Here is a 57671-nt window from a genome sequence, read left to right on the forward strand (position 1 = left end):
CTCTTTCAGACCGATCAGTGGATCGACCTTACCTTTGATTGCAGCCTCTGTCAGGACTTTTGTTGTCTCCTGGAAGGATGCTGCTGACAGGAAGGAGTTTGTAGCAAGGGATGCCTTGGTAATACCAAGCATAACCTGTTTGCCCTCTGCCGGCTGTTTGCCCTCTGCCTCAAGTTTCTCGTTAACTTCCTCAACATCAAGGACATCAACAAGTGTTCCTGGCAGGAACTCTGTATCTCCGTTATCCTCGATACGGATCTTCTTCAGCATCTGATGAACGATAACCTCGATATGCTTATCGTTGATCTCAACACCCTGCAGACGATATACACGCTGAACCTCGCGGATCATGTAATCCTGAACTGCACGAACACCCTTAATTCTCAGGATATCATGCGGATTTACACTACCTTCTGTCAGCTCATCGCCGGCCTCAAGAACCTGTCCGTCAAGGACTTTGATACGGGAACCGTATGGGATCAGGTAAGTCTTGGAATCACCTGTCTCCGGATCATTTACGATGATCTCACGTTTCTTCTTAGTGTCGTTGATTGTGGCAACACCTGGGATCTCTGTGATGATCGCAAGGCCCTTCGGCTTTCTTGCCTCAAAAAGCTCCTCGACACGAGGAAGACCCTGTGTGATATCTCCACCGGCAACACCACCGGTATGGAACGTACGCATGGTCAGCTGTGTACCTGGCTCACCGATAGACTGTGCTGCGATGATACCAACGGACTCACCAACCTGTACCGGCTCACCGGTAGCCATATTCGCACCATAACATTTCGCGCAGACACCAACCTTGCACTTACAGGAAAGGATGGTACGGATCTTCAGTCTGTCGATCGGTCCGCCTGTCACGTTGCTTACGCCCTCTTTCATGATACGGGCTGCACGCTTCGGTGTGATCATGTGGTTTGCTTTAACAAGGATTTCTCCGTCTTTATTCTTAACTGTCTCACAGGAGAAACGTCCTGTGATACGCTCCTGAAGGCTCTCGATCTCTTCTTTTCCGTCCATGAATCCACGAACTTCCATACCGGAGATCTCTGCTCTGTTCTCACAGCAGTCTGCCTCACGAACAATCAGATCCTGGGATACGTCAACAAGTCGTCTTGTCAGGTATCCGGAATCGGCTGTACGAAGAGCGGTATCGGAAAGACCTTTACGTGCTCCATGAGCGGACATGAAGTACTCCAGTACGTCAAGACCTTCACGGAAGTTTGACTTGATCGGGAGCTCGATTGTATGACCGGTTGTATCAGCCATCAGTCCTCGCATTCCGGCAAGCTGTTTGATCTGCTTATCGGAACCACGGGCTCCGGAGTCAGCCATCATGAAGATGTTGTTGTACTTATCAAGACCGGTAAGAAGTGCTTTTGTAAGCTCATCATCCGTCTTCTTCCAGGTATCAACAACCTCTTTGTAACGCTCTTCCTCTGTGATAAGACCACGTTTGTAGTTCTTTGTAATACGGTCAACAGTATCCTGAGCCTGCTTGATCATCTCCGGCTTCTGCGGCGGCACGGTCATATCGGAAATAGATACGGTCATGGCTGCACGTGTGGAGTATTTGTAACCCATAGCCTTAACGGAGTCAAGTACCTCAGCTGTTCTTGTTGCACCGTGAGTATTGATAACTTTTTCAAGGATCTGCTTCAGCTGTTTCTTACCTACAAGGAAGTCAACCTCAAGAAGCAGTTCGTTTCCAGGTACGCTTCTGTCTACAAATCCAAGGTCCTGTGGAAGGATCTCGTTGAACAGGAAACGTCCAAGTGTGGAATGAACATTGCCGCTTAACACAGTGCCATCCGGCATTGTCTTATGGCAACGTACAATGATCTTGGTCTGAAGTGTGATGACTTTGTTCTCGTATGCAAGAATTGCCTCGTTGACACTCTTGAAGAACTTGCCCTCACCCTTGTTTCCAGGTCTCTCCTGAGTCAGGTAGTAGATACCAAGGACCATATCCTGTGAAGGAACGGCTACAGGACCACCATCTGACGGTTTCAGAAGGTTGTTCGGTGATAACAGAAGGAAACGGCACTCTGCCTGTGCTTCCTGAGAAAGCGGAAGATGTACGGCCATCTGGTCACCATCGAAGTCAGCGTTGAACGCGGTACAAACAAGTGGATGAAGCTTGATTGCCTTACCTTCTACAAGGATCGGCTCGAACGCCTGGATACCCAGACGATGCAGTGTAGGTGCACGGTTCAGCATAACCGGATGCTCCTTAATGACGTCCTCGAGGACATCCCATACTGCTGGCTCAAGTTTCTCTACCATTTTCTTGGCATTTTTGATGTTGTGGGAAGTTCCGTTGGCAACAAGCTCTTTCATAACGAAAGGTTTGAACAGCTCGATAGCCATCTCTTTCGGAAGACCACACTGATAGATCTTCAGCTCCGGTCCTACGACGATTACAGAACGTCCGGAATAGTCAACTCGTTTACCAAGAAGGTTCTGACGGAAACGTCCGGATTTACCTTTCAGCATATCGGAAAGGGATTTCAGAGCTCTGTTTCCAGGGCCTGTTACAGGACGTCCACGGCGTCCGTTATCGATCAGGGCATCTACAGCCTCCTGCAGCATACGCTTCTCGTTGCGGACAATGATATCCGGAGCACCAAGCTCCAGAAGTCTTTTCAGACGGTTGTTTCTGTTGATGATTCTTCTGTAAAGATCATTCAGGTCAGATGTTGCAAAACGTCCTCCGTCCAGCTGTACCATAGGACGAAGATCTGGCGGGATAACCGGGATAACGGTCATGATCATCCACTCAGGACGGTTGCCGGACTCACGGAAGGACTCCACAACCTCAAGACGTTTGATGATTCTTGCACGTTTCTGGCCTGTTGCATCCTGAAGCTCTGCTTTCAGCTCTACAGAATCTTTCTCAAGATCGATCGCTTTCAGAAGCTCCATGATGGACTCGGCACCCATACCTACACGGAATCCCTCTCCATAAGACTCACGTGCTTCCTGGTACTCACGCTCGGTGAGTACCTGTTTGTACATAAGTCCGGAATCAGCAGGATCCAGAACGATATAGTTTGCAAAGTAAAGCACTTTCTCCAGTGTTCTCGGAGAAATGTCAAGGATCAGACCCATACGGGACGGAATTCCTTTGAAGTACCAGATATGAGACACCGGAGCTGCAAGCTCGATGTGTCCCATACGCTCTCTACGAACGGCAGATTTGGTTACTTCAACACCACATCTGTCGCAGACAACGCCTTTATAGCGAATTTTTTTGTACTTTCCACAGTGGCACTCCCAGTCCTTGCTCGGTCCAAAAATTCTTTCGCAGAAAAGACCGTCCTTTTCAGGTTTCAAGGTTCTGTAGTTGATTGTTTCAGGTTTTAAAACCTCACCGTGTGACCACTCTCTGATCTTCTCAGGGGACGCCAGTCCAATCTTGATGGCATCGAAAGTCATTGGCTGATATGTTTCATTGGCGTTCGTTGTTTCTGCCATGTATTCTTTCCCCTTTCTTATTCCTCATCATCAAAGGACTCTTCAAACTCGATCATGTCCTCGTCTTCTTCAATGTCTTCATCTTCTTCTACATTGACAAGTTCTTCTCCGCTGAACTCCTGCTTGGTATAGCCGTGTTTACCGAAGGACTCCTCATCTCTGCGTCCTCTGGAATCTCCCTCGATGACGTGACGAAGATCAGTATCTCCGTAATCAGAAGTCTCCATGATGTGAACTTCCTCTCCGTCCTCGCTGAGTACACGTACATCCAGACCAAGAGACTGAAGCTCTTTAAGAAGTACCTTAAAGGACTCAGGAATACCTGGCTCAGGAATGTTATCACCTTTGATGATTGCTTCATAGGTCTTAACACGTCCGATCACATCATCAGACTTCACTGTCAGGATCTCCTGCAGTGTGTAGGAAGCACCATATGCCTCCAGTGCCCAAACCTCCATCTCTCCGAAACGCTGTCCACCGAACTGAGCTTTACCACCCAGAGGCTGCTGTGTTACCAGGGAGTATGGACCTGTGGAACGTGCATGGATCTTATCATCTACCAGATGATGCAGTTTCAGGTAGTGCATGTGACCGATGGTTACAGGGCTGTCGAAGTACTCTCCTGTACGTCCGTCACGAAGTCTTACCTTACCATCTCTGGAAATAGGAACGCCCTTCCAGAGTGCTCTGTGAGCTTTGTTCTCATCAAGGTACTGCATAACATCCGGTGCAAGGATATCTTTATATTTCTCACGGAATTCCTCAAAGTCTTCCGTATTAACGTAATCGTTGGCAAGCTCCAGAGTATCCTGGATATCAACCTCGTTGGCGCCATCGAATACTGGTGTTGCAATGTTGAAGCCAAGTGCTTTGGCAGCAAGGCTTAAGTGGATCTCCAGGACCTGTCCGATGTTCATTCGGGAAGGTACACCCAGAGGGTTCAGCACGATATCGAGCGGACGTCCGTTCGGAAGGAATGGCATATCCTCAACTGGAAGTACACGGGAAACGACACCCTTGTTACCATGACGACCAGCCATCTTATCACCAACGGAGATCTTTCTCTTCTGTGCAATATAAATACGTACTGCCTGATTTACTCCAGGGCTCAGCTCGTCGCCGTTCTCTCTTGTAAATACCTTGGCATCTACGATAATACCATACTCACCGTGCGGTACTTTAAGGGAAGTATCACGTACCTCTCTTGCCTTCTCACCGAAGATGGCACGAAGGAGACGCTCCTCAGCAGTAAGCTCTGTCTCTCCCTTAGGAGTAACCTTACCAACAAGGATATCACCGGCACGTACCTCAGCACCGATACGGATGATACCACGCTCATCCAGATCTTTCAGAGCATCATCGCCGACACCCGGAACATCACGTGTGATCTCTTCCGGTCCCAGCTTGGTATCACGGGATTCTGCCTCATATTCCTCGATATGGACAGATGTATAAACATCATTCTGTACCAGTCTCTCGCTAAGCAGAACGGCATCCTCGTAGTTATAACCTTCCCAGGTCATAAATCCGATCAGCGGGTTCTTACCAAGTGCAAGCTCACCATTAGATGTGGATGGGCCATCTGCGATAACCTGTCCTGCCTCAACATGCTCACCCTGGAACACGATCGGTCTCTGGTTGTAGCAGTTACTCTGGTTGCTTCGCATGAATTTGGTCAGATGGTAATCATCTTTTGTTCCGTCATCATTCTTGATGGTGATATCTGTAGATGTGGAACGAAGTACAGTACCTGCTTTTTTCGCAACAACACATACACCGGAGTCAACGGCTGTCTTGGTCTCCATACCTGTACCAACAACCGGAGCCTCTGTTGTAAGAAGCGGAACGGCCTGACGCTGCATGTTGGATCCCATCAGCGCACGGTTCGCATCATCGTTCTGCAGGAACGGAATCAGGGCTGTAGCAACGGAGAATACCATTCGCGGAGATACGTCCATGTAATCAAACATGTGCTGCTCGTACTCCTGAGTCTCCTCACGGTAACGACCGGAGACATTCTTATGAAGGAAGTGTCCCTCTTCGTCCAGAGGCTCATTCGCCTGTGCTACATGGTAATTATCTTCCTCATCCGCTGTCATGTATACAACCTCATCGGTTACACGCGGGTTGGAAGGATCTGTTTTGTCGATCTTTCTGTACGGAGCCTCTACGAAACCGTACTGATTGATTCTTGCATAAGATGCAAGGGAGTTGATAAGACCGATGTTCGGTCCCTCAGGAGTCTCGATCGGGCACATTCTTCCGTAATGGGAATAATGTACGTCTCGAACCTCGAATCCGGCTCTGTCTCGTGACAGACCACCAGGTCCCAGTGCGGAAAGTCTTCTCTTATGAGTCAGCTCTCCAAGCGGGTTATTCTGATCCATGAACTGTGACAGCTGGGAAGATCCGAAGAACTCTTTCACTGCTGCAGTTACCGGTTTGATATTGATCAGGGACTGCGGAGAAATGCTCTCTGCATCCTGTGTTGTCATTCTCTCACGTACCACACGCTCAAGTCTGGAAAGACCGATGCGGTACTGGTTCTGAAGCAGCTCACCGACAGCACGGATACGACGGTTGCCCAGGTGGTCGATATCATCATCGTTTCCAAGGCCATACTCCAGATGCATATTGTAGTTGATGGACGCAAGGATATCTTCCTTGGTGATGTGCTTCGGAATCAGGTCGTGGATATCACGTTTGATTGCCTCACATCTGTCCTCAAATGTGTCATTTTCTTCCAGAATTTTTTCGAGTACCGGGTAGTATACTAACTCTGTAACACCCAGGGACTTCGGATCCTCAAGCTCCGGAAGATAATGACGGATATCAACCATAAGGCTGGAAAGAACTTTGATCTCTCTCTCCTCACCCTGAATCCATACATACGGAACTGCGGAATTCTGAAGAGTATCAGCAAGCTCTCTTGTAACAAGAGTCTCAGCCTCTGCAAGAATCTCACCTGTTGTTGTGTCTACAACATCCTGAGAAAGCTTGTGGCCTACGATACGCTTGTTGAAATGAAGTTTCTTATTAAATTTGTAACGTCCAACTTTGGCAAGGTCATATCTTCTCGGATCGAAGAACATTGCCATGATCAGGCTCTCTGCGCTCTCTACTGCAAGCGGCTCGCCCGGACGGATTTTCTTATACAACTCAAGGAGACCTTCCTGGTAGTTTGTGGAGGTATCCTTTGTAAAGCTGGCAAGGATCTTCGGCTCTTCACCAAACAGATCAATGATCTCAGCATTGGTTCCAATGCCCAGTGCACGGATCAGAACAGTAATCGGAACCTTTCTTGTTCTGTCTACACGTACATAAAATACATCATTTGAATCTGTCTCGTACTCCAGCCATGCACCTCTGTTCGGAATTACGGTACTGGAAAACAGTCTCTTACCAAGTTTATCATGAGCGATTGCGTAGTAGATTCCAGGGGAACGTACTAACTGGCTGACAATAACACGCTCAGCACCATTAATAACAAAGGTACCTGTTGCAGTCATCAGCGGTAAATCTCCCATGAAAATCTCGTGTTCGTTGATCTCTTCTGTTTCCTTATTGATCAGCCTTACTCGAACCTTCAAAGGTGCGGCATAAGTCACGTCACGTTCTTTACACTGCTCGATGGAATATTTTGCATCTTTTTCATCATATGTGAAATCGATGAATTCCAGACTGAGCTTTCCGCCGTAATCTGCGATCGGAGAAATATCATCGAATACTTCTTTTAAACCTTCGTCAAGAAACCACTGGTAGGAATCTTTCTGAACTTCGATCAGGTTTGGCATTTCCAGGACTTCTTTTTGTCTCTGGTAGCTCATACGCATGCTTTTTCCAGTTTTTACAGAACGAATTCTGTTTTTTTCCATTGACGTTTCACCCCTGTTTTTTTATTATTTATTACAACATGATCCCGCCTGACCTTTAGGCAGGCATATCTAGCCATAATATAGCATCCTCCACTTTAACATAAGAAAAAAAGCGTGTCAAGCACTTTTTTCGAATTTTTTTACATTTTTTCAAAAAAAGCTTCTGTTCCTTTTATACATACGATGTATGGAACAGAAGCTCTTATTTATTTCACAGTATAATTCACAGTTACTGTGTTTGCATATTTATCTTTTGATACAATTTTCAGCACAGTATTCTTTTTCTGCTTTTTTATTTTTACTGTAAACTGTTTCTTCTTATTTACAGCTGTATAGCCCAGACGTATGCTTTTTCCGGATCGCTGTGCATAAACAATAACATTCCGGCCGCCTGCCGCACTTCCTGTTACGGATGTGCTCTGTGCTGTGATTTTTTTGCAGGAAGGACGGTCAATATTTGTCCAGCCTTTACAGCCCTTCATATATACTGCCTGCGTTTTTCCGTTTCCGCTGAAAGCATTGGACTTCATGGCCGATATCACAGAACCATATCCGTAAATACCATTTCCTTTATTTTTTGCAACCGTATTTCCGGAAACTTCTGTTGCTTTTGATTTCCACAGCAGAATTCCGCTCTTTCCGTTGGAAACAAGGCGGTTACTTTTTACACGGATGCCACCTTGTGCATATTCAATTTTGACACCATGTTCTTTATTTGAAGAACAGGAATTATTAAGAACACTGATATTTTTTCCGGATTTCACACGAATTCCGGAGCCAGTCGTGGATTTTGATGTGTTTTTTTCTGCTGTGGAGGTTGCATTTACAGACTGCAGATAAATTCCATCTCCTCCCGGTGATGCAACCGTATTTCCGCTTATCAGATTTTTCTGTTTTGATCCTGCCGCATAGGAAGAATCTTTCATATAAATTCCTGTATTTGCAGTTCCGGAAACCTGATTCCTTTTGATAATGCTTCCTCTGGAATCTTCCGCATAAATACCAAGATTGGAATATGCGGAAGTTTTTTTCATTTTTACCTGATTATCCATCACGGTATCCGTATCTGCAAGAGTAATACTGATACCGTTTCCATATCCGGAAATCTGATTATCTTTTACAGTTACTCCCTTTACCGGATATATTCCTTCCGGAATCACTTCTCCTGAATTCTTCATATTATAGCCTATAACTTTAACGCCACTGCAGATCCACGCAATGCCTCCGATGCTGGAAGTCTTTGCAAGGCTGACATAGTTTCCTGCTACCCGGATATTTCTGTTCTTCTTCGCATCCGGTTCTCCACTGTATCCCTGTGTCAAATGTGTATTTTTCTTATTCACAGCTGAGACTTCCACCCCAAGCCCTACATTTACCATGGTATTGTTTTCTGCTGTGGAATCTTCATAATTCAGAAATTCTATGCATCGTTTTTTTACATTATGGAAGGTGTTGTTGGTAACGGTAATCCGTTTATATGTTTTTCCTGCCATCATGCTATGGGTTCCCACCCCTGCAAAAACGTCCTCAAACACATTTCCATCAATAACAAAATCCTCGCAGGTGCTTCCATCGTATGGCATATACTGTGGAAAAACATTATCTTCATCTGTACAACAGTCAATCTGAATGCATTCCTGTCCGCCTTTTACATAATTCTTATAATACCCGTGAAATGTACATCCGGTAATCTTGGCATTTTTTACTCCGCCGAACTCCAGAAAATGAGATTTCAGATTATTCAGGAATGTTGCGTTTTTGATGGTGACATTGGTGGCATGTCCGATACAGAATCCCACAAATCCACCTGGTTCATCTTTTTCTGCCACGCACTGATAATTAAAATCCCAGGTTCCACCATCAATGATAACATTTCGGTAGCCTTCATATTCCCCTTCTGATTCTTTTGTATTTCCAAGTCGAAGAATCAGATGTTTGGTCGGTGATGTTTTTGTAATTGTTGCGCCTTTTGCATACAGGTACATATTGCTGTACATACACAGTGTTCCTGTGAGTTTATAATTTCCCGGTGGAATTATAATTTTACAGGGAGTTTCGTCTGACACCTGTTCTTTCAGCTGCAGAAACAAGGTATTTAACGGAGCCGTGATATCCTGTCCGTCTTCAATTTCCAGTGTCACTGTCTGATAAGTTCCAAGTTCCCCTTCGGAGGCACTTCCATCTGAGAATCTGTCCGCTTCCTCAGAAGTAAATGTTTCCTCCTCTGCATTATCCGAAAGTTCACCTGTGGTGTTCTCCCCTTCTGTTACATTTTCTGCCCCATCTTCCAGCTGAATTTCATCCTGGGTATCCTCCATGGCGTTCTGCTCCGGAACCAGTTCTGTACCTTCATCATTCTCAGACAGTGTACCGGTGCCTTCCTCTTCTGTCTCCAGAGATTCCTCTTCTGTTTCCGGTTTGTCACCATCCGTCGGAGCATCGGAAATTTCCTCTGTATTTCCATCAGGATTTCCGTCAGAAAAATCATCCGGCAATGCCGCGTCTGCTGTTTTAGCATTTTCTGGTTCCTGTGTTTCTTCTGTCCAGGAAGCCGCAGACGCCGGAACCACTTTTCCGTCCTCATCCAACACCAACGGATCCGGTTCCTCTGCCGGCATATTTTCCTCTTCCTCAAGTTCTTCCTGTTTTTCCATTGCAATTTCCTGTGCTCGAATTGCGTCCAGCGGTTCTTCTGACACATTTTTTCCGGAAACCGCCTCTTGTGCTGCTGCCGGAACCGGAACCGCTGTTATACTCAGAATTCCTGCCAGAAAACAGGCAGCAATTTTTCTGTTCATATTTCTCCTCCTTGCATTCCTTCTTATTTTATTATCACCTCTTTAACCGTAAAAAGCAAGGTATATCACAGATTCTCCACCTGGAATGTCATCTGACTTTGGCGCAAAAAAAAGCTGCCGTGCCGCCGGTAAACCGGCAGACACAACAGCCTTTAAAACTTCTGATCTGATTGGATTATTTAAGTGTAACCTTAGCTCCCTCAGCCTCAAGTTTAGTTTTGATGTCCTCAGCCTCAGCTTTGGAAGCGCCCTCTTTAACAACCTTCGGAGCACCATCAACGATAGCTTTAGCCTCTTTAAGTCCAAGACCTGTAACCTCACGAACAACTTTGATAACTTTAACTTTGTTAGCGCCAACCTCTGTAAGCTCTACGTCAAACTCATCTTTCTCCTCAGCTGCCTCGCCTGCTGCACCTGCTGCTGCTACAACAACACCTGCTGCTGCGGAAACGCCGAACTCTTCCTCACAAGCTTTTACAAGGTCATTTAACTCTAATACAGATAATTCTTTGATTGCTGCAATAAATTCTTCTGTTGTTAATTTTGCCATTTTAATTTCCCTCCATTTAAAAATTTTAATTAAATATCATGCGGTCTGTTATGCCGCCAATTGCACGTTGCTGTAATTACTCAGCAGCTGCTGCGTCAGCTCCGCCATTCTGCTCTGCGATCTGATTAAGCACACGAGCGAAGTTGGTGATCGGAGACTGGATGCTTCCAAGCAGTTTTCCAAGAAGTTCCTCTCTTGAAGGAATTGTGGACAGTGCCTGAATTCCGGCCTGATCATTGTAGTTACCCTCAACTACACCTGCGATCAGCTCCAATGCCGGGAACTGTTTTGCATATTTAGCAAGGATTCTTGCCGGAGCAGTTGCGTCTGTCTCGGAGATAGCGATCGCATTTGTGCCATGTAAATGCTCACTGAGGCTCTCAAATGCTGTACCCTCGAATGCACGACGCATCATGGTATTTTTGTATACCTTGTACTGAACACCAGCTTCTCTTAACTCTTTACGAAGAATTGTATCCTGCTCAACTGTAAGACCGCTGTAGTTTACAAGTACAACAGACTGTGCGTCTTTAATGCTGTTAGAGATCTCTTCTACGATTGGTTGTTTCAGTTCTACTTTTGCCATGAAATGGTACACCTCCTTATAGATTTTGTATACCGCCGTCGCAATAAGTCAATCCGTTAAAAAAAAGACCTTACTGCTTCGCAATAAGGCCTTGTGTAATCTTAACTCAGAATACTTGGACCTCGGTAGGCGTTTTGATCCTTATGCCTTACGGCACCTACTGTCTTCGGCAGCGTTCTTAGGTACAATACCATAACAGTGCCGGGTGTGTCAAGTATTTTTTAGAGTTTTTTGAACTTTTTATTTAGTACCGAAAATTCTGTCTCCTGCATCGCCAAGTCCCGGACAGATGTATGCGTTCTCGTTGAGCTCTCTGTCAAGGGAACCACAGTAGATCTGTACATCCGGATGTGCCTCGTGGAGACGTTTCAGTCCTTCCGGAGCTGCGATGATGCACATGAACTTGATATTTTTTCCGCCCTGTTTCTTAACGAAATCAATGGCAGCCTCACCGGAACCACCAGTTGCAAGCATCGGGTCTACAATGACTGCGATACGCTCATCAATGGACTCCGGAAGTTTGCAGTAATACTCGTGTGGCTCATGGGTTACCGGATCACGATAAAGTCCTACATGTCCGACTTTCGCGGATGGTACCAGTGTCAGGATACTGTTTACCATTCCAAGGCCTGCACGGAGAACCGGAATGATTGCCAGCTTCTTACCTGCGATCATCGGTGTTTTGCATGTCTCGATAGGTGTCTCAACTTCTACTTCTTCTGTAGGAAGATCACGAAGTGCCTCGTATCCCATCAGGATTCCGATCTCCTCTACCAGCTTACGGAACTCATTTGTTCCTGTGTTTTTGTCACGGAGCATTGAAATTTTGTGTTTGATCAGCGGGTGATCCATGATATAAACGTTTTCCATTTTTTCCATTGTGATTTCCTCTCTTTATCTGTGTTTTGTAACGCATTTATCTTGCTACATTATAATATATAAGCTGCTTTTCCAAAAGGGGGAAAAACTATTTCCCCTGTTTTTTCAGGACTTCATCAACGGCATATGCCACACCGAACTCGTTATTGGTCTTTGTGATATATTTTGCCGCGTTTTTAATCTCCGGAACCGCATTTCCCATTGCAACAGTAGCGCCAAAATCCATGGAGATCATGGAATAATCGTTGAGGCTGTCACCAAGAACCATCACCTCCTCCATGGTGTATCCCAGAGATTCAATGTATTCTTTCAGAACCGGGCCTTTCTGCGCCTCCACTGCTGTAATTTCCTGGTTATATATAAAGGAAGAAGCTACTGCGATGGCCGGATTTTCCCTCAGCTCATCGCTGAGTTTTTCAAGCTGATCCACATCTTCCGCAAATATAAATATCTTATACACCGGCGCGCCGCTGCTTTCCAGAGAACGGATATCGGAAATTCCTTTCGTGTTTCCGGCGATCCTGCGGTACTGCGGGGACTTTCTTACCATTTCCTCGCTGGTATTTCTGTCCATGCTGAAAAGGCGGATCTGCTGGATGATTCCGTCTTCAATTTCTTTTTTTGTTCCAATACGGTAATCATAACGGTCTGTAAAAAATGCCACAGATACCGGATATTTTTTTGCCGTATTATAAACTTCCTCACACAAATCTATGGAGATCGGTGTGCTCTTTACAACCTCCTGCTGCGGATTGCGGACTTCCGCGCCGCTGCTTACCACATAATCGCAGGTCAGCTCTGTTCCCTTCAGTTCCTCCATGGCACCAGGAAAATTCCGGCCGGTGGCAACCATAAAACGGATTCCCGCATCGCAGGCACGCTTTACTGCTGCAAGCGTTTCCGGTGCGATCCTGTGGTCATCCCCAAGAAGTGTGCCATCCATATCACTGGCAATTACTTTTATCATGAAAAAATCTCCTTTTTATCTGCAAAAATTCTGGTCGGTTATTTGGGTCCTTATCGAATATGTTCTTTTTTCGGAGAAATTATATCTTATATTATTGTAAAATACAATGATTTTTGCGGTTGGCGTAAGCCTTTCTGGTTTTTGGAATGCGTGGTATAATAAAGCATCTATACTACCACTTATTCAGGAGAAATATTATGTCAACTATATGTTTTTATTCCAAAAAGCACCGATTTCAACGGCGTTTCTTCTATTTAATATTATGCACAGTCCTCGTCTGTCCCCTGCTCCTTCTCACAGGCTGCCAGAATGCCGCTGGCACCAATACTGACACCGGGAAGGAGCCTATCAGCATCAGCAGTATTAAATTAAATACAGCTGTACAGATTACCATTTACGATTCCCAGGATAAATCCCTCCTGGATGACTGCCTGGCACTGTGTGATAAATATGAGTTGATCTTCAGCCGGACTGATGAGGAGAGTGAACTTTATAAATTAAATCACCGAATATCGGATCCGGCTGTATCAAATCAAACCACTGAAACTCAGCCCACTCCCTATCAGGTCAATAACACCACCAACACCTGGCACATATCCGAAGATCTTGCGGCATTATTATCTGAAGGCCTTTCTATCACCAGGGAATCCAACGGCGCTTTTGACATTGCCATTGCCCCTTTGACCTCTCTCTGGGATTTCACGGCAGAAGATCCAAAAGTGCCGGATGATGCAGATATCCAAAATGCCCTTCCGCTGTGCAGCTCCGACGGCGTCACCATTAACGGTCAGGATATCATCCTTCCCTCTGATGACATTCAGTTCGATGTAGGCGCCATTGCCAAGGGTTATATCGCAGACCGCCTGAAAGATTTTCTGGTAAAAAAAGGCGTAAACAGCGCCATCATCAACCTTGGCGGCAACGTCCTCTGCATCGGCTCAAAGCCTGACGGCACGCCTTTCAAAGTAGGCATCCAGAAGCCCTTTGCAGACCGCAACGAAACCGAAGCCATTATGGATATCACCGGAAAATCCGTTGTGTCTTCCGGGATTTACGAACGATGCTTTAAACAGGACGGAAAATTATACCATCACATCCTGAACCCCAAAACCGGCTATCCCTATGACAATGGACTGATCTCTGTGACGATCATCTCCGACCAGTCTGTAGATGGAGACGCTTTAAGCACCACCTGTTTCGCCCTTGGCCTGGATGAGGGGCTGAAATTTGCGGAGAAAAAAGGCGTGCAGGCTGTTTTTATCACAGAAGATTATGAACTGCATTATACGGATGGATTTCAGGATGAGATAAAGGTCACGGATGTGGAATCGTGAAACTCGGTCAATGCTTTTCCATGACAAAAAACAGCTGTGCTAAATATAACTGAGCTCCACATACGCATGATTTCTGCTATGCGGTTTCAATTATATTCAGCTACAGCTGTTTTATTTTTCAATACAATGATTACAGTAATATTTAATTGTTGATCATATCCGGCCAGGAAAGGATCTCTGCGGAAATCTTCTCCTCATAATCTCCATCAATATCCTCACTTCTTCCAGCCGCATAAATATTGGTCTCAGCGCCCCAGCCATTGTCCTCGTATTCCCATACATGGAACTTCAGTCCACGGAACATGAAATCCAGGCTTCCGCAGCCGTCCTCCTCTGTGTATTCGAATTTGATATTTTTCTTATTCAGGGCATCCTGTACTTTCTCTAACCGCATGATCCACGATCCTTTCCGGAAAAATCCTCCGCGTATTTTCTGGCGGATATGCTGATCCGCCCGTCTGTGTTTCAGTATACCACGAAGTTTTTTCCCCCACAAGCATCGGCTTTTCTCTCATGCTGACTGAATGTTTGCCCGGTTACTGTTCACTCCTCGCCCGGCAACACACTTTACGATATACAGAACTTATGCTATCTGTTGAACTCATACTTCCGCAATTCGCAGTTCTTTATTCCAAATGATGCAAATTCCTCATTTGTCATATCACGGAAATAAGATTCAATGGCTCTGGAGATTCCGTTGTGAGCTACCAGGAGATAGGTTTTTCCACTGGGGTCGTTCTTTATGTCATCGAGAAGATTGTAGATCCTCTGGCAAAGCTGGAGCATGGATTCGCCGCCTTCATATCTGCAGACAAAATTCTCTTTATCTTTGCGGAAGACATCACCGTTTCTTGGTGTGGATTCATATTTTCCAAAGTTCTGTTCCTTGAGCCTTGGCTCCATTCTTGCGGGAATGCCGGTCATCTGGGAAATGTGTTTCGCGGTGTCTGCCGCGCGCATCAGTGGAGAATACAGGATCTCATCGATTCCCAGGTCTTCCTGTGCGATCTTGCTGCCAAGGTCAATGGCCTGCTGATGGCCCAAATCTGTCAGCGCAATGTCTGTGGCTCCGCAGATCTTGTTCTCTACATTCCAGATGGTCTGTCCGTGTCTTGTAAAATAGAAATATCGATTGCTCATAATAATCCTTCCCTGCTCTGATCCTGAAAATTACATCTATACCGTTTTTCTATGCTTCGTTAAAGCGCAACGGTTCACCGCTTTATTCTGTCACAGTATTCTTTTAATGATACCACACTTTTTATGCAAAATGCAAGTTCTTTTCATTGTGCAAAATCCCGAAATATGATAAAATTAGCTTCGTGACTTTAGCGTATTACTTGAAAGAAACTCAGCGACAGTTATGGGAGGAGTGAATCGGTGAGCCCTGCTGCCATGAGGCAATTTTTCTGCCGGAGAATACCGGTATGTCAGACTTCCTTAAACTTACCGACTGCAAAGCGATACATATTTATATGAGGTGAATTATGAAAGAGAGAGAGAAACTGGGATCCCGTCTAGGATTCATTCTGATTTCCGCAGGCTGCGCCATCGGAATCGGAAATGTCTGGAAGTTCCCTTACATGGCCGGACAGGGCGGCGGCGGTGCATTCGTACTGTTTTACCTGATATTCCTGGCTATTCTTGGACTTCCTGTTATGACTATGGAGTTTTCGGTTGGACGTGCCAGCCAGAAAAGCCCTGTCAAAGCTTACTACGCTCTGGAGAAACCGGGCCAGAAATGGCACATCCACGGATATATCACTCTGATCGGATGCTATCTTCTGATGATGTTCTACACAACTGTTACCGGCTGGATGCTGAATTATTTTTATATGACAGCTACCGGTAAATTCCAGGGACTTGATTCTGACGGTGTTGCCGGACAGTTTACAGACATGCTTGGCAAACCTGTAACTATGGGATTCTGGATGATCGTTGTTGTTATCGCAGGTGTTTTTGTCTGCTCCCGCGGTCTTCAGAATGGCCTTGAGAAAGTTACCAAGATCATGATGATCTCCCTTCTGGTGATCATGGTTGTCCTGGCCATCAACAGCTTTACCATGGACGGTGCAAAAGAGGGTCTGAAATTCTACCTGATCCCGGATTTTGCACGTATGAAAGAGATCGGTATCATTTCCACTATCACCGGCGCTATGAACCAGGCATTCTTTACACTTAGCCTTGGTATCGGTGCTATGGCAATCTTTGGAAGTTACATTGGAAAAGATCACGCACTCCTTGGAGAATCCGTAAACATTGCAATCCTGGATACATTTGTTGCGATCACATCCGGACTTATTATTTTCCCGGCATGTTTCACATTCAATGTTGACCAGACTTCCGGACCGAGCTTGATCTTTATTACACTGCCAAATATTTTCAACCACATTCCGCTTGGAAGGCTCTGGGGAAGCCTGTTCTTCATCTTTATGTCATTTGCGGCATTCTCCACCATCCTGGCTGTATTTGAAAATATTATTTCCTGTGGTATGGAGCTTACCGGCTGGAGCCGAAAAAAATCCAGTCTTATAAATGCCATTGCCATCATCCTTCTTTCCCTGCCATGCGTTCTCGGTTACAACGTATGGAGCTGGAGCGGATTCGAGGTATTCGGCGGTGCAGTTCTCGACTTCGAGGATTTCCTGGTAAGTAACCTTCTGCTTCCACTTGGTTCTCTTGTGTATCTGCTTTTCTGCGTTTCCAAACGTGGATGGGGCTGGAAAAACTTTACAGAAGAAGCCAACACCGGAAAAGGCCTGAAGATCCAGAAATGGATGCGCGGATACATCACTTATATCCTTCCGCTGATCATTCTGTTTATCTTCTTCTTTGGTCTGTACGATAAGTTTTTTGCATAAAAGATTCCCCCGTACAAATGCATGATGTAAAATATTTATATTCTGCATTTGTATGGGGGATTTTTATATGTAAAACTGATATTCTCATTTCTGTTTCCACGCATCTGGACCCGGAGAATGTTTATTTGTGCTCATCATAATCCGACAATATCGCTTTTTTCTGAGCATAATCAATGGTAAGAGTATACTCCGTTCCCGGTTCCAGGATCTCGATCTCTCCCAGGTTTGAATCATGTCCCTCTATCATCATGGAAATCACCCGAAAAACTCCCGGAAGCAACCCAATATCCGGCTCACCCACATCCATGGAACCTTCAACCACATTATCATTCCGCAGAAATATAATCATATCCTGTTGGTACTGTTCCGCATTTTTATAAACCATGTGAAGAGTTACGCGGTATTTAGAACGCTCCTCTTCATCCATATTGTCACCGGGCTCCGTAACATATTTCTCATAATAGTCTGCCCGGTCATTAATATCTGTCGTTTCCGAATTTAATTTTTCAGGGTCCAGTTTTTTAATTTTCTGATCGTCCTGACCTGACATATTACATCCGCTGATAAATACTATACAACATAAAAGCAAAACACTAATTCTTTTTTTCATGGGATTTCTTCCTGCGCTCTTCCACTCTTTTATAAAATGATTCTTTCCTTATCACGTTTCTTCCATTATAAAAGGAAACCTGCACTGTGGCAAGCCTCCTGTTTTCTCTTTTATTAATATTGCATTCTTATCTGCTGATCATTTCCACCACACTCTATAGCGCATATCTGTAAAAAAGCATCTCTCCAGTATAAACGCTTTTCTCAGCAGGCTTTCTTTCTCGATTCATCCTCTTTCCGCTCTTCTCCGACTTCTGTCATCAGATACGGATCAAGAACCTGCTCAAGCTCTTCTTCACTCATCAGCCCCTGTTCAAGAACAAGCTCACGGACGGATTTTCCGGTCTTTACTGCTGTCTTGGCAATTGTTGCGGATGCCTTGTAGCCAATGTGCGGACAAAGTGCGGTGGCGATCCCGGCACTGCTTTCCATCAGATCTTTGCAATGTTTGCGGTTTGCGGTGATTCCTGTGATACAGTTTACGATCAGGGTATCCACTGCCTTTTCCAGAGTAGTAATGGACTCAAACAGGTTGCAGAACACAACCGGCTCAAACGCATTCAGCTCCAGCTGTCCTGCTTCAGCTGCCATGGTGATGGTAGTATCATGTCCCACGATGTGGAATGCAACCTGGCTTACCACCTCCGGAATTACCGGGTTCACCTTGCCCGGCATAATAGAAGAACCATTCTGCTTCGCCGGAAGGTTAATCTCACCAAAACCGGTTTTCGGTCCGGAAGACATCAGACGAAGGTCGTTGCACATCTTGGAAAGATCCACCGCACAGGTCTTCACCACACCGGATACGGCAACGAAACCGTCCAGGTTTTCTGTTGCGTCAAAAAGATCTTCTGCCTGTCTCAGCGGATAACCGGTAAGACGCTCCAGGTTCGGCACAACTTTATAAAAATAAGAATCCGAAACATTGATGGCAGTTCCTACTGCAGTTCCACCAAGGTTTACTGTATACATTTCCTTATGAGCTTTTTCGATACGTTTCCGGTCTCTGGCAACCATAGAAGCATAACCATGGAACACCTGGCCAAGACGAATCGGAACCGCATCCTGAAGCTGTGTACGTCCCATAGTGATCACATCGTCAAACTCCGCTGCTTTCTTTGAAAGCTCTTTTTCCAGTCTTAAAAGTGCTTTTTCCAGCGGTGCAAGAAGATCCAGCACAGTCAGCTTACCGGCTGTGGGAATCACATCATTGGTGGACTGCGCCATGTTTACATGATCGTTTGGATGAACCAGTTTGTAACTGCCCTTCGGACATCCGAGGATCTCACCGGCTCTGTTTGCGATTACCTCATTCATGTTCATATTTGCGCTGGTACCGGCACCACCCTGAATGGCATCCACAATAAATTCCTCAGCCCATTTCCCTGCGATCACTTCATCACAGGCTTTGATAATGGCATCCATCTTATCCTTCGGAAGAAGACCTGCGTTATTATTGGTGATCGCTGCTGCCTTTTTAACCTGTGCCAGGTTCCTGATAAATACCGGATGAAGTTTTGTACCTGTGATCGGGAAATTCTGTTTTGCTCTTAAAGCCTGAACTCCGTAATAAGCCTCTGCAGGCACTTCCATAGTTCCAATTGAATCTGCTTCCAGTCTTGTTTCTGTAGTCATTTTGTCATCCCTCTTCTTTCTTCTGATCCTGTGCACGTTTCGTTTGTTCAGCAGCTGTTTTTCTGATGCCTAAGAAACTATCACTTTCTCTGTGGCTTGTAAATACTTTTAAGGGAAAACCATGATTATCCGTATTTTTCGACAGTTTAAATTAATTTTCTAAAGAATTTCTTTTATTTTTCTTATTTTTGTTAAGTCGTTTCTTGTGTTGTGATAACATACGCAGTATAATCAATACAGAAAAACCATTGAAAGGAGCATATACATATGGAACACAAACTCGACAACATCGACCGAAAAATCATCAAAATGCTTCAAAAAAATGCCCGTACTCCAGTAAAGGAAATCGCAAAAGAAGTCTTCCTCTCCTCCCCCGCCGTCTCCGCTAGGATCGAACACCTGGAAAAAAACGGGCTAATCACAGGCTATCACGCCCAGATCAACCCGGTCTTTCTCGGTTATCATATAAAAGCATTCATCAACCTGGAAGTAGAACCCTACCAGAAAAAGGACTTCTACCCCTTCATCCAATCCATCCCCAACGTCATCGAATGCAACTGCGTCACCGGCGATTACGCCATGCTCATCGAAGTCGCCTTCCGCTCAACCATGGAACTGGACCACTTCATCAATGAGCTCCAGCAATTCGGCCGCACCAAAACACAGATTGTGTTCTCTACCAGTGTAGAACACAGAGACCTGCCGGTGGAATGAAAATTGCTTCACCGGGAATTTTTTCGCTTTTCAAAGCGGAAGAAACTGTGAGGGGGAAAGCACTCAACCTCTCACTCCAAGCCAAACTCCCGGCCAGCCACCAGCACTTCTCGGCTTGAAATACCAGCTGGCAAGGCGTGTGCTGTCTGGCGACGACTCTGCAGGAGGGGTGCTGATTCTTAGTCGGTGGAAATCTGCGTTGCTTCAAAAATTCTCGCTGTTTGAGCGAAGCGAGTTCGGGAATTTTTGAAGCGGTTTTAGCAGATTTTCAGCGGCTTAGAAGCCAGCCTCCGACGAAGCCCCGGCGCCGGACAGCACACGCCTTGCCAGCGTCCGGGCAGCCAACACCGCACTGATGTTCAGCCAACTCCCGTCAGGCCATCCAAACTTTCCGGCTGGAGACACCAGCCCGTGAGGCGTGTGCTGCCTCCAACAAAAAAGAACAGCAATGAATCCAAAATCCATCACTGTTCTCCAAACATTCCTCAATTTACTCCCCCATCAGCGCAACAACTTTCTCTTTCAACTCCCGCGCATTCTTCCGCGGATCCTCCGCTTTCATAATGGCCGAAACCACAGCCACACCGCTCATCCCTGCACCATCCAGCACATCCATATTTCCAGCATTCAATCCCCCGATCGCAACCGCCGGAATCGGAACCGCCTCACAGATATCCTTCAAAGTAGAAACCTTAGTAAGAATCGTCACAACCTTCGTAGTAGTAGGATAAATCGCCCCCACACCAAGATAATCCGCGCCATCCTCATAAGCCTTCATGGCAGCCTCCACCGTCTTGGCAGTAGCCCCCACAATCTTATCCGGCCCCATCAGCTTCCTGGCCACAGCAACCGGAATATCCGAAGACCCCACATGCACACCAGCCGCATCACAGGCCAGCGCCACATCCACACGATCATCAATAATCAACGGCACATGATACCGATCCGTAATCTCCTTCACCTTAAACGCCTTATCCAGATACTCCCGTCCACCCGTATTCTTCTCACGAAGCTGAACCAGAGTCACACCACCCTTACAGGCCTCTTCCACCGTATGAAGCAGAGACTCCTCTGTATGATACGTACTGTCCGTCACCAGATACAGCGTTACATCCAAATCTTTTCTATCCATCTCAAAATCCTCTTCTTTAATACATTTCAATCTTCAGCATTCCCAGCAGCTGCCTGTCAGAAATCCCATAAATCTCATTCAGCAGATTCCCCTGAAAGCTTCCCGGCCCGCGGGAAATTTTTTCAGCCTGCTCACCGGCAATACCCATCAGTGCGGTGCCAAGAACTGCAGCATCCAGATAATTCCCGGATCTCCCATTTAATCCCATCTCACTGCCAGACCAGACACCTGCCTCTGTACGATCCGTCATCTCTTTCGCAATATGATCTTCACACCCCGGCAAAAACGCCGCAGTCAGCGCCCCAACCATACAGCCGGTCCCGGTAATCCCGGACAACGCTGCCGTACCATTTTCAATCAGAACAACCTGTTCGCCATCCGTAACAAAATCCTGCTTCCCGGTAGCCAGCACCACCGCCTGATTATTTCTGGAAAAAGCCTTCAGCACATCACTGACCGCATCAATATTTTCTGAAGTCAGCGCATCCTGTGCTCCCGCATCAATTCCGATGGCATGGGACGGAAGCCCGGAAGCAGCCAGAAGCTCCGACATATTTCCCTTCAGAACCGCCGGATGGCCAATACTTAAAAGCTCCCTCGCCAGATCCAGCCGCAGGTCACTGCATGCAACCCCCACAAGATCCAGCAGGACCGGAATCTTATTTTCCACAGCTCTTCCCATGGAGCACTTCATAGATTTGATCCTGGCATCAGTAATGTTTCCAAGATTCAGCATCAAAGCACCGGAAGAAGCTGTAATCTCCTCAACTTCCGCCGGATGCTCCGCCATGATCGGCCTTGCACCAACTGCAAGGATCACATTTGCACAGTGATGGATCGATATCGGATTGGTGATGCAGTGGATCAGCGGCTTCTCCTCTTTAATTTGCTTTCGCAGTTGTAAAAGTCTTTGTCTCATATGTTTTTGAACCCAAAGCTGCCTGGAATTTCACCAGAAGACCTGCTTTACTCAGAGCCTTCAGGAAAATATAGGCAACACATCCTCCCATTGTGGTTGCTGCAAGGAACATCGGCGTATAATAAAACGCTGTCAGTCCGCCTCTTCCCATCAGGAATGCCATCACCGGATAAGAAACCATAGAGCCGATGATACCTGTTCCAAAGATCTCACCGATCACCGCACAGATGATCTTACCTTTGGAAAGTCTGTAGAACACACCTGAAAGAAATGCGCCAAACACTGCACCGGTCAGTGCAAGTGGCGGGATTCCCATGAACATCATACGGATCACGCCGATCATCGTTGCACAGAGAAGGGAATACCACGGTCCCATCAGAACCGAACATACGATATTCACCAGATGCGCCGTCGGGCACATTCCCTCAATCCTCAGGATCGGTGAAATTACGACACCGATCGCAACCATCATTGCCAGCATTACCATACGAAGCGTGTGCATCCTCTGTTTTTCCATTGTGTTTTCCTCCCTGAAATACAAAGCAGATCACAAGCAGCGGATCCCGGGCAAAAAATTTCCCGGCTGCTGCAGTCTGCCTTTAGATTTTGGCGGTCGAAGTTCCCTTACTTCCTCTCACTCCGAAAACACGGATTCCCATCGCTTACATGATCCTTCCGGAAAAATCTCCGGAACATCACCCTCCTGCCAGACATTAAGGCGCTCCCCTTCCTGCCCGCTCTTTCGCAGAAGCTCACAAAAAGAGCGCATCCCCCGGCAAACACCACGGAGACACGCTCTCATATCACAATCCCTCCGTTGGCATTACCCAAATCAGGTACGGTCGAAGATCTATCTTCCTCTCAGCCTGTCACACAAGCTCCCGCTGGCTCTTTTCTTTTCTGTTCCTCAATATAGCACACCCGTATTCCATTGTCAACGAATCATGAAACATCAACTATGTACCGGATGTTTTTGTCAAACCAATATTCAGGAATCTTACTTTGAGATCTCATCGATCAGACGCAGCTCTTCCTCTGTAAACGGTGCACAGTGGATCGCTTTCACATTATCCAGGATCTGCTGTGGCTTGGAAGCGCCGATGAGTACACTGGTGACCTCCTCATGGTGGAGCAGCCAGCCAAGTGCCATATCTGCAAGCTTTTCTCCTCGCTGCGCTGCCAGATCGTTCAGTCTGCGGATCTGGTCCAGACGCTCCGGTGTCAGTGCGCTTTCTTTCAGGAATCTTCCGTCTTTGCGGATACGGCTGTCCTCCGGGATTCCGTTCAGGTAGCGGTCTGTCAGCTGTCCCTGTGCAAGAGGGCTGAAAGTAATAAGGCCTTTTTTCAGAATGCCGGTGGTTCTCTTCAGGCCGTTCTCTTCCACAGTTCTGTCAAAAATAGAATAGCAGTTCTGATTGATCACAAACGGACACTTCAGATCCTTCAGGATCGCTGCTGCCTGGCTTAAAGTTTTTCCATCGTAATTGGAAAGTCCCACATAGAGGGCCTTGCCCTGCTGAACTGCTGTTGCAAGCGCGCCCATAGTCTCCTCAAGAGGAGTCTCCGGGTCCATTCTGTGATGATAAAAAATATCCACATATTCCAGGCCCATGCGTTTCAGGCTCTGGTCAAGGCTCGCCAGAAGATATTTGCGGCTGCCCCAGTTTCCGTAAGGGCCCTCCCACATATCGTAGCCGGCCTTGGTTGTGATGATCAGTTCATCACGGTAAGGCATCAGTTCTTCCTTCAGGATCTTGCCGAAATTCCGCTCCGCACTTCCGTAGGCAGGTCCGTAATTATTGGCAAGGTCAAACTGTGTGATGCCATTGTCAAAAGCTGTAAAACACAGCTGTTTCATATTTTCATAATCAGAAGTATCTCCGAAATTATGCCATAATCCAAGAGATACCTTGGGAAGCATCAGACCGCTTTCTCCGCAGCGGTTGTACTCCATGGTTTCGTAACGTTCTTTTGCAGGTGTGTACATAAAAAGCCCTCCCATAATGCCACATAATTTACATTTTCTGTAACCAATTCCTTCACTTACACCTATTTCGCAAGACGAATCATATTCCAGCTGTGTTTTGCAAAAACTGCTTCCAGTTCTCCGCCGTCCAGCTTTGAGCACTCTGCACTGGCTTTTACAGGAACTACATTCTCGGGCTGAGCCTCTGTATTGACTGCCTGAAGATCGTCATTATTCAGCACGATATGCTCTACGATCTTATATCCCTCAAACTGTCTTAAGTCACAGGAAACTTCCATATCCTCATCCAGACTCTTATTCACTGCAAAGATCGTCAGCGTATCCTTTTCCTCTTCCCAGACACACACAGAATCCAGATATGGCGCTTCGCCATAAGTTTTGCTCTCGTATACCGGTGCGAGAACCTGTGTATTAAGGACGGTTCCTCTTCCAAACACACTTGTCAACATATACGGATAAAAGATCGTCTGACGCCATGCGCCTGTGTCGGATGTCATGATAGGCGCAATAACATTTACCAGCTGTGCCATGCAGGCGATCTTTACGCGATCTGCATGACGGAGAAGTGTGATCAACATACTTCCCACAAGAAGTGCATCCTCAAAGTTATAAACATCCTCCAGCTGATGGGGCGCCTGTACCCATTTTTCCAGCTTTTTATCCTGTTCATTGCTGTGGTACCATACGTTCCACTCGTCGAAGGAAAGATTGATCTGTTTTTTTCCATGCTTCTTTGCTTTTACAGCATCGCAGATGGAAACCACTCCTGAGATAAAATCATCCATGCCCTTGGAGCTTGCCAGAAAATCGGCAGTGTCTCCCGCTGCATTTCCATAGTACTGATGCAGGGAAAGATAATCCACCTGATCGTAAGCCTCGTCAAGAACCGTATACTCCCAGGAGCCAAAGGTAGGCATTTCCAGACTGGAGCTTCCGCATGCAACAGTCTCAACCTCCGGATCCATAAATTTCATCAGGCGGGCAGTCTCTGCTGCAACTCTTCCGTACTCTGCCGCAGTTTTATGTCCCATCTGCCACGGACCGTCCATCTCGTTTCCGAGACACCATAATTTGATATCATGCGGCTGTTCATAGCCGTGAGCCTTACGGAGATCACTGTAATAGGTACCACCCTTAAAGTTACAGTATTCCAGAAGATTTTTCGCATCCTCCGGTCCTCTTGTTCCCAGGTTTACTGCCATCATCACATCGCTGCCGGCTTTTCTGGACCAGTCCACAAACTCATTGAGTCCAAACTGGTTTGTCTCGATGACACCCCAGGCCAGCTCCGGTCTGGACGGACGCTGAGCTTTCGGTCCGACGCTGTCCTCCCAGCGGAATCCAGATACAAAATTTCCGCCCGGATAACGAACGATCGGTACCTGAAGCTCCCTTACCAGTTCCAGAGTATCCTTCCTGAATCCCTGCTCATCAGAAAGGGGGCTGCCTTCCTGATAAATCCCCTCATAAACCGCACGTCCGAGATGTTCTATAAAGGAACCATAGATCCTTTTGTCTGTTTTTCCGGTGAGGAAATATTTGTCCACGATGATCTGCGCTTTTTTCATTGTAAAAATCCTCCTGTAAATTATTATTTTCTGCCTGCCACTGCATTGGACTCTGTTTCCGATTCCGCCATATACCGGCTCTTACGCCTCTGTTCGCTCACACACTCTCAGACAGATCGGAAATCAACCGTTTCTATGTTTCATTTTACCATCCTGTTCTATCCATACCAGTGATTATCTTCCGAAACAGTTGACTTTTTTTCCGGTAAGATTTATCGTAAAGACAGTCTTACCAGACGGACGTCCCTCTGTCACTTTACTTTATACTTCCAGACAGAAAGTTCTTTACAATGCCACAGTCGGATTGTCTGATCTACGTAATGAAAGGAGCGCAGCATTTTCATGGATTTCACCTTAAATTTCTGCGAATACAACCGTTCCAACTCCGATTACGACAGGATTTTCCGACCGGAGGGAAGCGGAGATTTTCTTTTTCTTTTATTTAAAACACCAATGAAGGTTTATCTGGGCGGTCAGCTTACTGTCACCCGGGATAATGCCTGCATCTTTTATATTCCGGGAAATCCCCAGCATTATCAGGCTGTGCGAAAATTCCGGAACAGTTATGTCCATTTTTCCTGCGGAGAAAATCTGGCAAAACGGTTCGGACTTCCCTGCAACGAAATTTTTTACCCCAGTGACTGCCAGGAGATCGATCACTGTATCCAGAAGCTGCAGCATGAATATCTGAACAGAGAAGTTTTTTCCCGGGACTACGAGTATGCCCTGCTCTGCCAGCTGATGATCACAGCCTCGCGGGAACTCCGCAGTACAGATACAAGCAAGTCTTCAGACTCGGAGCTCTGCAGCCTGTTCCAAAAAATCCGTCTGGAAATGCTTACAAATTACGAAAAGCCATGGACAACAGAAAAGCTCTGCGCCATGGCTAATCTCGAAAAAAGTCAGTTTTATTCCTGTTACCGGAATTTTTTTGACAGCACCCCTCATGCTGACCTGAATCTGCTCCGTCTGGAAAAAGCCAAAAATCTGCTCACCAACGAAGCTCTGCCTGTTCAACAGGTGGCTCTGCTGTGCGGATTTTCAAATCTCTCACACTTCAGCCGGTACTTCCGAAAGAACTGTGGCTGTTCGCCCAGTGAGTGGGCACGCCGCCCCTGACCAAAAGGATATTCACACTCTGCATTTACTGCGCAGGCAACTTGTCTGATCTGATCACCGTGCCGCATTACACTTCTCATAAGCAAACAGTGCCGCACCAAGCGCACCACAAAGCTGTGCCTCATCACAGATATAAAGCTTCGCCCCCAGCTTCTCCTCCAATGCCTGGATGATACCTTTATTTCTGGCAACACCACCGGTCATCATGTATTCCCCCGGATTCTTTTTGCCAAGGCGGGCTGCAAGAGCTCCTACCTTGGAAGCAACAGATACATTCAGACCATGGATGATATCTGCCACGTCCTTATTCTGGGCAACCAGGGAAACTACCTCGGACTCTGCAAATACAGTACACATGCTTGAGATCACTACGTTCTCTTTCCAATCCAGACCACGGATACTCATCTCCTCCAGGGAAAGTCCAAGAGTACGGGCCATCATTTCCAGGAATCGTCCGGTTCCTGCTGCACATTTATCGTTCATCAGGAAATTTTTTACCGCACCGTTCTCGTCAATGCTGATCGCCTTGATATCCTGACCGCCGATGTCGATAACTGTACGCACATTCGGATTCAGATAATGGGCTCCCTTTGCGTGACAGGTAATCTCTGTGATACTGTCATCACCACTGTCAATATAGGCACGTCCATATCCGGTAGTAACGATACGCACGATATCTTCTTTCCTGATCCCTGCTTTTTCCACGGCCATCTCCAGGCTCTTCTCTGCACTCATCATAGCGCCGCCGCCTGTGGGAATGATCATGGTCGATTTAATTTTTCCGTCTTTATCCAGGATCACAACATCCGTACTTGTGGAACCGCTGTCGATTCCTGCCACATAATAAACTCCTGATTCCATTTTTTTTCTTATCTCCTCGCTGATTCCTTTTGATGGGTCCATATCCTCAGAGCCTTCCAGGGTCTCCGCAAAAGCCTGCACTCTGGTAAGGAGCTGTCCTGCACTCTGGCTTGTAAAATCTGTCTCGATCTTCAGAAGCGGAACCTTGATATCTCTCTTGATACTTGCATATTCAAAACCATAATAATCACAGAACTTGATAGTATGATAAATGATCCCCTTCAGGTTCGGATCCAGATACAGTCTGTTTCTTCTGGTGCTGTTGTTCATACGGAAGCAGGGCATCTGGGAAAGAAGTGCATCCGCATAAGCCAGGAACATAGCATCGTCTTCCATTTTTTCCAGCTCCTCACGGATCACTGCAAGACGTCTTCCACCTGTACAGGTCAGGTTTTCCACATCCATGCGGATATTATCCCGGATCATTTTTTCCAGGATGCCGCTGACACGGACACCCAGAACACCGATATACGGCTGGTTATCCACAGTCTCATGGGAAAAAGCATTCAGAAATCCACTTCTGTCGAAGGTTTTCCCCGAAAATTTCTCATAAGCTTTCTTCAGACGGTGGATGCCCTGGGCAAGCTTCACCTTTTCACAGTCGTTATCCTCATGAGGCATGTCCAGCATGTACAAAAATTTACATTTACCGGTACTTTCCACAATGTCGTACACACGGCGCATGGAATCACAGCAGTTAACAAGAACAAGCTGCTCTACCTTTCCCTCCAGCACTGCCTGGATCACAGATTTTCCGAAGCCACAGAGATTAGCATGGGCGATCTGGTCCGAAAGCTCAAAATTCTCCGGCATTTCCTCAAGAACCGCACATTCCTCGCCAAAGCCCTTAAACAACTCCAGCGGTGTATATTTACAGACGTAATGTATCATGACCGTTTTTCCTCCTTACCTTCTGACAGCATTTCCAGATATGCTTGAAGTCGTGTGGATACCTGGCCGTCACTGGAATTGGCCGGGTTACAGCCGTCACCGTCCAGGACCATGGTTGGAAGTCCTGCATTTTCCAGAGAATTTTTGATCAGGCTGGAAGCTCCGATGGTTCCCTTGCAGCCCCAATGCGCAAAAAGGATCCCGCCGTCTGCCTCTGTAAGGTTCGCCAGCTCCTGGGCACGCCGGATCCTCTGCTTCACACTTCCGTTGTAAATGCAGTTGACCATTTTTTCCGCAAGGGCCTCATAAGGATCCGAGGCCTGCATCCGCTGAAAACCGTCTGCAACAAAATCACAGGCACGGATATGCACGTTCTGGCTGTAATTAAATACATCCTTTACCGGCTCCTGCAAAAACGGCATCATATGCATCCACAAAATATGAAGACCTTCCCCCTTTGGTGCCTTCTTCACATCCTCAAGAAGCATTTTTGTGTATTTCAGGGATTCCTCTGAGCCCGCCAGAAGATGGCACATAAAGATCGCATACAGCTCATTTGTCAGGGAAGTCACCGGATCGTGATCCTTTCTGAGGGCAAGCTGGCGGCTGTAATAGGAGGCCGCTTCATTGCTGTTGGCAACTGCATGCTGTACCGACTGCTCTGAGATTTTTTTGCCTGTGACATCCTCCAGGAATTTCTTCATCTCGCGAAGCTGATCTGCAACATAGCTGATGGAATCCTGATTTTTTTCATAGGGTACGTCAATATAAAAGCCCGGGATCTGATATTTCTGTTTCAGATAAGGAAACGTCATCATGTTTCCATCGCAGGCAAGGTTTGTGTAGATGGTACATTTGGGCTTCGGTACCAATCCTGTCATGGACGCTCCCAGAAAAACTCTGTGATAGGAGCACATGGTTTCCGGAAAGCCCTCTGATTCCGTCTGTGCCAGAAATGCCTGTTCGCATCTGGTTCCAGCGATGAAGCAGGACATTGCCTCCACGGAATACGGAGTGATCCCTGCTGCTGTCAGAAGCTCTCCCGGTACAAAAATGCTCACCAGAGCGGTATCGTCCGGTTTTGCAAGGGCTTTGATAATATTCTGCATGACTACACGGGCTACATACTGTCCCGAAGCCGGAAGCTTCCTGTCAGGAAAAAGCTGCAGACGTTTTTCCTGAAGCCGGTAGCCTGTGAGGAGAAGTTTTCGTGCTTTTTCCGGGTCTTTGATGGATCTCTCTCCCACCATGTCCCCGAATTTTTTTATGATATCCAATCTGTCACATCCTTTCGTAGGTCAAAAATATATTGTATCCTGTCAGACCAATATTTTTATTATAAAGATATTTTTTTCAAAAGTAAACACGCCAAATTTTACAAATCCGGGCGGCATTTTCCGCTGTATTACGCAATTATGTATATGCTTTTGTTACACTCTGCGACTGTTTTCCACATCCCCCAACGCAAAAATGCAGATTTTCCACAGAAATCGCATTCTTTCCCGTGGAAAACCTGCATTTATCATAGTTTCTACTCTACTTCATTTTTTCCGTTGCCCTGCGTACGCACATCAGGCAGGTAGGCAGGATATAGCAGCTTGCGGAAATCCAGGCCGCCTGATCCGCACAGCAGATCGCCGTGAATCCATAAGTTCCCACAAATCCCACACTGACGATCACGCGCGCGATCATCTCCGTCACTCCGGAGAACACAGCTCTGCCGGAATATCCCAGTCCCTGTGTCACCATACGGTTTACATTGAGAATACCAAGACTCCAGAAGAAAAATCCAAGGTATCTCAGATATTTTGCGGAGGCATCCAGCACATCCACCGCACTCTTATTTACAAAAATCAGTGTCAGCGTCCGGCCGCCAAAGATCAGCACCACTCCGATCAGAGCACCGTACGCAACTCCAATGGTAACTGCCTGGCGAAGTCCTTTTCGGATCCGATCCGGCTGTTTTGCTCCCAGGTTCTGGCTGCAGAACACAGAAGCTGCCGTTGAGATCGCATCAAACGGACACATGGCAAACTGTTTGATCCTCATAGCCGCAGTAAAGGCAGATACATAAACACTGCCCAGACCGTTATTTGCAGACTGCATCACCATACTTCCGATGGCAGTGATGGAATACTGAAGTCCTGTGGGAATTCCCATCAGAAGAAGTTCCTGTACCGCTTCTTTTCTCATATGGCGGTCAGCTTTCCCCAGCCACATCAGTTCCATCTTCCGGGAGATCACAAACAGACAGCAGATTCCGCTGATGGCCTGTGCCGTGATGGTGGCAATGGCAGCTCCCGCACATCCCCATTTCAGAACAACAATGCAGAACAGATCCAGAAAAATATTCAAAACTGCCGCAAACGCCAGAAAGATAAACGGTGTCCTGCTGTCACCCACAGATCTTAAGATACTGGACAGATAATTATACAGCAGCGAAAACGGGATCCCCAGAAAGATAATGAGGATATAACGATACGCATTGGCATAAATATCTGACGGCACTGACAGAATATGCAGAATCTGGTTGCACAGGATCGCACACATAGACGTAAGCACAATCGCAGCTCCTGCAGTAAGCACTGCGCCGTTAAATATGTAATTCCGCATGGTATCATGCTTCTCTGCCCCGAAATATTTTGCCACAGGAACACCGAAACCGGCGCAGATTCCTATGCAGAAACCAAGGACTAGAAACTGCACGCTGCTGGTGGCACCTACGCTTGCCAGGGCCTTCGCTCCCAGAATCTGGCCTACAATGGCCGCATCAATAATGTTATAAGTCTGCTGCAAAAGGTTACCCAGAAGAAGGGGCAACGCAAACTGCACCATCAGCTTCAGCGGATTTCCCTTTACCATGGATGTTGACAATTCATTCACCTTCTATCTTTTCTGTGCTGGTTATTTCTTTTTCTTACGGATATGTATCTCCGGAATTGCCACATTGTCGTAGGTGATCGGCTCATCTTTTGCCTTATCATCTATGTCCGCATCCTCACCGGTATGTACCTCCGGTACTGCAACATTTTCGTTTATGATCTTGTATTCTTTTGATTTCTTTTCCTGTCTTTTTCCAAAAATTTTCTTTCCAAACATCTCGATCCCTCATCCCCTGTATTTTATCGAGTCATCCTGTCCCCGCCTGTGCATCTGCCTGGTACATTCCGTTTAGCCGCACACTCACGGGACAAAAACTTATAAGAAATTGATAAAAAATGTAATCGTCAGACTGTTCAGGAAATCCGCAAACAGACTTCCTACCAGCGGCACAAGAAGATATGCTTTTACAGAAGGCGCATATTTCTCGCAGACAGCCTGCATATTTGCCATGGCATTTGGTGTGGCTCCCATACCGAAACCACAGACACCGGAAGAAAGTACTGCCGCATCGTAGTCTCTTCCCATAACATTGAACACCACAAAGTAAGCAAATACAAACATCAGCAGCACCTGACCTGCAAGCAGGATGACCAGCGGAAGTGCCAGATCTGCCAGCTGCCACAGCTTCAGTGTGATCATGGCGATTCCCAGGAACAGGGAAAGGCTGATACCACCGATATCGTTGATCTCACCCATGTAAATCGTGAACTTGCCGGAATACTCACCGATATTACGGATAAAAGCTGCCGCGATCATGGCTCCGATATAGATCGGGAAGGTCATGCCTGTTTTTGACAGCAGATCCGATACAATGGTTCCGATTCCGATGGCAATGATCAGCTGGAATACCGCTGCCGGATACATACTTGTGTGACGCTCGTGTTTCTTTTCCTCCTCAACAAGAAGGCTGTCATCTTCCTGGACAACCGTATCCAGAAGATTTTTTTTCTCGATCAGTCTCTTGCCGATAGGGCCGCCCATCATACTTCCGGCGATCAGACCGAAGGTTGCACCTGCGGTACAAAGTGTACTTGCTCCCGCAACTCCGAAGTCCTCAAGAACCGGTCCGAAAGCACCTGCTGTACCATGTCCTCCAACCATGGGAATGGAACCTGTACAAAGTCCGATCAGCGGACTGATGTGCATCAGCTTCGCAAGTCCCACTGCAAGGAAGTTCTGGGAAACGATCAGAACAATGACCAGGCCCAGAAAAACGATCAGTGCCTTTCCACCGCTTTTCAGGACTTTCAGGTTTGCCTGAAATCCCACGGAGGTAAAGAAAAATACCATACATACTTCTTTCAGTATATCATTAAAAGAAAATTCCACAAGCCCTGTTGCATAACAGATGCAGGTAAAAATCGCAAAAAGCACTCCGCCTACAACCGGTGCCGGAATACAGAACCGATCCAGCACTTTAAACTTTTTTTTCAGGAAACTACCTAACATTAAGACAACCACCGCAACAGCAATCGTCTGATACATATCCAACTCAATCTTCATCATTTGCTTTCACTCTGGTCGCCTTTCTCTGTCGTTACATCCATCCCGCAGGATTCATAATACTTCGCTGCTCCTTCGTGGAATGGAATGGTGATTCCGTCTGTGGATGTCTTTTCTTCCAGTGTGATATCTACAGGAAGGGAATACTGAAGCTCCTGTCTGTTGTCAAATAAAAGCTTCGTGATATCTTCTACTGTCTGTGCGCTCAGCTTATCCCCTGCAAGGAGAACTGCCTTCACGCCTACAGTCTTCACCGCTTCATCCTGGCCTTTGTAGGTTCCTTCCGGAATTTCATATGCAGTATAAAAATCATATGCTTTCAGAAGCTTGTCGATATTTTTCTGATCCAGATCCAGCACCCGGATCTCACACTGTTTAGACAGCTCATCGATCACCGTTGTCTGAATACCTGCAGTACAGAAAAATCCGTCGATCTCTCCGTCCTGAAGCGCCTGGGCTGCTCCGGAATAATCCAGGTTGACGGTATCAACAAGCCCGTCTCCCAGTCCATAGACGGAAAGGATCTGTTTTGCATTCTGTTCCGTTCCGGATTCCTTTTCTCCTGTGCTGACTTTTTTTCCCTGAAGGTCATCAATGGAAGTGATACCGGAATCCGCGCGCACAACCACCTGGCAGGCTTCTGTATAAAGCGCAGCCACCGCACTGTATCCCTGGTATTTCTTATCTTTATAAGAACCCTCTCCATAATATGCATCATTGATCATATCCGCCTGGGCGATAGCCAGCTGGACATAATCATCGGAAAGCAGCCTTAAATTAGCCGCAGAACCGGCTGTTGTTTTTACTTCCAGTTCGTATTTACTGTCATCCGTATTCACCAGATTGGCGATCGTGTCTCCAAGGGCATGATAGCCGCCGCCCAGCGCTGCCGCACCAAACCGTATCCTATCAAAACTGCTGCCACAGCCTGCCAGTGCCAGTACAAGCAGAACACTTAAGATCACTGCCAGTTTCTTTTTCACAATCATCACCTCTCTATATTTTTTTCGAAACAGATTTTATCACAGAGACAAGTGTTTTGTACAGGCGTACACAAAAAAGCACCACAGAAAATTTTTCCATGATGCTTTTCACATATTCACAGATGATCATCTTTGTTCGTATTCTTTCATCCGGCCGCATTCTATAATGAAGTAAACCGGTATCAGCAGGCACAAGGATGTCATCCATGCAAACGGAGTGGAAAAGCACACCGCCCGGTATCCGAAATAAACCGATACAAACATGGCACAGGTAACCCTTGCGACCAGCTCTATGATACAGGCCCCAAAAGGTGCCCATGCATTTCCCATGCTCTGGATCGTCGTTCTGTATACAGATACTGCTCCCAGCAGTATATAAAAAGGAACTACCGTCCAGAGAAATGTATCGGAATAATAAATGATATCCTTTGTGGGATTATTTACAAACATCGGAACAACCAGTCCCTTTCCGGCAAGAAGAAGTACTCCCATAAATATGTTCAGTACTGTGAGCATCAGAAAACAGTCCTTCACTCCCACACGGATACGTTTCCACTGTCTTGCCCCGAAATTCTGTGCCACATAGCTTGCAATGGCAATTCCTACTGCATTATTTACAAGGATTGCAAGCTGATCTACCTTTGTAGCCGCTGTATAACCGGCAATAGCGCTGGTGCCGATATGATTTACCGCCGCCTGCATAGCCAACTGTCCGATACACATAACAGACATCTGAAAGCCCATTGGAAAGCCTATCTTCAGATGGGCGATCAGCGGATTTTTCTCTATGGCCAGAAGCCTGCGTCCTAAACGCATCACCTCAAATTTCTTTGCGGCCACGATCACACAAAATACTCCGGACAAAAGCTGTGCAGCCACTGTCGCAATTGCCGCTCCTGCCACGCCCCATCCAAAAGGTACAATAAACAGAATGTCCAACCCGATATTCAAAAGGGATGAAAAGATCAGAAAATACAATGGTGTCTTGCTGTCTCCCAGCGCTCTCAGCATATTGGAGATCATATTATAAAGTACCGTAGCACCTGTCCCCAGAAAGATGATCAGAAGATAAATATACGCTCTGTCATAAATATCCTCCGGTGTATTCATCCATCCTATGATCGGGTGGGCAAGTAAACTTAAGATCAACGTCAGAAGTATGGTAAATCCAATACTCAGCACCCAGGACGCACTGACTGACTGTTCCATTTTTTTCTTTGAACGCTCTCCGAATGCCTGTCCCAGAAGTATTCCGAATCCGCCTGTAAAACCCTGGATAAAACAGAGTTCAAAATAAACGATGACTGACGTGGCTCCTACTGCTGCCAGCGCATCTGCGCCCAGCGTTTTTCCCACGATCACAGAATCTGCCAGAGTATAAAACAGCTGAAACAGATTTCCTCCGATAACCGGCAGGGAAAACCGGGCGATCACCTTCCACGGTTTTCCCGTTGTCAGATCTTTTGCCATGATGTCTCTCCTCTCCATGTTCGCGTGCACATTTTTCGCATCCAGAGACATACTATATCAGAGAACTATCTTCTCTTCAAGTGTAATTCTGCTTGAGATTCTCAAAATATCAGCATTTTTTTTTTGCGTTTTGTCACTTTATCGTTACATCTGGTGACGTACCACCTTATATTCATCTCCGGAACGGTAATACGGACATTCCTTGTAATCGCTGCTCACAAAACGATAGTATTCATCCTCATCCAGATTGATATCACAGTAATATTCATCGCATTCTTCATCATATGTATAATTTGCACAGTATTCACAGCTAGTTCCTTTCATGGTGATCCCTCCTCTCCCTGCGAGCCGATGTTTCTGCCCGCTGTTCTCCCTGATTATATAGCAAAAACAGGAAGAATTCTATTGCTGAAATTCTTCCTGTTTTTTATGGTTTTAGTCAGGCGGATTCCGCAGTCTGCATTTACTGTATCGCTCTACGCCATGTCAGAACATTGCATTCACAGTTTTATATTTGTAAAGCATCTCCGCATGGTTCTGTTCCTCCACCTGAATGTCCGCCAGAAGTTTCCTTACACTGCTGTCCTCAAAATTAAATACATTTGTATTGTATTCTCCCGAAACAAGCTTCTCCGTTCCGATGCAGTCTGTGGCAAGAAACGCATCATGTTCCTTATCCTCAGAGGACATCACCGATGTGTAAGCAGCGTTTGGCTGATAGTTCCGTCCGTCGCTGTCGTTACAGTCCACCTGTGGAACTGTACCGGAAAGCACCTGGCTCAGGGAATCGTAATGCTCCTGCTCTTTTTTCTGAAGAGTCTGAAATAAGCTTTTAAGCTCCGGATCCCTGGCCTGCTGTGCGTATTTTCCGTATTTTTCAATGCAGCTTTTTTCCTGTGTCTGAAGATCCTGGATCACTGTGCGTTCTTTTTCCTTTAATATCATTATGATCATCCTTTCTTTTGATAATAATGATAGTATGGTTTGGAAACGCGATTTTATTCATATTTTACGCAGTCAGGATCTCCATCAGTGCTCCGTAAAGATCCTTTTCCAGTTCCATAGACTGAAGCTCCGACAAAAGAACCGGCAGCTTCTTTCCGTCTGTGATCAGCTGATATAATCTGTCCTTCAGCACAAAACCGATCTCTGCCTGGTTCAGGAAATCAAAGACACGCTCTTTTGTCTGATTATCTGCCACTTCGCCAGCGAGAATGATCTGCACCTCTGCCGCTGTGTCTGCTTCTACTTCCACACAGATCTTCTGAAGCTTCTCTTCATATTTTGCAGCAGCCTCAGTCTCTGCTCCGTTAACCAGAACCTTCACAGTATCTGTTCCTGTTTTCGCAAAATTACAGAACTCCACGGTATAAGCTCTCTTTGCCGGGATCAGCTCTGTTTTTCCCTGTGCGGGATGAATGGTAAACACTCCCTGATCCTTTTCCTTATAATCCATTTCCGTAAATACACAGGCACCATTTTCGTAAGCACAGGTTTCGTTGTCATCCTCATACAATCTGAAGCTTCCGTCAGCACCCGGGAATACCCGGATATTCAGGCTTTCCGGATTCTTTTCCGCCTCTGTTCCACGGATCTCATCGGTCATCACCAGAATACCGCCTGCTTTTGCAAGAACCGGGATACTGTCCAGAGTACGGTACATATCCACCATTCGTCCACCCTCATAGCGCAGACCTGTATAAATATCATACCATACCCCATCCGGCAGCCATACTGCTGTCTTTGCTACATTAAGGCCTTTTACTCTCGGTGTTGTCACAGCCGCTACCATCAGCTGGTCTCCGAAAAAGTACTGATTTTTTACTGCATATGCCTCCGGTGCCTCCGGATATTCATAATACATCGGCTCCACCAGAGGAAGATCTTCCTGATAGCTTCTGTAGTTCATTGTATAAAGATACGGCATCATTCTGTGGCGCTCACGGAGAGCTTCTTCCATGACAACCTCTGTCTCCTTTTTGAAACGCCACGGCTCTTTTCCGTTGAAGTCACTGCATGAGCTGTGAAGACGCATGATCGGGGAAAAGATCCCGTACTGTGTCCAGCGGGCGGTCATCTCGTCATCCTTATAGCCAAGCATATGTCCGCCGATATCATGGCTCCACCATCCATAACCGATGTTGGAAGCTGTGGATGTAAAATACGGCTGGAAATCAAGGGAATCCCAGGTAATATGAGTATCTCCGGAAAAGCCTATCGGATATCTGTGGCTTCCGGGACCTGCATATCTGGAAAAGGTCATGGGACGTTTTCCGCTTCTGGCACTGTCCAGGAAATGGAAGTGGTTGAAGATCCACAGAGGATCAAGCCCTTCGATCTTGCAGTTGCTTCCCTGCTGCCAGTCGATCCACCAGAAATCCACACCTTCCTCCTCTCTCGGATGATGAAGATATTTGAAATAGGCTTCCATAAATTTCGGACTTGCCGGATCGCATACTACCGGATCCTCATTTTCATAATCCACACCCATGGCCTTTGCCATGTCCTCATACATTTCTTCCCAGCCCTGTACGCCGTCTGCAGGATGTACATTTAATGTGGTACGCATTCCTCTTTTATGTAAACCATCCAGGAAACGCTTCGGGTCCGGGAAGAGCTCTTTATTCCAGGTATATCCGGTCCAACCGCTTCCGTATTTCGGGTCAACATCGGTCACATGCCAGTCCATATCAATGACTGCAACTGTGAACGGGATATTTTTTTCCTGGAATTTATCCATCAGCTCATTGTAGCTTTCCTCAGAATATTTATAATATCTGCTCCACCAGTTTCCGAGAGCAAACCTTGGAAGCATCGGTGTTTTTCCGCAGAGTCTGTAAAAATCATGAAGTGCTTCTTTGTAGTCATGTCCGTATCCGAAGAAGTACAGATCCTTGATGCCTTTTCTTCTTGGCTCGATCCAACCATCCGGCAGAAGCACCTGTGACCTGCTGTCATCCACCAGAGAATATCCGAACCTGGAAAGAATACCATGCTCCAGCTCTGTTGCTCCGTCCACCATATCCAGCGTTCTGGCGGTTCCCTTCAGATCATGGATCTCTTCTCCGTAGTGCCAGATGCTGTGGTAAGCGCTTAAGTTTCCTTTTACCTGAATGCTCAATCCCCAGCTGGTAAATTCCTTCTCATTATAAATAAGGTGGATTCTTTTCGTATGGACCTCGATCCCATCCTCTGTACGCACTACACGATAGTCCGCTTTTGGAAAATCCCTGAAAAACACCATCTGCGTGGGGCGGTCCTCAAATACGCCCTCCTCATCATACTCCAGACGGATCAGTCCCTCTGTAAGAAACGTAATCCTGTATTTATCCCCTGTGATCATATTTTCACTTAACGCCAGGGGATGTGTTTCTACTTTATATATATCCTGCATTTATGTCCCTCCGTTTATTATCTGTATGCCATCAGCCCTTTACAGCAGATGCTGCGATTCCGGCGATAAACTGTTTCTGGAAGAACAGATAGATCAGAAGTACCGGGATGATGGAAATGGCAGTTGCCGCAAACAGTGCACCATAATCTGTGGAATACTGTCCGTTAAACATCTTAAGACCAACGGCAAGAAGCTGTTTGTCTTTGTTTGTAATTACCAAGTATGGCCACAGGAAATCCTCCCATGTCCAAAGGAACTGGAAGATCGCAATACTGAAGATTCCGTTTTTTGACATCGGTAATACGATCTTGTGGAAAATATAAAACTCATTGGCTCCGTCAATTCTTGCCGCCTCCAGGATCTCGTCCGGAAGTGCGGAGATATGCTGCTTCATCATAAAGATTCCGAAGCCGCTGAACATAGCCGGGATGATCAGTGCTTTGTAGCTGTCCATCCAGCCAAATGCCTGGATCATGGAATACTTCGGGATAATGGTAACACACCACGGGATCATCATAGTAGAAAGTACGAATCCGAAAAGAACATTTCTTCCTTTAAATTTGTATTTACTCAGTACAAAACCACAGATAGTACTTGTATAAATTACGATCAGAGTGATCACTACCGTAATAACAATACTGTTTAAAAAGAAACGGATAAAATTAAAGTGTGCGTTCATATTGATGTAGTTATCAATGATGAATTTCTGCGGAAGAAGATGCTGCTCCAGAGCCATGATCTCCTGATTTTCCTTGAAGGATGAAAAAAGCATCCATACAAAAGGATATACGGTAACCACTCCAAGGATCAGAAGGAGTGCATTTAAAGCAATACTGCTGACTTTTCTTTTCATGAATGTTTTCCTCCTTTAATCTTCTTTTCCGGAAACACGGAATGATAACCAGGTAAATACTGCTGTAATAACGAACAATACAAAGGACAGTGCAGATGCATATCCGAAGTTGTATTTTACAAACGCTTCATCATAGATGATGTAGGATGCAAGGTAAGTTGCTGTTCCGGGACCACCTTCTGTCATGATCAGGATCTGAACATATGCCTGAAGGTAGGAAATAATAGAAGTGATGATAACGAACAGTGTCATAGGCTTCAGCAGCGGAAGTGTGATGTAACGGAACGTCTGCCATGCGTTGGCGCCATCTACTTTTGCGGCCTCAAGAGCATCTGTCGGAAGAGAATAGAGACCTGCCATGTACATAACAACTGCGTATCCGAAATCCTTCCAGATGGTCATGATCATAATTGCAGCAAGGGCAGTTTTCGGATTCATCAGCCAGTTTACATCCAGTCCGAAGATCTTATTGATGGTACCGATCTGAGGATTGTACATGAATTTCCATACAAAGGCTACGGCTACCATAGGAGTTACAACCGGCATGTAATATACAGCTCTGAAAAAGCTTTTATATTTTATCAGTGTGGAATAGATCGCATAGGCGATTCCAAGTCCAAGACCTACACGAAAGAAAATAACTACAACAGAGAAGATCACTGTGTTCAACATGGATTTTCCAAACAGAGCACTGGTAAATACATCCTTATAATTCTCAAGTCCCAGGAACCGGTAAGTACCGCTCAACGGGTTCCACTCATGAAAGCTTCCTGCAAAAGCGATTCCAATAGGTACGATCAGAAATACCGTAAAAAAGATCACCATTGCCAGAACAACGATATTTCTCAAAATGATCTCGCTTTTGCTCTGCAGCGGATTTGTTTTTTTAAACATCGATGCATCCTCCTTATCTTTTCGATACACATCTTTTTGCTGAGAAAGGCGCACCCTTTTCCAAGTGCGCCTTTCTGCTCTGATACCTGCGGATTGCTCACGGCATCTTTTTATTTTGCATACTCATAAAGGTTTTCTACAGATTTGAATGTACTGTTCTTCATATCCTTTGTGATGTTGGCTTCTGCCTCGTCCAGAGCAGTATCGATGTCAACACCGTTGAAGAATACATCCTCTCCTGCTTTTTTCAGAGAAGTCTCCATGGTTGCAGGCATCGGGCCCGGCCAGATATAGTGGTCAATGTGCTCGGAAAGAACCTGCAGAGAAGGATTCTCAAGGATCTTCTTATTATCTGCCAGAGATTTCTTAGCCGGGAAGGTACTCATTGCCAGGTTAAATGCGATCTGTGCGTCATCGTTTGCCAGGAAATATTTTACGAAGTCCTGTGCAACTGCCTGCTGGTCAGCCGGAGCGTTTTTGTTTACACCAAAGGTAGACTCACCGTTGTAACGGTTGTAAGCATATGGCTCGCCGTCAAAGGTCGGGATCTCAAATACGCCAAAGTCGATGTTGCTCCATGTTGTTTTCAGAGTGTTGTAGTAGTGTCCCCACTGGATGACCATGGCTGACTGTCCCTGTCCAAAGCTGTCTGCTGCTTTCTCACCGAAGTCCTTGGAACCGATGCCATCTACGTCATACATATCTACCAGCATCTGCATTACCTTCTTCATTGCATCAGAGTTTACATTCGGAGTAACTCCGTCTTCCTTGAAGAGGTTTTCTCCCAGCTGATAATTCAGGCCAAGGAGGTAATTCTGATGGAAATCATCGTTGAAGTTCAGACCTGCCTGAACGATCTTGTCACCGTCTTTAATAGTAAGCTTTTTGGCAACCTCGATCATCTCGTCCCAGGTCTTCGGGATATCAGCATCTGTCAGACCTGCTTTCTCCCACATATCTTTGTTGTAGTATACAGATCCGGTCATCATACCGTAATCAATATAGTAAACCTTTCCATCGATCACATGGGCGCTTACACCATTGAAATCTGCCTCCAGATCCTCTGTGGGGATATCAAGAGGAGCCATGTAATTGATCAGGTTCTCATGGTAGCTGTTATGTACGTTGAAAATAGCCGGTCCGTTGTTTCCATCCAGTGCAAGAGGAAGCTTGGTCCAGTAATCCTCCCATGGGTTATCAACAAGATTGATCGTTACATTTGGATGAATGGCTGTGTATCCGTCGATGATCTGCTGGAACAGCTCGTCACTGCCCCACTCCCAAAGCTCTACGGTGATGTCTTTTCCATCATTGATCTCCACGCTTGGGTCATATTTGACCGTATCTCCGAAAGGCTCTGTAGGTGCCTCTGCCTTGGCTTCGGATTTGCTGTCACTTCCGGCAGAACTTCCTGTACTGCCACATCCTGTAAATGCAGTTACAACCATTGCTGCAGCAACTACCGCTGCAAAAACTCTCTTTTTCATGCATTACCTCTTTCTTTCCGGTATTTTCCTGTTTTTTGACTACGTTTTCCGTTCCTTTTAGTTTAGCGCTAAATCTATTGTTAATCTATCACGCGCATAGAGATTCGTCAATATAATTTTATTATTTCGTCGATTTTTCTAGTATTTATATGAGTTTTTTGTGTATTTTTCATATTCCAAGGCTGCATTTTTTTATCTTCCCGCAATCATACATTGATTTTTTCACTATGTTGGGCTATAATATACATAGTTTATAAACCGTTTTTTCGAACATTTATATTTCGTGTTTAAACCTTGTAAACCTGTAATAAGAGGATACATAAATTCTGGATTTTTCATTGTATTTTTATTTTTACCTGAGAAATGTGTCAGAATTTTATATATATGTATGACAGCAGTTTCCTTCCCGGAAACTGCTATGGAAGAACAGAGGTGTGTAGTATGACATTAAAAGATATCGCAGATCTGGCCGGTGTCAGTATGATGACCGTCTCCAATGTGATCAACGGCAAAACCAACCGCGTTTCCCAGAAAACCAGAGACAAGGTCAATGCGATCATAGAAGAATACGGATATGTTCCCAACCTGAATGCCCGGAGCTTATCCAATAAAAAATCCCATATCATCGGCATCATCATTTCCCTCGATGAAAAAGATGTGCTCCTGGGAACCAACTATTTTGAGAACCCTTATGTCAGCACCATGGTCGGTGCTATCGAAAAAGAACTGCAGAAGAATGAATATTTCACCATGATCCGCTCTGTATCAAAAAATGCGGATATCATTTCCCTTCTGAAGAACTGGAATGTAGACGGAATCATCATTCTTTATCCTGCTGCCGGAGAATACATGGCAAGGCTGATGGATTCTGCCACCTGCCCCATCGCCACTTTTGACTGTGAACTGGAACACCCCAATCTTATCAATATCACTTCCAATGATGAGAAGGGGCTTTACCTTTCCACAAAATATATGATCAATCACGGTCATTCCGCCATTGCCTTTGTGGCCGATTACAAAAACAACCACGTTCTTACCAGCCGTTTCAATGGCTATAAACGGGCGCTGGAGGAGAACCATATTACTTTTAACCCGGATTACGTTTATGAGTACTCTCCTTCCTATGAGGGCGGTATCCAGGCCGGCCGTGAGATCGCATCCAACAGCTCTCCAGTTACCGCTGCGGTAACTACGGCGGATATCTGTGCTATCGGAATTATGGAGGGTGCCCGCCTGGGCGGCTACCGCATTCCTGTGGATCTTTCTGTGATCGGATATGATAACCTGACACTGTGCCAGTACACCCTTCCCAAGCTGACCTCCGTCTCACAGAACATCCCCCGGAAGGCACTACTTGCCACCAGTCTTCTCCTGGAAAAGATCCGCACTGGCTCTGTCAGCTCCTCCTGCCAGTCTGCCCTGGATGTTGAGATCGTGGACAGGCAGTCGGTGATCTCTTTGTATTAAGTACAGGGATTCTACCTCTTATTTTTTGATGTTGGATCCCTGTTACTGTTCACCGATAATGTTCTGCGAAGTGTTTTTGTGAACTCATCATCTGAACCCCCAAAGGTATCTGTTCATGAACCAGGATCAAATCAAAAAATCCCGGAACTGCTGCAGTGCTTCTGATTGCCAGCACTGGCACAGCTCCGGGATTTCCGTTACAAACCCTCCCGATACACGCTGTTGATCGTAGCCTGGGCGTGCTCCAGCTCTTTTTTCCGGATGATGGCTTCCCTGTCACTTAAGATCGCCAGCATCTCATCGATCACATCCTCCACTCTGGGACTTGTCACCCTGTATAAATACCCCAGCATCCGTGTAGCTGCGTAATCGGTATTCATATGTTTATAGGCGATTTCCCGGCACAGCTCATCGGGATAGCCCTTATCCTGAAGCGCTCTGTAAAGCTCATCTGTTCTTGTATCTGCCATATCCTCCTGAGATTCCTTTCCTGTTTTTATTATAATTTCGCCAAGCGGATATTCGCGATCCGCTTTCGCTGGTTCCAGCCATATTCAGTACAATAAATCGAACATTTATCTTCCACTCTGCTGCATGATCACAAACACAACCGCTTCACGATTTATCATCCTCATCCATGCCAGTTTCTTTACCAGCCTTATATATCCCCCGGATTCCCCGGAGCAAGGTTACGAAAATCCCTGCGATCAGTATCCACACCGGCCACATAGGTGCCGTTCCCAGATTCCCGCTGATTCCGGCATAAAGACATACTCCAATGGATAACAGCTTGATCACAGACATCATTTTTGACGCGATTTCAAAGATATGCTCTCTGTTTTCCTCTGTCACCTCAACTGGATAGTTCCACCACTGTGGAAATCTCTGACAGAACATCAGAAGTGCCAGGATCATCAGCCCCAAAATCGGCTCCAGAAGAAGGCTGCCCTTCTTCCCATACCGGTCTGGGATCCCATGAGCATTAAAATGGATCGGCACCCTCTCCGGCAGATTTCCCCAGGTGGCCACAAGATACATCACATACCCAAGGATCAGCAGAAAGCAGAGCACATCTGTAATATTCCGCAGTTTTTTCTCAGACATTATCCATCCCCCTTTCATTGCAAAATAAACCCGTCTGTAAATTAAATACTCTCTTTCCTGTATTTTACACACAAATTGCCTGCCTGTAAAAGTATTTTACAAAAAAACACCTATTATAATCATATCTGTGCACACTAACAATTGCATATGAAATTTTTATATGATAAACTAGACATGTTGTCCAAAAACATATTTAAGAAAGGGAAAGAAATATGTTAGAAAAACTTTTCAAGCTGTCCGCAAACAAAACGGACGCCAAAACAGAGGTTCTGGCAGGTATCACCACCTTCATGACAATGGCGTATATCCTGGCAGTTAACCCGAACATCCTGTCTGCGACCGGCATGGATTCCGGAGCTGTATTCACAGCTACCGCACTGGCAGCCTTCCTTGGAACGCTGCTGATGGCGATCTTCGCCAACTACCCGTTCGCACTGGCACCAGGAATGGGACTGAACGCATACTTTGCCTATACAGTCGTTATCGGCATGGGATACAGCTGGCAGTATGCACTGACTGCAGTTTTTGCAGAAGGTATCGTATTCATCGTTCTCTCACTTACCAATGTACGTGAAGCGATCTTCAATGCGATCCCTCTGAACCTGAAATCCGCAGTCAGCGTTGGTATCGGTCTTTTCATCGCATTTGTAGGATTACAGAATGCCAATATCGTGATCGGCGGCTCCACTCTGCTGCAGCTTTTCTCTGTAGATGGCTACAACGCAGCCAAGGGTGTGGAGGCTTCCTTCAACAACGTTGGGATCACCGTTATCCTGGCTCTGATCGGTATCATCGTAACCGGAATCCTGGTTGTTAAGAATGTAAAGGGAAACATCCTCTGGGGTATCCTGATCACATGGGGACTTGGAATCATCTGTCAGTTCGCCGGACTTTATGTTCCGAACCCGGAGATCGGCTTCTACAGCCTGCTCCCGGATTTCAGCAACGGACTCTCTATCCCGAGTCTTGCTCCGATCTTTGCGAAGCTGCAGTTTGACGGAGTTTTCTCACTGGATTTCCTTGTCATCCTGTTTGCATTTTTATTTGTAGATCTTTTTGATACTCTTGGAACTCTCGTTGGTGTCTCTTCTAAAGCAGGCATGCTGGATGAAAATGGCAAGCTTCCTAACATCAAGGGCGCACTTCTTGCAGATGCAGTTGCAACAACTGCCGGTGCAGTTCTTGGTACATCCACAACCACTACCTTCGTAGAAAGTGCTTCCGGTGTATCCGAAGGCGGAAGAACCGGACTTACCGCAGTGACAACTGCCATCTTATTTGGCCTGTCCCTGTTCCTGTCTCCGATCTTCCTGGCAATCCCGTCCTTTGCCACAGCTCCGGCTCTGGTGATCGTCGGTCTGTACATGCTCAGCAATGTTATCAGCATTGATTTCAGCGATATGTCCGAGGCGATCCCATGTTATGTATGTATCATCGCAATGCCGTTCTTCTACAGCATTTCCGAAGGTATCTCCATGGGAATTATCACATACGTAGCCATCAACCTGATCACAGGTAAGGCAAAAGAAAAGAAGATCAGCGCTCTGATGTATGTACTGGCAGTGCTGTTTATCCTGAAATATATTTTCCTGTAAAATATGGCAAAAAAATTCCCGGGCGTTTTGTCCCGGGATTTTTTTTATTCCAGCAAAATATTCTTATTTCTTCGGCTGATACCGCATATTCGATACATTATAAACCGTAATAAAAGCCTTCGGGTCCTCCTGGTTTATAAACTTCATCAGCTTCTGATATTCACCTTTATCTACAATGGTTATGATCTCATGGCGTTTTTCCATTTTATAGGCTCCGATGGCTTCATAGATCGTGGCTCCGCTGTGCAGGTCATGAACAATAAACTGCCTCAGCTCCTCTTCCTTCTTCGTGATAATGCAGACGCGCCGTTTGATGTTATGGTCAAAAATAAAATGATCCAGAACAATTCCGTTAAAATACGTTCCCAGAATACTTAAGACTACCGTCTTTTTATCATACACAAGCGCCGCGGAAAGTGCCACGCACATACCGGAAAGGGACATGGCTTTTCCAAGCTCCATGTGGAGATACTTATTCATGATCTTCGCCACGATATCCAGTCCGCCTGAGGATGCATTCCGGTTAAAAAGAATGCTAAGTCCCACACTCACTACCAGAACATAACACAGAACATCCAGTTCCTGGCTGTCTGTCATGGAACCGAAATCTGGAAAAATGATCTCAAACAATCCCAGAAACAACGGCAGCATTACACTGGTATAAACCGTCTTAACTCCAAACTCTCTTCCACAGGTAAAAAATCCAATGATCAGCAATACCACATTCAGGATCATGGTAATCGCCGACAGCTGCAGCGGCACAAAGTTGGAAAGCACGATTCCAAGACCGGAAATACTGCTGACTGATGTATGGCTTGGTACCAGGAAAAAATATACCGCCGCTGCGATGATCGCCACTGCCACGGTCAGGATCACCGTTTCTTTGATGATATCTATATAATTCAGTTTCTTTTTCATGGCATCAGATACTCTTCCCACTCTTTTTCTTTGGCACCGACCAGAATTTTATCCTCTGCTACAAGAATCGGACGTTTCACAAGCATCCCGTCTGTTGCAAGAAGCGCAAGCTGCTCTTCCTCACTCATCTCCGGAAGTTTATCTTTCAGTTTCATCTCTTTATAAATATTTCCACTGGTATTGAAGAAACGCTTCAGCGGAAGACCGCTTTTTTCCCACCAGGCTTTCAGTTCCTCTGCAGTTGGATTGTCCGTCTTGATATCGCGCAACGTATATTCCGCGCCACTCTCATCCAGCCATTTCTGAGCCTTTTTGCAGGTACTGCATTTTGGATAGCATACAAATAACATGTTATGTCCCCCTGTCTTTCAGCAGTAAATATGGAAATCACTACTGTCTGTTTTTTACTTACAGCATGGAATATGGAATTTTTATGGAACTTTTTCCCAGTGCTGTCTGAGGTTTATTTTAACATAGATGTTGATGTTTTTCTATCCTGTTATTCCGCCCAGATCAGCTTCGATTCCTGCTTCATCTCATCCACAATTTTCTCCGCTACATCCAGATCCCCTTTTGCTTCCAGCTCTGTTAATTCCAGGCTCTTCTTTTGGGCTTCCTCGCTCATATAATAAACTTCTTTTACCGTCTCCGGGGTGCTGTCATCCTCCGGTGATAGCTCCTCTGTCTTTTTGGAAAAATCCTGAAGCAGCATGTCATTGCCTTTCAGTTCCAGAGTTCCTGCATAGGGTGCGTCAATGGCGTAGACAAACTCTGTTTTTCCATCTTCTGTGTATTGTACTTTCATTCGGTTGATGAGATTATTGGAAGAATACAGACAGTTGTCTTTTACGTACATTCCGCTGTCTTCCAGAGTCATGTATTTTTCATTGAAATACCAGTGGTTATAACCTGCTGCCGCAACGATGAGTGTCAGGATAACTGCCACGGTTGCTGTCAGAACTCTGCGTACTATCAGCTTTTTCCGGATTTTTTTCAGTGTGGCTGCAGATGATCTCATTTGGTTCTGCTCTTTTCCCTGCTCCTCTTTCATGATTTCCAACATTTTTCTGCATTCCTGACAGGTACCCATATGTTCTTCCACCAGCGCCTTGCTGTCTTCGCTTAAGATCCCATCTATATAAGACGGCATCAGATCCTGTATTACATCACATGTGATCTTCATGTTCCAGCTCCTCTCTGATCTTTACTCTTGCACGATAATAAGTCACCCGCGCCCAGTTTTCACTTTTTCCAAAAAGCATTCCAATCTCACGGAAGTTCAGCTCTCCGAATGTCCGCAGGGAAAAAACTTCTTTATACGGTTCCGAAAGTCCATGCAGAACCTTATGGATCTCCATAGCCTGACTCCGCTGTGCCAGCTTTTCCTCAAAAATTTCTCCGCCATGGCTTTCTGCTGTTTCCGGCTGCTCCTCTCCGGGAAGCTGCTTTTTCTGCTTTTTCAGATGATCGTACAACGTATTCTTTGCGATCTGGCAAAGCCACACCCGCACATCACAGTCTCCGCGGAACTGATCTGCTTTTTTCAGCGCTTTAAAAAACGTCTCCTGGGTCACTTCCTCTGCCAGCGATCCATCACGTGAGACAGAACGGATATACCGATATACAATGTCAAAATATATCCGGTAAAGTTCCTCAATATTCATCGGTTCTTTCTTTTCCTCCCTTCTCACTTATAAGACGCACTGATCTCAAAAACGTTACAGAAAATCTTTCAAAATTTCGTTCGATATTTTTATTCCGGCGTTTCTTTTAGCACAAACGAAATGCCCGGTATAAAAATACCGGGCACAGCATTATCAGAATTTTCTTCTGACCTCCTCTTACATTCTGCTGCATACCTTCACATCGTTCCATGCTTTTCATAATATTTCTTCTTTTCCTCATACATAAGATCATCTGCTCTTCTCAGCATTGTCTCAAGCTCCGAAGAGCTTTCCTCCCAGACAACACCAACAGAAACACTGATCCTTTTGGCAGCAATGCTGTCACAGATATCCCGGACCTTACTCCGAAAAACCTTCTCATCCATGTCAAAACAGATGAGTACAAATTCATCGCCACCTACCCGGTAAGCATTTTCCGGCAGAATTGCAAGCATGGAACGCGCTGTATTTATGATCAGCCTGTCTCCGGCCTCATGTCCGTAAAGATCATTCACCCGTTTCAGACCATTGATATCAATATATGCTACTCCTGTTTTTATCACTGTTTTTGCCTGCATGCCTTCCAGAACCTGAATATACCTGTTCCTGTTATACAAGGTCGTCAGCATATCACGATAACTCATGTACTGCAGACGCGCCTTACGCTCCTTGGCTTTCAGGCTGTCCGTTAAAAAGTACTGTATGGACGACAGCAGCGTATGATCCTCATAATGCAGTCTCGGATTATCTACCCCGAGAAATCCTATGATCTTTCCGTCACTGTTTAAAGGAACGGCCAGCAGCCTGGTAATATCCTGCATCTTCAGAGTCTCATAATACGGCTGTCCCTGCTCCTCTTCAATATCCGGAATATAATACAGGCCATTTTTCCGAAAGCTGTCCATCCAGATATCCAGCATTTCCATGGGAACCTCCTGAAGATTATCCTTCTCAGCAGTCACTCCGTTCATGGCATACTCATAAGTATTTGTACAAATATTCCTCTTTTCATCGATCTGAACAATATAACTGCGATCTCCGTCAAAATACCCGCTGATAATACGCAGCAGATTGGAGATCGCCGCATCTTCATCTTCTCCTGATATCAGCTCAGCAATGCATTTATTCAGTATCGTTGCGATCTCAAGTCTTTCCTTTATCTTGCCCTCTCTGCTTATCAGCTGATACATTTCCTGATTCAGCTCCGTCATCGTCACGATAAACATAATGATCATGGAAATACCAACAGAAAAATCGATCAGCGACATTCCATACCTGAATGCCTGCACAGCTGCCGCCACTGCCGGAAGTACAATGCATGACAGCATAGAGAACAGGAGCTTCCTGCTGACTCTCTTTTTGTACTGGAGCAAAAGTGTAAGATCAATGAACATACCTGCTACCGGAAGAAGAATTGACATAATATATAACGGTGCCCGATGATAATAATTATCCACATCTATGTAATAATACCAGTGAGTAAACTGCGAGATCACCACAAAAACAGCCCCTGCGGCAGCAATAACATATCCGGCTTTTACTCTTTTTAATGTTCTCCGCTCCCTCTTCGAAAACAGATAAACACACACATAAATGTGAAAACACAGCAGGACTACGTCACTTAAAAGGAATACGAGAAAACTCGAAATACGGACCAGCACACTGCCCGGAACTCCGGGATATCCGCTGAAAATATGCGCCATGGCATCCATCAGCAATAACAGGGAAGCAAAACTCTCCATCAGGATAAGATACCGACGCTTTTCCCTGTCATAATTACTGCTCAGAAATATACATAATGCAGCTATGGCACAAAATGCACATCCCCATATAAGTATCGCTACCTGCAGTACTTTTTCATCCGGCATAAAAAACACTCCTCATATTCATCACTTACAATAAGTATTACACTTTACCGTGTAAAAGTCAACCTTTCAAAAAATCCCGGAGTATATTGTCATACTCCAGGATTTTTCCAGTCCTGATAAAATTTTATATTGTCTGTCTCAGATCTCTTTTCCCTTTGTCGCAACGGCATGTACAACAAACGGTACAAACAATGTAATAAACGCCGCATATCCAAGGTATGCATATCCCTTCTTAACAACTGTCATCAGACCGAACTGTGCGATGGCAAATGCCAGGAATGTAAAGATCGCTGTAAAAACTGCATTTCTTCCAAGATGTCCCTGAGATTTTTTCTCCGGGCTGTCCATACGGCGTTCTACTGCGTTTACGCAACGTGTTACGATACCGGAGATCATATTTACTGCTGTGGAAATAGCTCCAAGGATGATCAGCAGAGAAATGATCGGTGTCAGAATTCCGGAACCAACTCCGTTCTGAACCAGTACAAGCATCGGTACAGATGCAGATGCAAGCTCACCAACATAGGCAATTGCAAGAAGTCCCAGAATGGAAAGTTCCATTGCACAGAAGTTGCATACAAACATCCAGATCGCTGCTTTGTTGATCTGTTTTTCATCAGTTACATCTTCCATGTGCTGGTACATAACGGATACAGAAGCCAGCTGGAAGAAAAAGTAAAGGACTGCTGAATAAAGAGCCGGTCCAAAAGCTCCGCTCTCGGAGGAAAGTACGGTCATTTCTCCGGAGGACATGGTATGGATGGAAGCTGTGATATCGCCCCACTGTGCGATGATGTTCGGAACCAGTACGAGCACCAGGCCGATGATGATCAGCACACTTAAGGTAGATGCACATTTTCTTACAACATTGGTACCAAAAAGAGCGATCACAAAAATAAATACTGCAATGATCACGGTGCAGAGCCAGTAAGGAATTCCAAACAGAGTCTGCAGTGTGGAACCGCCTGTTGCAAAAGCAGCTGCAGATGCAGTTCCGATCATGATCAGGTAACAGATCTCATAGAGGTTTGACATAACCGGTTTTGTTTTTCCATAGAGGCTGTCGGAAAAACTTCTGTAATCGTAGGTTTTATGTTTGTAAGCGTAACGCATTCCATACCAGAAAAACAGTGCATATAACCCCTGTGTCACTGCCGGCAGAATCAGGCACCAGATACCATAGTTGATAAAGTACTGATAGATCTGCGCTCCTGACGCGAATCCTCCTCCGAACTGTGTGGTAAATGCGACGAACGCAAGTCCCATGGCCAGAGGCATTTTGCTTTGTAATGATTTGTTCTGACTCATCTCTCTTTCCCCCGTTTTTTATTTATTATATTCGATGACTTTTCCCGGATTCAGGATCAGCTTGTCATCGAAAGCCAGCTTAATGGCTTTATAAAGAGCGATCATTCTCGGGCCTGCAAACTCTTCCAGGAATTCCAGACGTCCGTTTCCAATACCATGCTCACCGGAAAGCTGTCCGCCCAGTTCTTTGGACAGTGCATACAGCTCTACCAGACTTGCGTGAGTGGCTTCTTTCCACTCCTGGTCGCTCATTTCCGGTCCACGGAGCATCTCTGTATGGATGTTACCGTCTCCGCAGTGTCCGCATGGCTCTACTCGGATTCCATGTGCGCTTGCGATCTTTTTGGCTGCTTTTACATACTCTGCGATCCTTGCTCGTGGAACAACCACGTCACACTCTTCCTGTGCCACAGAATCAGCTTTCATTCCCTCCAGGATTCCGCCTCGGACGCTCCATACGGCTCCGGCACGCTCCGGCGTTCCTGCGATACAGCAGTCCAGAGCTCCGTTTGCAAGGGCCGCTTCCGCTGCTGCCTCCACTGCGCTGTCCAGCTCCTGTTTGCTGGAGGCATCGTACATAACGATCAGCACTGCTTCGCCCTGTTTCACCGGGAACATTTTGTTCAGATTCCGTTCTACGATATCGATCAGTTCTCTTTCCAGGAACTCGATGGCTGTGGGTACAAATGGCAGTTCCAGAACTTTCGGAACCATGTCTGCACATTCCTCAAGGCTCTTAAATGGCATTACAAGAGTACAGGTACAGGTCGGTGCAGGAAGAAGTTTCAAAGTTACCTGGGTGAGAATACATAAGGTTCCCTCTGATCCGATCACCAGGTCTTTCACATCATATCCGGTTGTGTTTTTTACAACATTGGATGAAAAGTTCATGATGGATCCGTCCGGCATAACTGCCTCGATGCAGCGTACAAAATCTCTGGTCAGTCCATAACGTACTGCTTTCATACCACCGGCATTTGTGATAACGTTTCCACCGATGGAAGCTGTTTTTTCACCCGGGTCCGGTGGGTAAAAAAGTCCGCCTGCCGCTGCTGCCGCCTGAATATCGATAAGAAGTGCTCCCGGCTCAGCTGTGATGGTCTGGTTCTTTCTGTCAATTGGAAAAATCTTGTTCATTCTCATGACGGATAACATGATTCCGCCATATTTACAGGTGGCTCCACCTGCCAGTCCGGTTCCTGCTCCACGGCATACAACCGGAATATTTTCTTTGTATGCGTAAGCCATGATAGCGGAGATCTCTTCTTTATTCAGAACCTCCACATAGAGTTCCGGAGGAAAAACTCCGTACTCCGGCATTTCATCACGATAATATTCTTTTGCGATCTCATCGCCGACCCATACACGATCTGAAGCGGTCACAGAACGGATGTAGTCGAAATCTTCTGAAGTCATTTTTTTATATGGATAAGCCATGACCTAGTCCTCCTTCCGATTCTTTATCAGTTCTGTCAGCTCCGGCACAACCTGATACAGATCATCTACAATACAGTAATCCGCAACATTAAAGATCTGTGCTTCCGGATCATTGTTGATCGCTACGATACAGTCTGATCCTGTCATACAGGAAGTAAACTGGATGGCTCCGGACACACCACATGTGATGATCAGCTTCGGACGCACCGTTCTTCCGGAAAGTCCGATCTGATGGGCAACATCTCCGAATCCGTTTTCTACCATCGGGCGGGTAAAAGCAAGCTGGCCTCCAAGGGCTTCTGCCAGTTCCCGACACATTTCCACATCTTTTTCGTTCCGGACGCCACGGCCTGCAACAACCAGAACATCCTCTTCCTCAAGGCTCTTTACCTTATCAATAACTTTGGATGAAAGAATTTTGATCCTGGAATCTGCCATCTTTTCATTTACCGGACATACAACTACCTGTCCGTGAGGATCTTTTACCTTTTCTGCCTTATCCATAACTTTATAACGGACAGTGGCAAACTGCGGTCTTGATTTGGTGATTCCGATCTGCGCCATGATGTTTCCACCGAAGGCCGGACGGATCTGGATCATATCAGTATTGGAACGGATATCCAGTGTGGTACAGTCTGCAGTCAGTCCTGTATGGAATCTGGTGGAAAGTCTCGGTGCAAGGGAACGTCCCAGAGCAGTGGCTCCGATCAGAACAGAACTTGGTTTGTTGGCTGCAATACAGTCTGCAACTGCATCCGTGTAACAGTCTGCGCGGAAACCTTCAAAACCTTCGTGCTCATACACATACACATTGTCTACGCCATATGGGAGAAGTTTCTCTGCGTTTTCTTTTGTTCCTGCGCCTCCGACGATCACACAGTTGACCTGATAACCGACTTTGACTGCCATTTTTCTTGCCTCTCCGATCAGCTCAAATGTAACCGGATGGATCTCGCCTCTCTCCTGCTCCACATAAATAAGAAAGTTTTTCCATTTATCCTTGTCAAAGGATTTCGCCTTCTGCTCAAACTGGATTGCTTTTTCCGGGCAGTTACGAACGCAAAGTCCGCACATACGACAGGCATCACCTACAACAATTCCTTTTCCCTCTATGGTAAGGGCTCCAAAAGGACATTTTTCCACGCATACTCCGCAGAGCACGCATTTGTTTATATCAAATTTTAAAAATTCCATGTTCCGCTTCCCCCTATATGATCTTCTTTCCGGTCAGAAGAGCAACAAGCTTGTCTGCTTTTTCCTTTGCAGTTCCTTCCAGATAAACCTGTTTTTCGCTTTCCTCCGGCGCAAACATTTTTTCCACAGAGGTGGGGGAACCGATCAGTCCGTAACGGCTCAGATCCTGATCCGGCATATCTTCAAAGCTTAAGATCCGTACCGGACGGTCTGCAGTTGCTTTCTTTAATAAGTAGGACGGCAGACGTGGCACGCAGGTATCCTTGTCAATAGTCAGCAGACATGGATAGGGGATCTCGGAAACCTGAGAAACACTTACAAGATCCTGACGGACCTGAATGCTTTTTTCATTGACATCCATGATCTCAGCTACCCATGCAGCGTGTGGGATGGTCAGATGTTCCGCAATGGCCGGTCCTACCTGGGCGGTATCGCCGTCGGTAGTCTGTCTTCCACAGATGATCAGATCTGCTCCGCCGATCACCTGGATTCCCTGCGCCAGTGCATAGGAAGTTGCCAGTACATCCGCTCCTGCAAATTTCCGGTCTGAAAGGATCACTCCTTCGTCTGCACCCATAGTGTAGGCATCACGGATCATCTCTTCCGCCTGTGGCGGTCCCATAGTCAGAACGGTTACCGTTCCACCTGTTTTTTCCCGGATTGCAAGGGCTGTTTCCAGCGCAAACAGGTCATATGGATTTGTTCTTGTCTCACCGGACATACGTTTCATGGCACCGGTTTCCGGATCAATATCAACCTTGGAAGTTGCCGGTACCTGTTTCATACATACAACGATTTTCATTTTCTATCTTCTTTCTTATATTTTTACTCTTATTTTTCACTTTAAAGCTTTAAACAACTGTATAAGTATAGCATTAACGTAGCGTAAAGTCGAGTGTTTTTTGGTGTTTTTTGGTGATTTTCACAAAAAAATATATAATTCGAGCAATTTTGTGGGCGGATATAGCTAAAACAGGATGGTACATATAAAAAGGCCTGAATTCCGCCTTCCGTTTGTTTTATGGAAGCTGAAATTCAGACCTTTTTTCTGTTTTATTTTTCTATTATGCATTTTTCGTCAGAAAAGATTCAAATCTCACATAACGATCCATCTCGTCCCCTATTAATCCGATCACTTTTCCCATGGTAAAAGCCGCAAGGATCGTTCCGATCCCAAGTCCGTCCAGATGACCAAGGATAATGCCTGTCATAAGTCCGGTTACTGCAAGACAGGTAACATCGAAGCTGACCTTAATTTTGGAATATTTGAATTTTGTGATATCCGAAAGTTCTCTCGGAAACAGATCGGTTGGGATGATCGGCAGACCACACCGGTTGGAAAGAGCAATTCCAAAACAGATCAGAAGATAACTGATCACAAAATAAAGCACTCTGAATCCCATTGCAGTCGGCAGTATATTGATCTCCGCTTCATAAAGATCCAGCATCTCACTGAATACAAATCCCACAACAAAACTGAATAAATACGGTACCACGAATTTTTTCCGCATGATCATCAGTGATAAGATCAGAAGTCCCTGAAAAATATACGTCCAGGTTCCAAGTGTAACATGTGGAAATACTTCCGAAAAAGCATAGGGCACACTCGATATCGCCGAAATGCCCGACCCGGAATAAAGCATAAGCACTACTCCCAGGCTGTTGATCAGAATCACGATTACCAGAGCCAGTTCTCCTCTGATCACCGGTAATTTTTTGTTACTTTGCAAATGACTGTCCTCCGCTACTCCAGACATTTTAAAAAGCCTCCATTCCTTATTTGCAATATATGATTATTTTTCTCATCTAATTTAAGCCTTTTTCCCGGGAAAGTCAATGAGCTGCGAATAATTGCTTTGCAGTTTCGGTTATCTGGAATAAAAATATTTACTGTCATTTTTTATTTTTTCAACTGAAATTCCATATATACAGGATCGTGGTCTGAATAGGAATAGCCGGTATTTACATTTTCGTATTTTGTACATTCCACATTATCGGAAATGATAAATCCGTCCAGCGTCACGGTATAGGTCTCACCGGGTACATATTCCATATCTGCGTTGCGGGCACTGTTCCAGAGATTGTTTTTTTCATCTTCAGACAGCTGATCCAGGCAGAAGGAAAAATGCTCCGGGAGTTCTGAACGTGGAAATGGGTAAGCCCAGGATTCAGGTTCTGCGGAATCCCCGGAATCTGTTTGGGTATTGTTACTTGCATCGGATGCTTTTGACTGTGTATCCGCAGCCTTTAGATCATGATTGAAATCTCCGCCGCAGATCACATAATTTCCAGCTTCATATTCCTTCTGCATGTCTTCACTGAGCATCCGGATCTGTCCTTCCCGGATGGCATCACTGTTTCCGTAAGCAGACATATGCAGCTCAAAGATTACCAGCTCTTTTCCGTTATCTACCGGCACTCTAGAAATACTGTAACACCTGTCCAGGTCAAAAAATTTCGTAAAAGATGTTGATATAGGAAAACTTCTTCTCAGAGATCCCGTAATCGGATATTTCGAAAACAGGGCAAGTCCGGCTTTGCTTTTTCCATGAGGCTGTGTAAACGGATAAAACAGAAACGCGGAATCATAATTCTGTGCAAATACGCAGTTATAAGCCGGGATGTTTTCCTTCAATATAGAATACTCATTCACATGATAACTTCTGGTAGCATCCAGATCGATCTCCTGGACCAGCGCAAAATCCGGATCTTTGGACGCAACTAACTCACCGGCACCTTTAATCGTTTCCTTTACGCTGTCCTTACTCTTAGCCCAGGAAGATTTTCCACCATCCATGAAGAAACTGAAATCCGGCGTATAAGCTCCGAATCCAATATTATATGTAAGTGCGGAGTAATTTTTCTCTGTTGTCAGCTCATTTCC

The 57671-nt window shown here is 45.8% G+C and carries 48 protein-coding genes, 1 riboswitch and 1 other annotated feature (2 of these 50 cut by a window edge); of the genes, 6 read left to right on the forward strand and 42 right to left on the reverse strand.

The genetic code is table 11. From position 1 onward, the window contains the following. The 7 genes from rpoC to KQI39_RS09230 all read right to left on the reverse strand — a co-directional run. Positions 1-3480: the 5' portion of a DNA-directed RNA polymerase subunit beta' gene (gene rpoC / locus KQI39_RS09200; protein WP_148446294.1), read on the reverse strand. It extends 219 nt beyond the left edge of the window; only the first 3480 of its 3699 coding nucleotides appear in the window; the start codon lies at positions 3478-3480; the stop codon falls past the left edge of the window. A gap of 17 nt (positions 3481-3497) precedes the next feature. Then, positions 3498-7355, reverse strand: a complete 3858-nt coding sequence (rpoB, locus tag KQI39_RS09205; RefSeq protein WP_148446295.1) for a DNA-directed RNA polymerase subunit beta — start codon at positions 7353-7355, stop codon at positions 3498-3500. A 206-nt stretch (positions 7356-7561) separates the two neighbouring features. Continuing rightward, on the reverse strand, positions 7562-10153 hold the full coding sequence (locus KQI39_RS09210; protein WP_216417962.1) for a right-handed parallel beta-helix repeat-containing protein: 2592 nt from the start codon (positions 10151-10153) through the stop codon (positions 7562-7564). 175 nt (positions 10154-10328) lie between these two features. Continuing rightward, entirely contained in the window at positions 10329-10703 is a 375-nt protein-coding gene (gene rplL / locus KQI39_RS09215; RefSeq protein ID WP_015526302.1) for a 50S ribosomal protein L7/L12, read from the reverse strand. Between the two features lie 76 nt (positions 10704-10779). Then, the gene (gene rplJ, locus KQI39_RS09220) at positions 10780-11289 is read right to left on the reverse strand and encodes a 50S ribosomal protein L10 (protein ID WP_021975916.1); all 510 of its coding nucleotides are present in this window, start codon (positions 11287-11289) and stop codon (positions 10780-10782) included. A 52-nt stretch (positions 11290-11341) separates the two neighbouring features. Then, positions 11342-11477: a sequence feature (ribosomal protein L10 leader region), on the reverse strand. 52 nt (positions 11478-11529) lie between these two features. Continuing rightward, on the reverse strand, positions 11530-12159 hold the full coding sequence (upp, locus tag KQI39_RS09225; RefSeq protein ID WP_148446403.1) for a uracil phosphoribosyltransferase: 630 nt from the start codon (positions 12157-12159) through the stop codon (positions 11530-11532). 97 nt (positions 12160-12256) lie between these two features. Further along, positions 12257-13135: a Cof-type HAD-IIB family hydrolase gene (locus tag KQI39_RS09230; protein WP_148446299.1), complete on the reverse strand. Its 879-nt coding sequence runs from the start codon at positions 13133-13135 to the stop codon at positions 12257-12259. A 197-nt stretch (positions 13136-13332) separates the two neighbouring features. Here KQI39_RS09230 and KQI39_RS09235 point away from each other — a divergent pair, with 197 nt between their 5' ends. Continuing rightward, on the forward strand, positions 13333-14469 hold the full coding sequence (locus KQI39_RS09235) for an FAD:protein FMN transferase (protein WP_216417964.1): 1137 nt from the start codon (positions 13333-13335) through the stop codon (positions 14467-14469). A gap of 142 nt (positions 14470-14611) precedes the next feature. On the opposite strand, the gene KQI39_RS09240 is transcribed toward KQI39_RS09235, so the two are convergent. Together KQI39_RS09240 and KQI39_RS09245 are read right to left on the reverse strand one after the other, a co-directional pair. Next, positions 14612-14863: a kinase gene (locus tag KQI39_RS09240; protein ID WP_118061892.1), complete on the reverse strand. Its 252-nt coding sequence runs from the start codon at positions 14861-14863 to the stop codon at positions 14612-14614. 194 nt (positions 14864-15057) lie between these two features. Continuing rightward, the gene (locus KQI39_RS09245) at positions 15058-15609 is read right to left on the reverse strand and encodes a histidine phosphatase family protein (protein WP_148446301.1); all 552 of its coding nucleotides are present in this window, start codon (positions 15607-15609) and stop codon (positions 15058-15060) included. A gap of 347 nt (positions 15610-15956) precedes the next feature. Here KQI39_RS09245 and KQI39_RS09250 point away from each other — a divergent pair, with 347 nt between their 5' ends. Then, positions 15957-17330: a sodium-dependent transporter gene (locus KQI39_RS09250; RefSeq protein WP_148446303.1), complete on the forward strand. Its 1374-nt coding sequence runs from the start codon at positions 15957-15959 to the stop codon at positions 17328-17330. Positions 17331-17451: 121 nt separating this feature from the next. Here KQI39_RS09250 and KQI39_RS09255 read toward each other — a convergent pair whose 3' ends face one another. Together KQI39_RS09255 and KQI39_RS09260 are read right to left on the reverse strand one after the other, a co-directional pair. Beyond that, on the reverse strand, positions 17452-17940 hold the full coding sequence (locus tag KQI39_RS09255) for a hypothetical protein (RefSeq protein ID WP_177289884.1): 489 nt from the start codon (positions 17938-17940) through the stop codon (positions 17452-17454). A 203-nt stretch (positions 17941-18143) separates the two neighbouring features. Further along, positions 18144-19574: an aspartate ammonia-lyase gene (locus KQI39_RS09260; RefSeq protein WP_216417965.1), complete on the reverse strand. Its 1431-nt coding sequence runs from the start codon at positions 19572-19574 to the stop codon at positions 18144-18146. A gap of 267 nt (positions 19575-19841) precedes the next feature. On the opposite strand from KQI39_RS09260, the gene KQI39_RS09265 reads away from it, so the two are divergent. Beyond that, the gene (locus KQI39_RS09265) at positions 19842-20288 is read left to right on the forward strand and encodes an Lrp/AsnC family transcriptional regulator (RefSeq protein ID WP_216417968.1); all 447 of its coding nucleotides are present in this window, start codon (positions 19842-19844) and stop codon (positions 20286-20288) included. A 490-nt stretch (positions 20289-20778) separates the two neighbouring features. Here KQI39_RS09265 and thiE read toward each other — a convergent pair whose 3' ends face one another. From thiE to arfA, 5 genes are all read right to left on the reverse strand, one after another. Further along, complete coding sequence (gene thiE / locus KQI39_RS09270) at positions 20779-21420, reverse strand: thiamine phosphate synthase (protein WP_216417970.1); 642 nt, start codon at positions 21418-21420, stop codon at positions 20779-20781. Positions 21421-21436: 16 nt separating this feature from the next. Continuing rightward, positions 21437-22339: a hydroxyethylthiazole kinase gene (locus tag KQI39_RS09275; RefSeq protein WP_216417972.1), complete on the reverse strand. Its 903-nt coding sequence runs from the start codon at positions 22337-22339 to the stop codon at positions 21437-21439. Continuing rightward, positions 22302-22856, reverse strand: a complete 555-nt coding sequence (gene thiW, locus KQI39_RS09280) for an energy coupling factor transporter S component ThiW (protein WP_118061735.1) — start codon at positions 22854-22856, stop codon at positions 22302-22304. The genes KQI39_RS09275 and thiW overlap by 38 nt, the downstream gene beginning before the upstream one ends. A 275-nt stretch (positions 22857-23131) precedes the next feature. After that, positions 23132-23234, reverse strand: a riboswitch (TPP riboswitch). 102 nt (positions 23235-23336) lie between these two features. Continuing rightward, positions 23337-24326 carry an aldo/keto reductase gene (locus KQI39_RS09285; protein WP_148446315.1) on the reverse strand — a complete coding sequence of 330 codons (990 nt, stop codon included), beginning with the start codon at positions 24324-24326 and terminating at the stop codon, positions 23337-23339. Positions 24327-24388: 62 nt separating this feature from the next. Beyond that, positions 24389-25894, reverse strand: coding sequence for an arabinosylfuranosidase ArfA (gene arfA, locus KQI39_RS09290; protein ID WP_216417974.1), 1506 nt, complete (start codon positions 25892-25894; stop codon positions 24389-24391). A 342-nt stretch (positions 25895-26236) separates the two neighbouring features. Here arfA and KQI39_RS09295 point away from each other — a divergent pair, with 342 nt between their 5' ends. Then, a complete protein-coding gene (locus tag KQI39_RS09295; RefSeq protein WP_173722209.1) occupies positions 26237-27013 on the forward strand; it encodes a helix-turn-helix domain-containing protein in 777 nt (258 codons plus the stop codon). 54 nt (positions 27014-27067) lie between these two features. Here KQI39_RS09295 and KQI39_RS09300 read toward each other — a convergent pair whose 3' ends face one another. The 13 genes from KQI39_RS09300 to KQI39_RS09360 all read right to left on the reverse strand — a co-directional run bounded on the left by KQI39_RS09300 (position 27068) and on the right by KQI39_RS09360 (position 42232). Further along, the gene (locus KQI39_RS09300) at positions 27068-28765 is read right to left on the reverse strand and encodes an acyl-CoA dehydratase activase (RefSeq protein ID WP_216417976.1); all 1698 of its coding nucleotides are present in this window, start codon (positions 28763-28765) and stop codon (positions 27068-27070) included. Continuing rightward, positions 28762-30042, reverse strand: a complete 1281-nt coding sequence (locus KQI39_RS09305) for a 2-hydroxyacyl-CoA dehydratase subunit D (protein WP_216417978.1) — start codon at positions 30040-30042, stop codon at positions 28762-28764. Before KQI39_RS09305 ends, KQI39_RS09300 begins: the two co-directional genes overlap by 4 nt. 259 nt (positions 30043-30301) lie before the next feature. Continuing rightward, a complete protein-coding gene (locus tag KQI39_RS09310) occupies positions 30302-31639 on the reverse strand; it encodes an MATE family efflux transporter (protein ID WP_253293133.1) in 1338 nt (445 codons plus the stop codon). Positions 31640-31669: 30 nt separating this feature from the next. Further along, the gene (locus KQI39_RS09315; protein WP_177290783.1) at positions 31670-31864 is read right to left on the reverse strand and encodes a hypothetical protein; all 195 of its coding nucleotides are present in this window, start codon (positions 31862-31864) and stop codon (positions 31670-31672) included. Positions 31865-31963: 99 nt separating this feature from the next. Beyond that, complete coding sequence (gene gltS, locus KQI39_RS09320) at positions 31964-33151, reverse strand: sodium/glutamate symporter (RefSeq protein ID WP_216418019.1); 1188 nt, start codon at positions 33149-33151, stop codon at positions 31964-31966. Continuing rightward, the gene (locus tag KQI39_RS09325) at positions 33151-34140 is read right to left on the reverse strand and encodes a TAXI family TRAP transporter solute-binding subunit (RefSeq protein ID WP_216417980.1); all 990 of its coding nucleotides are present in this window, start codon (positions 34138-34140) and stop codon (positions 33151-33153) included. Before KQI39_RS09325 ends, gltS begins: the two co-directional genes overlap by 1 nt. Before the next feature lie 120 nt (positions 34141-34260). Then, positions 34261-35604: an MATE family efflux transporter gene (locus KQI39_RS09330; RefSeq protein WP_177290781.1), complete on the reverse strand. Its 1344-nt coding sequence runs from the start codon at positions 35602-35604 to the stop codon at positions 34261-34263. A 144-nt stretch (positions 35605-35748) separates the two neighbouring features. Further along, complete coding sequence (locus tag KQI39_RS09335; RefSeq protein WP_148446323.1) at positions 35749-35928, reverse strand: DUF6472 family protein; 180 nt, start codon at positions 35926-35928, stop codon at positions 35749-35751. A 162-nt stretch (positions 35929-36090) separates the two neighbouring features. Then, positions 36091-36549, reverse strand: coding sequence for a ferritin-like domain-containing protein (locus tag KQI39_RS09340; protein WP_148446325.1), 459 nt, complete (start codon positions 36547-36549; stop codon positions 36091-36093). 64 nt (positions 36550-36613) lie between these two features. After that, positions 36614-38998, reverse strand: a complete 2385-nt coding sequence (locus KQI39_RS09345) for a glycoside hydrolase family 31 protein (RefSeq protein WP_216417982.1) — start codon at positions 38996-38998, stop codon at positions 36614-36616. Positions 38999-39029: 31 nt separating this feature from the next. Beyond that, positions 39030-39851: a carbohydrate ABC transporter permease gene (locus KQI39_RS09350; RefSeq protein ID WP_216417984.1), complete on the reverse strand. Its 822-nt coding sequence runs from the start codon at positions 39849-39851 to the stop codon at positions 39030-39032. Positions 39852-39866: 15 nt separating this feature from the next. Continuing rightward, positions 39867-40745: a carbohydrate ABC transporter permease gene (locus KQI39_RS09355; protein ID WP_216417986.1), complete on the reverse strand. Its 879-nt coding sequence runs from the start codon at positions 40743-40745 to the stop codon at positions 39867-39869. Between the two features lie 110 nt (positions 40746-40855). Continuing rightward, positions 40856-42232, reverse strand: coding sequence for an extracellular solute-binding protein (locus KQI39_RS09360; RefSeq protein WP_216417988.1), 1377 nt, complete (start codon positions 42230-42232; stop codon positions 40856-40858). A gap of 441 nt (positions 42233-42673) precedes the next feature. Here KQI39_RS09360 and KQI39_RS09365 point away from each other — a divergent pair, with 441 nt between their 5' ends. Next, the gene (locus KQI39_RS09365) at positions 42674-43699 is read left to right on the forward strand and encodes a LacI family DNA-binding transcriptional regulator (RefSeq protein ID WP_216417990.1); all 1026 of its coding nucleotides are present in this window, start codon (positions 42674-42676) and stop codon (positions 43697-43699) included. Between the two features lie 197 nt (positions 43700-43896). Here KQI39_RS09365 and KQI39_RS09370 read toward each other — a convergent pair whose 3' ends face one another. Then, positions 43897-44169 (reverse strand): hypothetical protein, encoded by a 273-nt coding sequence (locus KQI39_RS09370; RefSeq protein WP_216417992.1) that lies wholly within the window; start codon positions 44167-44169, stop codon positions 43897-43899. A gap of 145 nt (positions 44170-44314) precedes the next feature. Continuing rightward, positions 44315-44803 carry a DUF1648 domain-containing protein gene (locus KQI39_RS09375; RefSeq protein WP_216417995.1) on the reverse strand — a complete coding sequence of 163 codons (489 nt, stop codon included), beginning with the start codon at positions 44801-44803 and terminating at the stop codon, positions 44315-44317. 212 nt (positions 44804-45015) lie between these two features. On the opposite strand from KQI39_RS09375, the gene KQI39_RS09380 reads away from it, so the two are divergent. Next, a complete protein-coding gene (locus KQI39_RS09380) occupies positions 45016-46398 on the forward strand; it encodes an NCS2 family permease (RefSeq protein ID WP_216417997.1) in 1383 nt (460 codons plus the stop codon). Positions 46399-46461: 63 nt separating this feature from the next. Here KQI39_RS09380 and KQI39_RS09385 read toward each other — a convergent pair whose 3' ends face one another. From KQI39_RS09385 to KQI39_RS09435, 11 genes are all read right to left on the reverse strand, one after another. Beyond that, positions 46462-47316 (reverse strand): YitT family protein, encoded by an 855-nt coding sequence (locus KQI39_RS09385; protein WP_216418000.1) that lies wholly within the window; start codon positions 47314-47316, stop codon positions 46462-46464. Further along, positions 47313-47666, reverse strand: coding sequence for an arsenate reductase family protein (locus KQI39_RS09390; RefSeq protein ID WP_148446343.1), 354 nt, complete (start codon positions 47664-47666; stop codon positions 47313-47315). The genes KQI39_RS09385 and KQI39_RS09390 overlap by 4 nt, the downstream gene beginning before the upstream one ends. Positions 47667-47815: 149 nt before the next feature. Then, a complete protein-coding gene (locus KQI39_RS09395; protein WP_148446345.1) occupies positions 47816-48499 on the reverse strand; it encodes a zf-HC2 domain-containing protein in 684 nt (227 codons plus the stop codon). After that, positions 48483-48980 carry an RNA polymerase sigma factor gene (locus KQI39_RS09400; RefSeq protein WP_216418001.1) on the reverse strand — a complete coding sequence of 166 codons (498 nt, stop codon included), beginning with the start codon at positions 48978-48980 and terminating at the stop codon, positions 48483-48485. The genes KQI39_RS09395 and KQI39_RS09400 overlap by 17 nt, the downstream gene beginning before the upstream one ends. 197 nt (positions 48981-49177) lie before the next feature. Beyond that, on the reverse strand, positions 49178-50848 hold the full coding sequence (locus KQI39_RS09405; RefSeq protein WP_216418003.1) for a sensor domain-containing diguanylate cyclase: 1671 nt from the start codon (positions 50846-50848) through the stop codon (positions 49178-49180). A 138-nt stretch (positions 50849-50986) separates the two neighbouring features. Beyond that, positions 50987-52156 carry a YkvI family membrane protein gene (locus tag KQI39_RS09410; RefSeq protein ID WP_148446351.1) on the reverse strand — a complete coding sequence of 390 codons (1170 nt, stop codon included), beginning with the start codon at positions 52154-52156 and terminating at the stop codon, positions 50987-50989. An 18-nt stretch (positions 52157-52174) separates the two neighbouring features. Then, entirely contained in the window at positions 52175-53593 is a 1419-nt protein-coding gene (locus KQI39_RS09415) for an FAD-binding oxidoreductase (RefSeq protein ID WP_118061710.1), read from the reverse strand. A 3-nt stretch (positions 53594-53596) separates the two neighbouring features. Continuing rightward, positions 53597-54787, reverse strand: coding sequence for an electron transfer flavoprotein subunit alpha (locus tag KQI39_RS09420; RefSeq protein ID WP_216418004.1), 1191 nt, complete (start codon positions 54785-54787; stop codon positions 53597-53599). 13 nt (positions 54788-54800) lie between these two features. Further along, on the reverse strand, positions 54801-55589 hold the full coding sequence (locus KQI39_RS09425) for an electron transfer flavoprotein subunit beta/FixA family protein (RefSeq protein ID WP_021976223.1): 789 nt from the start codon (positions 55587-55589) through the stop codon (positions 54801-54803). A 262-nt stretch (positions 55590-55851) separates the two neighbouring features. Continuing rightward, complete coding sequence (locus KQI39_RS09430) at positions 55852-56544, reverse strand: DUF6198 family protein (RefSeq protein WP_173763149.1); 693 nt, start codon at positions 56542-56544, stop codon at positions 55852-55854. Between the two features lie 143 nt (positions 56545-56687). Then, positions 56688-57671 carry the 3' portion of an endonuclease/exonuclease/phosphatase family protein gene (locus KQI39_RS09435; RefSeq protein WP_148446355.1) on the reverse strand. The gene runs 162 nt beyond the window's last position, so only the last 984 of its 1146 coding nucleotides appear in the window; its start codon lies beyond the right edge, outside the window — the gene reads right to left on this strand; it ends in the stop codon at positions 56688-56690.

It is taken from the genome of Blautia sp. MSJ-36, assembly GCF_018917985.1.
Classification (GTDB): domain Bacteria; phylum Bacillota; class Clostridia; order Lachnospirales; family Lachnospiraceae; genus Blautia_A.

Excerpts from the sequence above, each read along its gene's own strand:
- KQI39_RS09325 (WP_216417980.1), bottom strand. The coding sequence starts at position 34,140 with ATGATTGTGAAAAAGAAACTGGCAGTGATCTTAAGTGTTCTGCTTGTA.
- KQI39_RS09275 (WP_216417972.1), bottom strand. The coding sequence starts at position 22,339 with ATGAGACAAAGACTTTTACAACTGCGAAAGCAAATTAAAGAGGAGAAG.
- KQI39_RS09245 (WP_148446301.1), bottom strand. The coding sequence starts at position 15,609 with ATGAGCAATCGATATTTCTATTTTACAAGACACGGACAGACCATCTGG.
- KQI39_RS09255 (WP_177289884.1), bottom strand. The coding sequence starts at position 17,940 with ATGAAAAAAAGAATTAGTGTTTTGCTTTTATGTTGTATAGTATTTATC.
- KQI39_RS09330 (WP_177290781.1), bottom strand. The coding sequence starts at position 35,604 with ATGGCAAAAGATCTGACAACGGGAAAACCGTGGAAGGTGATCGCCCGG.
- KQI39_RS09375 (WP_216417995.1), bottom strand. The coding sequence starts at position 44,803 with ATGTCTGAGAAAAAACTGCGGAATATTACAGATGTGCTCTGCTTTCTG.
- rplL (WP_015526302.1), bottom strand. The coding sequence starts at position 10,703 with ATGGCAAAATTAACAACAGAAGAATTTATTGCAGCAATCAAAGAATTA.
- KQI39_RS09315 (WP_177290783.1), bottom strand. The coding sequence starts at position 31,864 with ATGTTTGGAAAGAAAATTTTTGGAAAAAGACAGGAAAAGAAATCAAAA.
- KQI39_RS09360 (WP_216417988.1), bottom strand. The coding sequence starts at position 42,232 with ATGAAAAAGAGAGTTTTTGCAGCGGTAGTTGCTGCAGCAATGGTTGTA.
- KQI39_RS09390 (WP_148446343.1), bottom strand. The coding sequence starts at position 47,666 with ATGTTATTTGTATGCTATCCAAAATGCAGTACCTGCAAAAAGGCTCAG.
- KQI39_RS09425 (WP_021976223.1), bottom strand. The coding sequence starts at position 55,589 with ATGAAAATCGTTGTATGTATGAAACAGGTACCGGCAACTTCCAAGGTT.
- KQI39_RS09410 (WP_148446351.1), bottom strand. The coding sequence starts at position 52,156 with ATGAGTCAGAACAAATCATTACAAAGCAAAATGCCTCTGGCCATGGGA.
- KQI39_RS09345 (WP_216417982.1), bottom strand. The coding sequence starts at position 38,998 with ATGCAGGATATATATAAAGTAGAAACACATCCCCTGGCGTTAAGTGAA.
- KQI39_RS09230 (WP_148446299.1), bottom strand. The coding sequence starts at position 13,135 with ATGATAAAAGTAATTGCCAGTGATATGGATGGCACACTTCTTGGGGAT.
- KQI39_RS09405 (WP_216418003.1), bottom strand. The coding sequence starts at position 50,848 with ATGCCGGATGAAAAAGTACTGCAGGTAGCGATACTTATATGGGGATGT.
- KQI39_RS09285 (WP_148446315.1), bottom strand. The coding sequence starts at position 24,326 with ATGTACACACCTGCAAAAGAACGTTACGAAACCATGGAGTACAACCGC.
- KQI39_RS09430 (WP_173763149.1), bottom strand. The coding sequence starts at position 56,544 with ATGTCTGGAGTAGCGGAGGACAGTCATTTGCAAAGTAACAAAAAATTA.
- KQI39_RS09235 (WP_216417964.1), top strand. The coding sequence starts at position 13,333 with ATGTCAACTATATGTTTTTATTCCAAAAAGCACCGATTTCAACGGCGT.
- KQI39_RS09340 (WP_148446325.1), bottom strand. The coding sequence starts at position 36,549 with ATGATATTAAAGGAAAAAGAACGCACAGTGATCCAGGATCTTCAGACA.
- thiE (WP_216417970.1), bottom strand. The coding sequence starts at position 21,420 with ATGGATAGAAAAGATTTGGATGTAACGCTGTATCTGGTGACGGACAGT.
- KQI39_RS09415 (WP_118061710.1), bottom strand. The coding sequence starts at position 53,593 with ATGGCTTATCCATATAAAAAAATGACTTCAGAAGATTTCGACTACATC.
- arfA (WP_216417974.1), bottom strand. The coding sequence starts at position 25,894 with ATGAAAAAAGCGCAGATCATCGTGGACAAATATTTCCTCACCGGAAAA.
- KQI39_RS09240 (WP_118061892.1), bottom strand. The coding sequence starts at position 14,863 with ATGCGGTTAGAGAAAGTACAGGATGCCCTGAATAAGAAAAATATCAAA.
- KQI39_RS09395 (WP_148446345.1), bottom strand. The coding sequence starts at position 48,499 with ATGAAGATCACATGTGATGTAATACAGGATCTGATGCCGTCTTATATA.
- KQI39_RS09420 (WP_216418004.1), bottom strand. The coding sequence starts at position 54,787 with ATGGAATTTTTAAAATTTGATATAAACAAATGCGTGCTCTGCGGAGTA.
- KQI39_RS09265 (WP_216417968.1), top strand. The coding sequence starts at position 19,842 with ATGGAACACAAACTCGACAACATCGACCGAAAAATCATCAAAATGCTT.
- KQI39_RS09335 (WP_148446323.1), bottom strand. The coding sequence starts at position 35,928 with ATGAAAGGAACTAGCTGTGAATACTGTGCAAATTATACATATGATGAA.
- KQI39_RS09380 (WP_216417997.1), top strand. The coding sequence starts at position 45,016 with ATGTTAGAAAAACTTTTCAAGCTGTCCGCAAACAAAACGGACGCCAAA.
- thiW (WP_118061735.1), bottom strand. The coding sequence starts at position 22,856 with ATGGAAAAACAGAGGATGCACACGCTTCGTATGGTAATGCTGGCAATG.
- KQI39_RS09295 (WP_173722209.1), top strand. The coding sequence starts at position 26,237 with ATGGATTTCACCTTAAATTTCTGCGAATACAACCGTTCCAACTCCGAT.
- upp (WP_148446403.1), bottom strand. The coding sequence starts at position 12,159 with ATGGAAAACGTTTATATCATGGATCACCCGCTGATCAAACACAAAATT.
- KQI39_RS09355 (WP_216417986.1), bottom strand. The coding sequence starts at position 40,745 with ATGTTTAAAAAAACAAATCCGCTGCAGAGCAAAAGCGAGATCATTTTG.
- KQI39_RS09400 (WP_216418001.1), bottom strand. The coding sequence starts at position 48,980 with ATGAATATTGAGGAACTTTACCGGATATATTTTGACATTGTATATCGG.
- rpoB (WP_148446295.1), bottom strand. The coding sequence starts at position 7,355 with ATGGAAAAAAACAGAATTCGTTCTGTAAAAACTGGAAAAAGCATGCGT.
- KQI39_RS09385 (WP_216418000.1), bottom strand. The coding sequence starts at position 47,316 with ATGAAAAAGAAACTGAATTATATAGATATCATCAAAGAAACGGTGATC.
- KQI39_RS09260 (WP_216417965.1), bottom strand. The coding sequence starts at position 19,574 with ATGACTACAGAAACAAGACTGGAAGCAGATTCAATTGGAACTATGGAA.
- rplJ (WP_021975916.1), bottom strand. The coding sequence starts at position 11,289 with ATGGCAAAAGTAGAACTGAAACAACCAATCGTAGAAGAGATCTCTAAC.
- KQI39_RS09370 (WP_216417992.1), bottom strand. The coding sequence starts at position 44,169 with ATGGCAGATACAAGAACAGATGAGCTTTACAGAGCGCTTCAGGATAAG.
- KQI39_RS09250 (WP_148446303.1), top strand. The coding sequence starts at position 15,957 with ATGAAAGAGAGAGAGAAACTGGGATCCCGTCTAGGATTCATTCTGATT.
- gltS (WP_216418019.1), bottom strand. The coding sequence starts at position 33,151 with ATGAAGATTGAGTTGGATATGTATCAGACGATTGCTGTTGCGGTGGTT.
- KQI39_RS09365 (WP_216417990.1), top strand. The coding sequence starts at position 42,674 with ATGACATTAAAAGATATCGCAGATCTGGCCGGTGTCAGTATGATGACC.
- KQI39_RS09210 (WP_216417962.1), bottom strand. The coding sequence starts at position 10,153 with ATGAACAGAAAAATTGCTGCCTGTTTTCTGGCAGGAATTCTGAGTATA.
- KQI39_RS09350 (WP_216417984.1), bottom strand. The coding sequence starts at position 39,851 with ATGAAAAGAAAAGTCAGCAGTATTGCTTTAAATGCACTCCTTCTGATC.
- KQI39_RS09300 (WP_216417976.1), bottom strand. The coding sequence starts at position 28,765 with ATGATACATTACGTCTGTAAATATACACCGCTGGAGTTGTTTAAGGGC.